Annotated in this window: 48 protein-coding genes (2 of these 48 cut by a window edge); 29 read left to right on the top strand and 19 right to left on the bottom strand. The window is 32.4% G+C overall.

All coding sequences use genetic code 11. The features are described 5' to 3' along the window. Positions 1 to 830 carry the 3' portion of an adenosylhomocysteinase gene (gene ahcY / locus MK851_RS08935; RefSeq protein WP_320243271.1) on the top strand. 487 nt of this gene lie to the left of the window's left edge, so the window shows 830 of its 1,317 coding nt (coding positions 488-1,317); its start codon lies beyond the left edge, outside the window; its stop codon occupies positions 828 to 830. An 84-nt stretch (positions 831 to 914) separates the two neighbouring features. Here the strand turns inward: ahcY and MK851_RS08930 are convergent, their stop codons facing one another. The 15 genes from MK851_RS08930 to MK851_RS08860 all read right to left on the bottom strand — a co-directional run bounded on the left by MK851_RS08930 (position 915) and on the right by MK851_RS08860 (position 18,578). Then, positions 915 to 1,421, bottom strand: a complete 507-nt coding sequence (locus MK851_RS08930) for a ferritin (protein WP_320243269.1) — start codon at positions 1,419 to 1,421, stop codon at positions 915 to 917. 95 nt (positions 1,422 to 1,516) lie between these two features. Next, entirely contained in the window at positions 1,517 to 1,795 is a 279-nt protein-coding gene (locus MK851_RS08925; protein ID WP_320243266.1) for a hypothetical protein, read from the bottom strand. Positions 1,796 to 1,906: 111 nt separating this feature from the next. After that, a complete protein-coding gene (locus MK851_RS08920; RefSeq protein ID WP_320243264.1) occupies positions 1,907 to 2,914 on the bottom strand; it encodes a TlpA disulfide reductase family protein in 1,008 nt (335 codons plus the stop codon). 150 nt (positions 2,915 to 3,064) lie between these two features. Next, entirely contained in the window at positions 3,065 to 4,600 is a 1,536-nt protein-coding gene (locus tag MK851_RS08915; protein WP_320243262.1) for a YifB family Mg chelatase-like AAA ATPase, read from the bottom strand. 40 nt (positions 4,601 to 4,640) lie between these two features. Beyond that, a complete protein-coding gene (locus MK851_RS08910) occupies positions 4,641 to 4,904 on the bottom strand; it encodes a hypothetical protein (RefSeq protein ID WP_320243260.1) in 264 nt (87 codons plus the stop codon). 99 nt (positions 4,905 to 5,003) lie between these two features. Beyond that, positions 5,004 to 5,576, bottom strand: a complete 573-nt coding sequence (locus MK851_RS08905) for a DUF4126 domain-containing protein (RefSeq protein ID WP_320243258.1) — start codon at positions 5,574 to 5,576, stop codon at positions 5,004 to 5,006. Positions 5,577 to 5,654: 78 nt separating this feature from the next. Further along, complete coding sequence (locus tag MK851_RS08900; RefSeq protein ID WP_303507795.1) at positions 5,655 to 7,622, bottom strand: protein-disulfide reductase DsbD family protein; 1,968 nt, start codon at positions 7,620 to 7,622, stop codon at positions 5,655 to 5,657. A gap of 25 nt (positions 7,623 to 7,647) precedes the next feature. Continuing rightward, a complete protein-coding gene (gene tilS / locus MK851_RS08895) occupies positions 7,648 to 8,961 on the bottom strand; it encodes a tRNA lysidine(34) synthetase TilS (RefSeq protein ID WP_320243255.1) in 1,314 nt (437 codons plus the stop codon). A gap of 12 nt (positions 8,962 to 8,973) precedes the next feature. After that, positions 8,974 to 9,798 carry an alpha/beta hydrolase gene (locus MK851_RS08890; protein WP_320243253.1) on the bottom strand — a complete coding sequence of 275 codons (825 nt, stop codon included), beginning with the start codon at positions 9,796 to 9,798 and terminating at the stop codon, positions 8,974 to 8,976. Continuing rightward, on the bottom strand, positions 9,799 to 10,311 hold the full coding sequence (locus MK851_RS08885; protein ID WP_320243252.1) for a hypothetical protein: 513 nt from the start codon (positions 10,309 to 10,311) through the stop codon (positions 9,799 to 9,801). It abuts the gene before it with no gap. A 42-nt stretch (positions 10,312 to 10,353) separates the two neighbouring features. Next, positions 10,354 to 11,664: an aminodeoxychorismate synthase component I gene (gene pabB, locus MK851_RS08880; protein WP_320243250.1), complete on the bottom strand. Its 1,311-nt coding sequence runs from the start codon at positions 11,662 to 11,664 to the stop codon at positions 10,354 to 10,356. 140 nt (positions 11,665 to 11,804) lie between these two features. Beyond that, the gene (locus tag MK851_RS08875; RefSeq protein ID WP_320243248.1) at positions 11,805 to 14,243 is read right to left on the bottom strand and encodes a sodium-translocating pyrophosphatase; all 2,439 of its coding nucleotides are present in this window, start codon (positions 14,241 to 14,243) and stop codon (positions 11,805 to 11,807) included. A 119-nt stretch (positions 14,244 to 14,362) separates the two neighbouring features. Further along, on the bottom strand, positions 14,363 to 14,890 hold the full coding sequence (locus MK851_RS08870) for an inorganic diphosphatase (RefSeq protein ID WP_320243246.1): 528 nt from the start codon (positions 14,888 to 14,890) through the stop codon (positions 14,363 to 14,365). 103 nt (positions 14,891 to 14,993) lie between these two features. Next, positions 14,994 to 17,522 (bottom strand): DUF5686 family protein, encoded by a 2,529-nt coding sequence (locus MK851_RS08865; RefSeq protein ID WP_320243244.1) that lies wholly within the window; start codon positions 17,520 to 17,522, stop codon positions 14,994 to 14,996. A gap of 75 nt (positions 17,523 to 17,597) precedes the next feature. Beyond that, the gene (locus MK851_RS08860; RefSeq protein ID WP_303507778.1) at positions 17,598 to 18,578 is read right to left on the bottom strand and encodes a pyruvate dehydrogenase complex E1 component subunit beta; all 981 of its coding nucleotides are present in this window, start codon (positions 18,576 to 18,578) and stop codon (positions 17,598 to 17,600) included. Between the two features lie 213 nt (positions 18,579 to 18,791). On the opposite strand from MK851_RS08860, the gene MK851_RS08855 reads away from it, so the two are divergent. From MK851_RS08855 to MK851_RS08835, 5 genes are all read left to right on the top strand, one after another. Further along, positions 18,792 to 19,532, top strand: a complete 741-nt coding sequence (locus MK851_RS08855) for an electron transfer flavoprotein subunit beta/FixA family protein (RefSeq protein ID WP_320243242.1) — start codon at positions 18,792 to 18,794, stop codon at positions 19,530 to 19,532. 102 nt (positions 19,533 to 19,634) lie between these two features. After that, positions 19,635 to 20,588: an electron transfer flavoprotein subunit alpha/FixB family protein gene (locus MK851_RS08850; RefSeq protein ID WP_320243240.1), complete on the top strand. Its 954-nt coding sequence runs from the start codon at positions 19,635 to 19,637 to the stop codon at positions 20,586 to 20,588. Positions 20,589 to 20,735: 147 nt separating this feature from the next. Next, positions 20,736 to 21,341 carry a bifunctional nuclease family protein gene (locus tag MK851_RS08845; protein WP_320243238.1) on the top strand — a complete coding sequence of 202 codons (606 nt, stop codon included), beginning with the start codon at positions 20,736 to 20,738 and terminating at the stop codon, positions 21,339 to 21,341. Positions 21,342 to 21,356: 15 nt separating this feature from the next. Further along, entirely contained in the window at positions 21,357 to 23,102 is a 1,746-nt protein-coding gene (locus MK851_RS08840) for a NupC/NupG family nucleoside CNT transporter (RefSeq protein ID WP_320243236.1), read from the top strand. A 117-nt stretch (positions 23,103 to 23,219) separates the two neighbouring features. After that, complete coding sequence (locus tag MK851_RS08835; protein WP_320243234.1) at positions 23,220 to 23,402, top strand: hypothetical protein; 183 nt, start codon at positions 23,220 to 23,222, stop codon at positions 23,400 to 23,402. Between the two features lie 83 nt (positions 23,403 to 23,485). Here MK851_RS08835 and MK851_RS08830 read toward each other — a convergent pair whose 3' ends face one another. Together MK851_RS08830 and MK851_RS08825 are read right to left on the bottom strand one after the other, a co-directional pair. Next, positions 23,486 to 23,935, bottom strand: coding sequence for a tetratricopeptide repeat protein (locus MK851_RS08830; RefSeq protein WP_303507764.1), 450 nt, complete (start codon positions 23,933 to 23,935; stop codon positions 23,486 to 23,488). A 1-nt stretch (position 23,936) separates the two neighbouring features. Then, positions 23,937 to 24,527, bottom strand: coding sequence for a superoxide dismutase (locus MK851_RS08825; protein WP_413788387.1), 591 nt, complete (start codon positions 24,525 to 24,527; stop codon positions 23,937 to 23,939). A gap of 293 nt (positions 24,528 to 24,820) precedes the next feature. On the opposite strand from MK851_RS08825, the gene MK851_RS08820 reads away from it, so the two are divergent. The 23 genes from MK851_RS08820 (at position 24,821) to MK851_RS08710 (ending at position 56,947) form a co-directional block, all read left to right on the top strand. Beyond that, positions 24,821 to 25,477, top strand: coding sequence for a metal-dependent transcriptional regulator (locus tag MK851_RS08820; RefSeq protein ID WP_320243229.1), 657 nt, complete (start codon positions 24,821 to 24,823; stop codon positions 25,475 to 25,477). 115 nt (positions 25,478 to 25,592) lie between these two features. Beyond that, on the top strand, positions 25,593 to 26,417 hold the full coding sequence (locus tag MK851_RS08815) for a thymidylate synthase (protein ID WP_320243227.1): 825 nt from the start codon (positions 25,593 to 25,595) through the stop codon (positions 26,415 to 26,417). Between the two features lie 63 nt (positions 26,418 to 26,480). Continuing rightward, positions 26,481 to 26,666, top strand: coding sequence for a hypothetical protein (locus tag MK851_RS08810; protein ID WP_115901840.1), 186 nt, complete (start codon positions 26,481 to 26,483; stop codon positions 26,664 to 26,666). Between the two features lie 18 nt (positions 26,667 to 26,684). After that, positions 26,685 to 27,170: a dihydrofolate reductase gene (locus MK851_RS08805; protein WP_320243224.1), complete on the top strand. Its 486-nt coding sequence runs from the start codon at positions 26,685 to 26,687 to the stop codon at positions 27,168 to 27,170. A 56-nt stretch (positions 27,171 to 27,226) separates the two neighbouring features. Beyond that, positions 27,227 to 28,120, top strand: coding sequence for a gliding motility-associated ABC transporter ATP-binding subunit GldA (gene gldA / locus MK851_RS08800; RefSeq protein WP_320243222.1), 894 nt, complete (start codon positions 27,227 to 27,229; stop codon positions 28,118 to 28,120). Positions 28,121 to 28,425: 305 nt separating this feature from the next. Next, positions 28,426 to 29,001 (top strand): DUF4255 domain-containing protein, encoded by a 576-nt coding sequence (locus tag MK851_RS08795; protein ID WP_303507750.1) that lies wholly within the window; start codon positions 28,426 to 28,428, stop codon positions 28,999 to 29,001. Positions 29,002 to 29,007: 6 nt separating this feature from the next. Continuing rightward, the gene (locus tag MK851_RS08790) at positions 29,008 to 30,078 is read left to right on the top strand and encodes a hypothetical protein (protein WP_320243219.1); all 1,071 of its coding nucleotides are present in this window, start codon (positions 29,008 to 29,010) and stop codon (positions 30,076 to 30,078) included. 29 nt (positions 30,079 to 30,107) lie between these two features. After that, entirely contained in the window at positions 30,108 to 32,069 is a 1,962-nt protein-coding gene (locus MK851_RS08785) for a phage tail sheath family protein (RefSeq protein WP_320243217.1), read from the top strand. 44 nt (positions 32,070 to 32,113) lie between these two features. Next, positions 32,114 to 32,560, top strand: coding sequence for a phage tail protein (locus MK851_RS08780; RefSeq protein WP_115901846.1), 447 nt, complete (start codon positions 32,114 to 32,116; stop codon positions 32,558 to 32,560). Continuing rightward, positions 32,560 to 32,997, top strand: a complete 438-nt coding sequence (locus MK851_RS08775; protein WP_115901847.1) for a phage tail protein — start codon at positions 32,560 to 32,562, stop codon at positions 32,995 to 32,997. Before MK851_RS08780 ends, MK851_RS08775 begins: the two co-directional genes overlap by 1 nt. A 1-nt stretch (position 32,998) precedes the next feature. Next, positions 32,999 to 33,160, top strand: a complete 162-nt coding sequence (locus MK851_RS08770; protein WP_303507737.1) for a DUF5908 family protein — start codon at positions 32,999 to 33,001, stop codon at positions 33,158 to 33,160. Further along, the gene (locus MK851_RS08765; protein ID WP_320243214.1) at positions 33,160 to 33,846 is read left to right on the top strand and encodes a LysM peptidoglycan-binding domain-containing protein; all 687 of its coding nucleotides are present in this window, start codon (positions 33,160 to 33,162) and stop codon (positions 33,844 to 33,846) included. The genes MK851_RS08770 and MK851_RS08765 overlap by 1 nt, the downstream gene beginning before the upstream one ends. Beyond that, on the top strand, positions 33,847 to 35,592 hold the full coding sequence (gene vgrG / locus MK851_RS08760) for a type VI secretion system tip protein VgrG (protein ID WP_320243212.1): 1,746 nt from the start codon (positions 33,847 to 33,849) through the stop codon (positions 35,590 to 35,592). It abuts the gene before it with no gap. Positions 35,593 to 35,596: 4 nt separating this feature from the next. Continuing rightward, entirely contained in the window at positions 35,597 to 35,887 is a 291-nt protein-coding gene (locus tag MK851_RS08755) for a PAAR domain-containing protein (RefSeq protein WP_099215617.1), read from the top strand. Between the two features lie 2 nt (positions 35,888 to 35,889). Further along, complete coding sequence (locus MK851_RS08750) at positions 35,890 to 36,303, top strand: GPW/gp25 family protein (RefSeq protein ID WP_115901851.1); 414 nt, start codon at positions 35,890 to 35,892, stop codon at positions 36,301 to 36,303. Between the two features lie 8 nt (positions 36,304 to 36,311). Continuing rightward, on the top strand, positions 36,312 to 39,488 hold the full coding sequence (locus MK851_RS08745; protein WP_320243206.1) for a baseplate J/gp47 family protein: 3,177 nt from the start codon (positions 36,312 to 36,314) through the stop codon (positions 39,486 to 39,488). Then, the gene (locus MK851_RS08740; protein ID WP_320243204.1) at positions 39,476 to 42,208 is read left to right on the top strand and encodes a hypothetical protein; all 2,733 of its coding nucleotides are present in this window, start codon (positions 39,476 to 39,478) and stop codon (positions 42,206 to 42,208) included. Before MK851_RS08745 ends, MK851_RS08740 begins: the two co-directional genes overlap by 13 nt. A 45-nt stretch (positions 42,209 to 42,253) precedes the next feature. Next, positions 42,254 to 47,371, top strand: a complete 5,118-nt coding sequence (locus MK851_RS08735; protein ID WP_320243202.1) for a hypothetical protein — start codon at positions 42,254 to 42,256, stop codon at positions 47,369 to 47,371. After that, positions 47,371 to 49,239, top strand: coding sequence for a contractile injection system tape measure protein (locus tag MK851_RS08730; protein WP_320243200.1), 1,869 nt, complete (start codon positions 47,371 to 47,373; stop codon positions 49,237 to 49,239). The genes MK851_RS08735 and MK851_RS08730 overlap by 1 nt, the downstream gene beginning before the upstream one ends. Before the next feature lie 24 nt (positions 49,240 to 49,263). Next, the gene (locus MK851_RS08725; protein ID WP_320243198.1) at positions 49,264 to 50,358 is read left to right on the top strand and encodes a DUF4157 domain-containing protein; all 1,095 of its coding nucleotides are present in this window, start codon (positions 49,264 to 49,266) and stop codon (positions 50,356 to 50,358) included. A gap of 18 nt (positions 50,359 to 50,376) precedes the next feature. After that, positions 50,377 to 54,753, top strand: a complete 4,377-nt coding sequence (locus MK851_RS08720) for a DUF4157 domain-containing protein (RefSeq protein ID WP_320243196.1) — start codon at positions 50,377 to 50,379, stop codon at positions 54,751 to 54,753. A gap of 12 nt (positions 54,754 to 54,765) precedes the next feature. Continuing rightward, a complete protein-coding gene (locus MK851_RS08715; RefSeq protein ID WP_320243194.1) occupies positions 54,766 to 56,115 on the top strand; it encodes an ATP-binding protein in 1,350 nt (449 codons plus the stop codon). Between the two features lie 10 nt (positions 56,116 to 56,125). Further along, positions 56,126 to 56,947, top strand: a complete 822-nt coding sequence (locus MK851_RS08710; protein ID WP_320243191.1) for a hypothetical protein — start codon at positions 56,126 to 56,128, stop codon at positions 56,945 to 56,947. A gap of 6 nt (positions 56,948 to 56,953) precedes the next feature. On the opposite strand, the gene MK851_RS08705 is transcribed toward MK851_RS08710, so the two are convergent. Both MK851_RS08705 and dnaE read right to left on the bottom strand, forming a co-directional pair. Further along, a complete protein-coding gene (locus MK851_RS08705) occupies positions 56,954 to 57,310 on the bottom strand; it encodes a hypothetical protein (RefSeq protein WP_320243189.1) in 357 nt (118 codons plus the stop codon). Between the two features lie 4 nt (positions 57,311 to 57,314). Then, positions 57,315 to 57,671: the final stretch of a DNA polymerase III subunit alpha gene (gene dnaE / locus MK851_RS08700; protein ID WP_320243187.1), read on the bottom strand. 4,017 nt of this gene lie beyond the right edge of the window; the window shows 357 of its 4,374 coding nt (coding positions 4,018-4,374); its start codon lies off the right edge, out of view — the gene reads right to left on this strand; the stop codon is at positions 57,315 to 57,317.

Genomic DNA, 57,671 nt, shown 5'->3' with positions numbered 1-57,671 from the left:
CTACTACAGGGGTACACCGTTTATACGAGCGTATGAAAAACGGAACGTTACCTATGCCTGCGATTAACGTAAATGACTCGGTTACTAAATCGAAGTTTGATAATAAGTACGGATGTAAAGAATCTGCTGTAGATGCAATTCGTCGTGCAACAGATATTATGTTAGCTGGTAAGCGCGTAACTGTTTGTGGTTATGGAGATGTTGGTAAAGGTACTGCTGCTTCTTTTAAAGGGGCTGGTTCTATCGTTACTGTTACAGAAATTGACCCTATTTGTGCGTTACAAGCGGCTATGGATGGTTTTGAAGTAAAAAAACTAGAAACGGTTGTTGGTAATTCTGATATCGTAATTACTACTACTGGTAACAAAGATATCGTAAGAGCTGAGCATTTTGAAGCAATGAAAGACAAAACAATTGTTTGTAACATTGGTCACTTTGATAACGAAATTCAAATGGGTTGGTTAAATGAAAAGTATGGTAGTACCAAAGATACTATTAAACCTCAAGTTGATAAATATAACCTTAACGGAAAAGACATTATTGTTTTAGCTGAAGGACGTTTAGTAAACTTAGGTTGTGCTATGGGGCACCCAAGTTTTGTAATGTCTAACTCATTTACAAACCAAACTTTAGCGCAAATCGAGTTATGGAATAATGCTGATGCGTATAAAAATGAGGTGTATATGTTACCAAAACATTTAGATGAAAAAGTAGCAAAATTACACTTAGCTAAGATTGGTGTTGAGTTAACTGAGTTACGTGAAGACCAAGCGAAATATATTGGTGTAACTGTTGAAGGTCCATACAAACCAGAACACTATAGATACTAGTTTACAGGTTTAAGATTTTAGAATCAAGACATAAAAAATCCCGCAACATTGTTGCGGGATTTTTTTATACTATTTATAAAAGTTTTATTCAGTAGGAATACGCTCATCAATCATTTTTAATGGCATACCTTCCATTAAATCGATTAAGTCTAAAATGTCTCTTACTTTCTCTTCTTCTTCGGCTTGTTCTGTTACAAACCATTGTAAGAAGATTTCAGAAGTAAAATCACCTACTTTTCTTGCGGTTTTAAATACGTGGTGAATAGATTTGGTTACTTCTATTTCTGCATCTAACGAAGCTTCAAAAATAGCGCGTAAGCTTTCAAATTCATGGGCAACTTCTGTGGCTACAGGTGACATTGCACTACCGCCATTATCGTTAACAAATTTAAAAATCTTCATCATGTGTTCTCTTTCTTCTTCTGCTTGCTTATAAAAGTATGTTGCACTATTTCTAAGCTCTCTTTGATCACACCACGATGCCATAGCTAAATATTTAGAAGATGCTTGTTGCTCCATTGTTATTTGGTGGTTTAGCAAATCAACTATTTCTACATCTAAAATCATGTCTCTTCTTATTGCTGTTTCCATAATATTTTGTTTAGTTTTAATACTATAAAGATACAGATTATAAGGCTCTAAAAGAATAGAGAACCTAATTTAAAGCTAGTCTTAGTAAAGACTTTTTACTTAAAAACTGATAAAAGAAGTTCTCTTAGCTCTATAAGTTGAGGTACATCTAAGAATAACACATGCTTATTGTCTGCAGCAAAAAGAAGTATGAAGTTGTCACCGTTAATAATGGCTTCTAACGATTCGTAAGAAGCGTGTTGCAGTACTTTTTTTCTGAATGCTAATAGTTGACAGAAAGTAAAATCAATTACTTTATAGCTTAAATCTAGTTGATAACAGTTTCTGCTACCACAAGATAATTTAAACGATAATTCTTCAGCTAAAAAATTCATTTGGCAAATATAATTATTTTTAATGAATCTAAAGAAGAATAGTTTAAAGCAATAAAAAAAGCTCGCAAATTTGCGAGCCTTGATGTTATAAACGTCTTTTAATACTAAGATTTAAATATTCAATGATTTGAATAACTCAACTAATTTAGGATTAGAAGGTCTTGGAGCATTAGAATCTACAATGTTCCCTTCTGGATCTAATAAAATAAATCTTGGGATTCCTGATACTCTGTAGGCATCCATAAAAGCTTTATCTTCTTTAGCGTATAACTGAACTCCTGATAATTCTTTATCAACAATCATTTTCTTCCAAGCTTCATAATCTTTTTGTCTGTCAACAGAGATACTTACAAACTCAATATTTTTGTTGTGGTATTTTTCTTCTACTTTCTTTAAGAAAGGAATTTCGTTTTTACATGGTTGACACCAAGTAGCCCATAAATCAATGTAAACATATTTACCTTTTAAGTCATCTAAAGAAGTAGTACCACCAGCATTGTTTTCGTAATCAACAAATTTAGGAGACTCCATGCCTTTAGCTAATTTTTTCGCTAAATATTGTTTGTCGTTATATACTTTTGTTAGATAGTTTTCAAGTCCTAAAATATTTTGCTTTTGACTTACTACGAACGCAGAGTCTAACGAAGTTCCCTCAAATTTCTTATTAAAGTCATCAACAAAAGAAGAAACTTTAGATCTGAAATCTAACTCTGGTAAGTCCATCAATTCTTTGTCTCCAAATATTTTTTTTTGCTCTAAAGAGGCTTTAGCCAAGAAAGTACTTTCTTCAAAACCAATACCTGTGTAAGTTATAGTTTCGTCAAATTCTTTAGCGTCAAGGGTCATATTAATATCCGCTCCATTTTTTAAATATAGAGTAGCATATTCTTTACCATCAAAAAGTCTGTAGAAACCATCTTTTACATTCATAGTATCTTTAAAAGTTCCGTCCTCACCAATTTTAATTACTTTGTTGAATTTAAACTGAGGGTTAGAAATAGTAATAGTTTCAGAGTTTTTGTTAGTAATTTTTCCAGAAAAAGTTACATAATCTTTTTGCTCCTCTTTACATGAAACTAAGGCAATAGAAATTGCCAATAAGTAAATTAGTTTTTTCATTAGGGTGTATGTTAAATTTTGCTATCCAGCATTTTTATAAACGCCTAAATTAGTGATTTTATATGAAAGTACAATTTTTTAACGTTTCTCTAACTGTTTTCATAGTTGGCTATTTAATAACACTATGACTCAATAATTAAGTTTTTAATTTTAACCTAACCAGCCTTCACGATCTAAACTCCTATATTGAATTGCTTCGGTAATATGTTCAGACTGTATGTTTTTTGAGGAAGCTAAATCGGCAATGGTACGAGATACTTTTAAAATCCTATCATAGGCTCTAGCGGATAGGTTTAATTTTTCCATGGCAATTTTTAACAAGTTTTTACTTTCTTCTGATAGCTTACAAAACTCTCGAATTTGTTTTACATTCATTTGAGCATTATAATGAATGTTTTCAAAGTTTTTAAATCGATTTGTTTGAATTTCTCGGGCAAGCGTAACTCTTTTTCTAATATCTACACTGCTTTCTCCTTTTCGTTCATCAGATAGCTTGTCAAAGGGAACTGGGGTTACTTCAATATGAATGTCAATTCTATCTAACAATGGACCAGAAATTTTACTTAAGTAGCGTTGCATTTCGGCAGGGGAGGAGGTAACAGGTGAGTCTGGATTATTAAAATATCCTGAAGGACTAGGATTCATACTTGCTACCAACATAAAACTACTAGGGTAGTTTACTGTAAAACGAGCTCGTGATATGGTAACCTCTCTATCTTCTAAGGGCTGACGCATGACTTCTAAAACCGTACGTTTAAATTCTGGAAGCTCATCTAAAAAAAGCACACCATTATGTGCCATAGAAATTTCTCCAGGTTGTGGGTATTGTCCACCACCTACAAGTGCAACATCAGAGATAGTATGATGAGGGCTACGAAAGGGACGTTGATACATTAAGCCTGTATTCTTTACTTTTCCTACTACAGAATGTATTTTGGTAGTTTCTAGTGCTTCGTGCAAAGTCATAGGAGGTAAGATTGAAGGAAGACGTTTGGCTAACATTGTTTTTCCTGCCCCTGGTGGTCCTATAAGAATAATATTATGTCCACCAGCTGCTGCGATTTCCATACAACGTTTTATAGATTCTTGTCCTTTTACATCAGCAAAATCAAACTCAGGGAAGTCAATATGTTTGTAAAACTCAGCTCGCGTATCAACGGTTGTAGGTTCAATTAGTTTGTTTCCATCAAAATGATTGATAACTTCCATAATGTTGTCTACTCCTAAAATATTTAAGTCATTTACAATGGCAGCTTCCTTGGCATTTTCTTTTGGGAGAATAAAGTGTTTGAAACCTTCTTCACGTGCTTTAATAGCAATAGGTAGAGCTCCTTTTATAGGTTGTAAACTTCCATCAAGAGAAAGTTCTCCCATAATAATATATTCGGCAATCTGTTCTGATTTTATTTGATTGGAGGCAGCCAAAATACCAATAGCTAAGGTTAAATCATACGCAGCACCTTCTTTACGAATATCGGCAGGTGCCATGTTAATGATAATTTTCTTTCCAGGTAGTTTGTAACCGTTATTAGCTAAAGCGGCAGAGATTCGATACGAACTTTCACTTACAGCTTTATCGGGTAATCCAACTAAATGATATCCTATACCTTTATCAATATTAACTTCAACAGTAATTGTGGTTGCTTCAATACCAAAAACAGCACTTCCATAAACTTTTACTAGCATATTTTTCTCTTTTCGCTAAAGATAGAGAAAAAAATAAAATTTATTGTAATTGCATTTGTTTTGGATTCCAACGAGTTGGGTCATTCTTTTTTAAGAAACCTTTTAAAAGGTTGTTGTTCTGATAATCTGTATAATCATCATAAATTAACGACGTTGGCTTTTTACTTAGTTTATTAAAAGGAATGGAAAAAGAATTGTTATCAATGTCTTGTTGACTTACGATAAAAAATGATAGTCCATTTAAATCTAGATTTTTATTAACTGTTGATGAGTCATAAAAAGTAGAAGAGGTGTTAAAAAACAAAATAAAAATGTAATTTTGGAAAACTAAGCAGTTCTAATCTGGGGAAGCTTACAATACTATTTTTCATAAAGTTAGATTTATAAAAAATAGTACCAATAATTATGCCTCTTTTGATTTAGGGAAAATGTATTTATACATTTTACGAATACCAATAAATATTAAAACCACTAAAATAATAGCCACTGCAGGTAAAAAAATAGAAAAGAGAGACATTATGATAGAAGAGCCTGTTTCTACAGTAGAAATAACAGGGTTTGCAACACCAGCTGTTGTCGCGGTAGAGGTTAATCGAGTAGAAGCGGCAGTTCCTTTAATGGCAGAGGCTGTTCCTCCACCAGCAATAATTGCCAAAGCCCAAGTGATTACTGGAGATAAATCAGTTATTGTTGAAGCCATAACGGCGGTACCAGCAATAGCTGCTAATGGAATTGCTATTGTATCGAGTAAATTATCAAACCAAGGAATATAATATGCAAATACTTCTAAAACAGTGGCTACTCCTAAGGTTATGATAGCTGTTGAGCTTGCTACCCAAGCCCAGTTTTCATTTAATGGGATAATATTATAATATCCAGCAAGGCTCAAAGCAAACAATGGTAGAAAAACTCTAAAACCTACGGAAGCTGCTAAACCAATTCCTAAAAATATGCTGATAATTGTTTCTGGTGTCATGTGTTTTTTATTGAAAGATATAAAAAAAGCCTCTTTTTTAAAAAAGAGGCTTTTAAATATATAATATTTATACCAAAATTAGTTAGAGTTAAATCTGTCTAAACCAGTTTTTAACCAATTGTAGTAAGTTGCATGATCTGTATATTGTTGAGGTGAGTTTAATACCTCTAACTCTGGACTCATTAATACATAGAATGGTTGAGAAGCTGTTTTAAAGTTAGCCGCCTGTAATGTAGCCCATTTATCACCATAAGTTCTAATTCTTTTTACTTTTCCGTTAGATTTAATAAAGTCGAATTGTTCTTCTTCTGGTAATGTTCTTTGATGATCATCTACATATAATGAAATTAATACATAGTCATCATTAATTAAAGAGTAAATGTTTGGTTGACTCCAAATATTTTCTTCCATTTTACGACAGTTTACACAAGCCCATCCAGTAAAGTCTAGTAACACTGGTTTGTTAACTGACTTTGCATAAGCAACCCCTTCATCAAAATCTTTGAAACAGTTTAGGTTAAGAGGACAGTGGTTGTCTTTTTGGTAAATACTATGGAATTTAGGAGGTGCAAAACCACTTAATAATTTATTTTGACTCCAAGCAGGTTTTTCCATAACTCCTGGAGCTAAATATACAGCTAAACCTAAAGAACCTAATCCTAATAACACTCTGAAAAGAGTTATTTTACCGTATTTTTTACCAATAAATCCAAATAAGTAAAGTGCTAATAAAAATGCAATTAAAGCCCATATTCCAATAAAGATTTCTCTTTTTAATAATCCCCAATGACCTACTAAATCTGCATTTGATAAGAATTTAAAAGCAAAAGCTAATTCGATAAAACCTAAAACAACTTTAACAGTGTTTAACCACCCACCAGACTTTGGCAATGTGTTTAACCAGTTAGGGAACATTGCAAATAAAGCAAATGGTAACGCCAATGCTAAACCAAATCCAACCATACCTACTGATAATTGTGTTGCTCCTCCACTTAACGATCCTGCTAATAACGACCCTAAAATAGGACCTGTACAAGAGAATGAGACAATAGCTAAAGTTAGTGCCATAAAGAAGATTCCGAGTGTTCCTCCAACATTAGAGGCACTATCAGCTTTATTACTCCAAGAACTAGGTAATGTTAATTCATAAAAGCCGAAGAATGAACCTGCGAAGAATATTAGAATAACAAAGAAAAATAAGTTTAACCAAATATTTGTTGAAATACTATTTAAAATTTCAGGATCTAATGTATCTAAGAAATGGAAAGGAAGACTTATTAATCCATAGATTAACACGATGAAGAAACCGTATAAAACAGCACTACCAACACCTTTTCCTTTTTTCTCTGTGCGTTTTGTAAAGAAAGATACAGTTAAAGGAACCATTGGGAATACACATGGAGTTAAAAAAGCTAACAATCCACCAACGAAACCTAATAAGAAAATGTTTAATAAGCTATTGTCTTCGTCTTCTCCTGATGCACTATTTGTATCAGTTGAACTTTTTAATAAAATAGTATTCTTTAAATCTAAATTTAAAGATTGAGACAACTCTTTACTTTTATCATCTACTTCTGCAACAGTTTGTGCTACTTTTTCACCTGTTAATGAAAATGTAAAATCTTCATCAAAAGGCAAACAGTATTCTTTACAAACTTGTGCATCAAGATTTAATGTAATTTTTGTTAATGTAGAGTCAGAAACAGTAATTCTTTGTATTATCTTACCTTCTTCAACAAAAAATATTTCGTCTTTTCCCCAGATTTCACTAAACTGAGTTTCTGTTTCGCTTTCTTTGGCCTTACCATTTAAGGTGTATCCAGATTGCCCTTCTGCTGGTGCAATTGTCATAGGTAGTGATGCGTCTTCTGGGTTATACTGAGAGTATAAGTGCCAGTCTTCAGCAATTAACACGTCAAAAATTAAGTCGTACTCAGTATCAGAGATTTTCTCTACTTTAGGAGTAACAACTACGGGATTATCGTCAGATTGAGAATAAACCGCTAAACCTATGAATAATAAAAATAGAGTAAAGAATTTTTTCATTCTATATGTAGTTTGATGGGGTTAATTAAATACTAATTTTTAATAGTTTGGTTGTATTTTCTGTTGGTAAAAAGCGTCTATCTTGTCGTTTTCCTACTATCCAAATAATCTCATTTTTACTGGAACAGAGCAACCAAATTTTATTTTTGTTTACAATTGATATTTTTTCGTCTTTAAAATACTTACTTACTTTTTTACGTCCTAACATTCCTTTAGGATAAAAAAAGTCGCCGGAGTTCCACCGTCTAAGTTTTAGTGGGAAGTTAAGTAGTTCATTATCAACATAAATACTTTTATTGTCAGCATTGGTTTTTTTTTGAACCCTTTTTAGTAGCAGCTTGATTGGTGCTGTAATTTCTTTGTTTTCCTCCCTTATAATGAAATATTCGTCCTCAAAAGAACCTTTTTCATTAGTGCGTAAAAGTAATAAAAAATCTCTGTCTTTCAACAAAGTATAAAATTTTGTTAAAATCTGCTTACCAGACTGAGCGTAAACTAAGTTATAAACATCGTTCCATTCCGTGAATTTATAAGGCTTTAACAGCTGGTAGAGGTATGCTTTGGGATCGGATAACTTTAACAGTTTCTCAATATTTATTTTTAATAAATCACCTTCTTTTGAAACGATTTTATTGGTGATTTCTTCTATTTTATCAGTAACAATTTGCTGAGATTCTTTTAAATAACCAATCGTTTTATTAAAGTTGTTTAAAAAACTGGGGTTCAGTTCTTTTAGTGCAGGTGTTATTTGATGACGAATCTTGTTTCTTATATATTTTGTTTCAGCATTACTTTTATCTTCACGCCATTCAATATTGTTCTGTTTTGCAAAATTTAGAATTTCTTCGCGTGAAAAAATAAGTAAAGGTCTAACAACATTTTTATTAACTGAAGGGATGCCTGTCAAGCCCTCTAAACCTGTGCCACGAGATAGGTTAATTATAAAGGTTTCTAAATTATCGTCAGCATGATGTGCTGTTAAGGTATAATCAAAAACATTCTCTTGATTTAGTTTACCAAACCAATTGTAACGTAATTCTCTAGCTGCTAATTGTGTTGATAATTTATTTTTAGTAGCGTATTTATTGGTATTAAAGTTTGTTGTAAATGTTTGGATATTCAAGTTTTTTCCTAATCTTTTAACAAACACTTCATCTAAATCACTTTCTTCTCCTCTTAATTGAAAATTACAGTGTGCTAACGATATATTAAATTGTAGTTTATGTAAAAGGTGTGTTAGTACTACACTGTCAACACCTCCAGAAATAGCTATGAGTAATTTTTTCTCTTTTAAAAAGGGAAATTGTTCGTTAATATGTGTTGCTAATTCTTGAAGCATATAGGTAAATAACTATTGTAATTGAGTGTTTAACCAGTTTAGAACATCTTGTAACATTTCTTCTTTACATAAGTCATTTTGTAACTCATGATATCCGCCTTCATATAGTTTAATACTAGCTTTAGGTGTATTGTTAGCAAATGCTTCTGTTCCTTTATAATCAATGATTTTATCTCCTGTACCATGCAATAATAGCATTGGAGTTTTTAAAGAGGAAGCATTTTTAATAGCCCATTCGCCAGCATCAATAAAAGATAAAGAAAAATTAGGGCTTATTTTATCGTGAACCAGAGGGTCATTACTATATCTTTTAACTTCAATAGGGTCACGTGATACATCGTTTGTGTCTAATTCATTACCTAAGGTAATTGAAGGAGCAATTTTTTGCATTACTTTTCCTAACGAAAGTTTCCAAGCTGGTGGCTGAAAAGCTAAACGTAAAAACGGACTTGTAGCTATAACTCCTTTTAGGTTGTGTTCTTTTCTAAGTGTGTAATTAATTACAGTGTTGCCTCCCATAGAATGCCCGTATAAAAAGATGGGCTTGTCGTTAAAAACCTCTTTAGCTTTTTCAATCAGTTTAGTAACGCTTTTTAATACATAATCGTAACCTGGATTGTGTCCTCTTTTTCCTGTTGTCTTACCATGACCGAAGTGGTCAAAAGCAATTACGCCAAAATTATTATCGGTTAGTTTTTTTGCAACATGTTCATATCTTCCAGAATGTTCTCCCATTCCGTGAATTAATACTACGACAGCTTTTACGCTTTCTGGTTGCCAATATTGACCGAAAAATTCAGTTTTTTGAAACTTAAATGTAAATGTGTTGTGTGTCATCTAGTCTCTAGTAATGTTTCCGTCTTCTAAAATATTGAAAATAATAGTAGAAGGGGTGTCAGAAATATATTCTACTAATTCAATGCTGTTTGTATTAAGAGTAGAGGTAGTTTTTAACATGCCTTCTGCTATTTCATCATAAGCTAATACTTGGCTATTAATAATATTAAACTTGTCATCATAGTTTACTAACATAGAAATTAGTTCAGTGTTATTAGGATAAAAATAATATACTATTGATTGAAAATTTTCTGATATTTTAGGAAGATAAGAAACCCCAATTTTAGCTTTTTCATTGTTTAATTGCTCTTCAAAAATAGAAGGAAGTTTTAAAAGTTCTTGTTGTGACTTGGTTAATAGTTTGCCTTCAGCATGATTACTAAAGTTTGTACTGTCAATTAAAGGAACAGTTTTAGTAGGGTAGTTGTTTAAAAATGAATATTTGTTTACTTTACAAGATGTCATTGATGCAATAATAGCAACGAAAAGTATAATTTTAATTGTGTTTTTCATTTTATGGGATTTAATTTTTTAAGTTATGTGCTATAAATATAACTAACTTTTGTTTGTTAGTACAAACTTCATGGCCTTGGCTTTGAGTAAACATTCTTCATATTCTTTTTCTGGGGTAGATTTAGCTGTAATAGCTCCACCAACGGAGTATGAAACGTATTTGTTTTCTGCATTGTATAAAATACTTCGGATAACTACGTTAAAATCGAAGTCGCCATTTGGGGTAAAATAGCCAACGGTACCAGAATATAACCCGCGTTTGGTTTCTTCTAATTCTTCAATAATTTTCATTGCTGAAATTTTAGGAGCCCCAGTCATACTTCCCATTGGAAAAGTGTCTTTAATTACATCAACTGGGTGTGTGGTATTTTCAATTTCTGAAATTACGGTAGAAATCATTTGGTGTACTTGTTTAAACGAATACACTTTGCATAGTTCTTCTACTTGAACACTTCCTTTTTTAGCTGTTTTTGATAAGTCGTTACGAACTAAATCTACAATCATAATGTTTTCTGAGCGTTCTTTTTCATCACGAGCTAAGTCAAAAGCAATTTTATTATCTTCAATAGGATCAATCAAACGTTTTGCTGTTCCTTTTATAGGTTGTGATATAACTTTTGATTCTTCTTTTCTTATATATCGTTCTGGAGTAGCAGAAAGCAAGTAATGATTGTCATTTCTAAAAAAAGTAGCAAATGGAGGCTCTGATATTTTGTTTAACTGCGTGTATACTTTATACGGATTTATGATTGTGTTTTCTGCATAGAATTCTTGACAGAAGTTAGCTTCATAAATGTCTCCTCTATGTATATGTTCTAGTACTTTTTCTACTTTTTGATGGTATTCATCTTTATGGATACGTAGTTTTATTTTTACGTCATCTGTTTCTTTTTGTTCGTGATTTTGAATAGTAGGGTTGGTTTCAATGATATCTTCAAAATCTTCTTCTAATTCATCATCAATCATTTGCAAGTAGTGAAATTCAACTGTGTCTCCTTTGATGAAAATTAACTTTTGAGGTTGAAAAAAATACAAGTCAGGAAAATGAAGTCCGTCAAAATTCTTAGAAGTTAGTCTTTCAGTATCGTTTTTAACATCATAGCTAATGTAGCCAAAGATGTAGTCTTTGGTGAAAGACTGATATTCTTTTAGCTTATCAAAAGCGTTGTGATAATCTGTTTTAATAGAGGTAAATTCTTCTACAGCTAAAGCACAATCGAAAGAACTGTACTGTTGTTCATAGTTGTTAGAATCTAACCAAACAGCAGTTTCAAATTGTGTAGCCCAAACAAATAGTTTTTGCTTGAAAAGTTTAGGGGTGTCTATGGAAAAAATACGGACAGTTCTTGACATCGCTACAAAAATAAGAAACCCGATAGAAATACTACTATCGGGTTTAGGTTTTTATGATTTTGAGTTTTATATCATTTACAACTTGAATAAAGAAAAAAATCATTATTTTCTTTTACAGTAATTTCAAATCATAACTGGTATTATTCTTTTTTTGAGTTTTCGTATTCTTTAATTTTCTTTTCAACTTCTTCTAAAGTACCTTCAAAAGTTTTTTCTTCAGTTGTTTCTTCACCGTTTTTAACAATTGTAGTAGTAATAGTAGCTTTAGCAGTACCATCATGATTCTTTTCAATAGTTACTTTAATGATATTTTCTAACTTGTTCTCAGTAGTAGATTCAGCATCAGTTGAAAGTTTTATTTCATGTTTTTCACCGTTTTTGTCAATCCAGACTTTACTATTTTCTGTCTTTTCATATGTTTCAGAAGAAGCATGTCCGCCTAATGTTGGGGCAATAACTAAACCAACTAAACAGGTAAGTTTAATTAAAATATTCATTGATGGTCCAGAGGTATCTTTAAAAGGATCACCAACAGTATCACCTGTTACAGCAGCTTTATGAGCATCAGAACCTTTGTAAGTCATTTCTCCGTTGATTTCAACACCAGCTTCAAACGATTTTTTTGCATTATCCCAAGCGCCACCTGCATTATTTTGGAAAATAGCCCACATAACACCTGACACACAAACACCTGCCATATAACCACCTAAAGGTTCAGCACCAAAAACCAATCCGATAATAATTGGAGTGATGATAGTAATTAAGCCTGGTAAAATCATTTCTTTTAAAGCAGCTTTGGTTGAAATATCTACACATTTTGCATATTCAGGAATACCAGTTCCTTCCATAATTCCTGGGATTTCTTTAAACTGACGACGTACTTCATGGACCATTTCCATAGCTGCTTTCCCTACGGATTGCATTGCTAAGGCAGAAAATATTACTGGAATCATTCCACCAACAAATAACATGGCTAATACATCTGCTTTAAAAATGTTAATTCCGTTAATTCCTGTGAAAGTTACATATGCAGCAAACAACGCTAAAGCAGTTAAGGCAGCAGAAGCAATAGCAAATCCTTTACCAACTGCAGCAGTTGTGTTTCCTACTGAATCTAAAATATCGGTACGCTCACGAACGTGGTCTTCTAATTCACTCATTTCAGCAACTCCACCTGCATTATCAGCAATAGGCCCGAAAGCATCAATAGCTAATTGCATAGCAGTTGTAGCCATCATTGCTGAAGCCGCTAAAGCTACTCCGTAGAACCCTGCGAAATAATATGAACCATAAATAGCAGCGGCAAATAATAAAACAGATAAGAAAGTAGATTTCATACCTACTGCTAAACCAGCAATAATATTGGTTCCAGCACCTGTAGCACTATTTTGTACGATAGCTAACACTGGTTTTTTACCTAAACTGGTATAATAAGCTGTAACCATTGAGATTAATGCTCCTACAGCTAAACCAATACAGGCAGCCCAAAACACATTGATAGCTGCTACTTCTTTAAAGCCTTCTCCGAAGAACTTCATTTGCATTGTTTCAGGAAGCATCCATTTAATCAAAAAGAAACTAGCTATTAATGTTAAAATAATAGCAACCCAGTTTCCAGTATCTAGTGCTTTTTGTACTTGTGCTTCTTTTGCTGTATTGTCTTTGATTCCTACTAAAAAAGTTCCGATGATTGATGCTACGATACCGACTCCTGCAATTACTAAAGGGAGTAATATTGGTCCCATTCCGTTAAAGGCATCAGAAAAAGGTGAGGTTATAGACATATCTCTAATAACATAATTTCCTAGCACCATAGCTGCTAATACGGTTGCTACGTACGAACCAAATAAATCAGCTCCCATACCCGCAACATCACCAACGTTATCACCAACGTTATCTGCAATGGTTGCTGGATTACGAGGATCATCTTCGGGGATTCCTGCTTCTACTTTTCCTACTAAATCGGCACCAACATCGGCTGCTTTGGTATAAATACCTCCACCAACACGAGCAAATAAAGCAATTGATTCAGCTCCTAAAGAAAACCCAGCTAAGGCTTCTAAAACAACAGTCATTTCATTATAAAAATTACCTCCATTTGTAATAAATTGACCGACGAAGATTAGAAAGAATAGACTTAACCCTAAAACGGCTAAGCCTGCTACTCCTAATCCCATTACGGTTCCACCACCAAAAGATACTTTTAGTGCTTGAGGTAAACTAGTTTTGGCAGCTTCTGCGGTTCGTGCATTGGCATCGGTTGCTATACGCATTCCTATGTTTCCTGCTAAAGCAGAAAAAATTGCTCCTATAATAAAAGCAGGAACAATCATGATACTTGTTGTTTCTACTAATTGAGAGATTCCAAATAAAGCTAATGAAGCAATGACTACAAAGATTAATAGTAGTCTATATTCGGCAGCCAAAAAAGCGAGAGCTCCTTCTTTAATACTTTTAGAAATGGATTGCATTTTTTCATTTCCAGGATCTTGCTTTTTTACCCAGATCATTTTTATGTACATAAAAATGAGCCCTAAAATTGCCAATGCTATTGGCACATATATCATGTTTTGTTTCATGTTATTGTTATTTGATTAGTTATAAGTGTTCGTAAATATAACAAAATCAATAACTAAACAAAAAACCTCTCAGTTGTAACTGAGAGGTTTTTTGTTTTATATAGGATGATTTTTACAGATTAAATCTTGAAATTTCCATTAGCTTTATGTTCGCTATTTTCATAACGCTCTAAACATTTATCTAAAATTTCGTATGCTTCATTTGCATCACCCCAGTCTCCAATATCAACTTTTTTCTTTTCTAAGTCTTTGTATACTTGGAAAAAGTGTGTAATTTCTTTTTGACGGTGTGGGTTTAAGTCAGTGATGTTGTTATATCTGTTCCAAATTGGATCAGATACTGGTACACAAACAATTTTTTCGTCTGGTCCTTTTTCGTCTGCCATATGGAAAACACCAATTGGTTTTACTTCCATAACACACATCGGGAAAGTTGGTTCAGCACCTAAAACTAAAACATCTAAAGGATCTCCGTCTAATGCTAAAGTTTGAGGAATAAATCCATAGTCTCCAGGATACATCATTGATGAGAATAACATTCTATCAAAACGGATTTTTCCTAAATCAAAATCGTATTCGTACTTGTTTCTGCTTCCTTTTGGTATTTCAATTAAAACATCAACTGTCTTTCTTTCTTTTGCGGTCATATATTCTAAACTTTTCTTCGTTTTCTAAAATCGGTTTGCAAAAGTAGTGATTTATTAGTTTTTTTAAAGAAAAAATAAAGGTAATTTATGGTTAAATGTATGATTATAAGCCGGGTTTAATACCTATACGGATTGCGAACTTAGGTGTTGGAGCAACAATTGAGCCAGTAGGTGGTGTATAATTACTTCTCCAAATAGCGTCAATCCTTAGAAAACGCAAGTTACCATATCCAATATTTTCTAATCCAACACTGTATTCATAATATAGTTTGTTTGGAGCATTGTAGTTAACGTTAGGTGCTCCACTACTATTAACTAATCCATCGTTTATAGCTCTATTTTGTTGTGAAATGTTTCCGTAAGCAGCTCTAAAAGAAACTAAGCTTCTTAGTTTTAATTTTTTTAATAGCGGTATTCTGTTCAAAATATAACCATTAAAATGGTGTTCAAAATGTCCTGCTAAATATTCATCGGCAACAAAATCGTAGTAATTAAGTAAAGCAAAAGTGTCTTTAACTAATGAGAATGTTTGGTTGGCAGGAATTGGACTTAATAAGGCAACTGGAACTGTACCAAATGTTTTTCCTGCTTCAAAACTAGCGTCTAAAGTTCCAAACTTACTTAGTAAAATTGGTTGACTATATTTGAATTGGATTTTATCATAACTATGGGTTCCATTAAAGGGCCCTTTATAGCCTCTTCGGTAGTTTAGTACAAAAGTAGGGAACACGTTTTTTCCAAAACGTCTTTCTACACCTAGTCCGTATACAAATCTCCCTGGAGTGAATGAAACATAAATATCGGAAGCAACATCGGTTACTTGTGATTGAACGTTTCCGTTTTCATCTCTATAATTCATAGAGAAATCTTTCTCAGAAGCTGAAGTTATTTTTGAATGAGAAAAATTAAATCCTACATGTAGGTTTTGTTGAATTTGATAATCGAAGTTCGTAGCTATTTTTTCAATATCTGATAAAAAGAAATTGTCTCCTCTTGAAAATAATGCAGTTGTTCCAAAGCTTCTTCCTAAAAGTTGCGTTGTGTTTAGTAGAGTACTTCCCAATTGTTCAATGTCTTTTTGGTAAGCAACTCCAACAGCTATTCTAGGTTTATAAGATAAAAGGTAACGCGCTTCTGCACCATATTTTACACGTTTATCTTTAAAACCGTAAGCAACATGACCACCTAAACGAAAACGATCGTCTTTAGTTACAAAAGTTCGAAACCCCATTTTAGTTCTAAACCCTTCTACTTGATTGTTGGCAAAAGCAGTCCATAAAGGCCCAATTTGAACACCGATATTTGTGTTTATATAACCACTAGCTACTGTGTTTATTAGTCCTGTTAGGTTTTTTATTTGTTTCTTTTCTTTAACGCTTTCAATTAGTTTGTGTGTTTTTTTACTTTCATTGGTTTGAATATTCTCCCAGTATGAATCTTCTTTTTCATATTGATCAGGTCTAATCTTTTCAATAGTTTGTTCGTAGAAATTTTTAGGAAGAGCTTTGTTTAAGACGTAATTCTTAAAAGTAATATCTTTTTTTATCGTTAACCCTTTGTTACTTTCGTTTTTATCAATGAATGTAAAGTCACCTTCATAGGCATTTTTAGTAGGAATGTAAATACTGTCGTTTCGTACCTCAAATTCTTTTTCAAAACTAAGTCCTCTTACAAAGTTCAAGTTAATACTTTTATGAACTTTCATTTTTAGTTTTTTGATAGAGAAGTTTTTATCGGCTACCCAAAAATTTCCTTGAAAGGCTAAATCTCCATCTCTTCTAGGGAAGAAATATATGTTGTATAGTTTTTTGTTGTTGTTAACAACACTATCGTACAGAACATAGTCATATGTAGAAAATCCATCAGTGGATAAAGGGCTGATGAAGGGTTTTTGAAGCAGTGTTATGTTGTTTTTAAAAACATCAATATTTTGAAAAGTGTTAGCCATTCGGTCAAAAATAAAACCTTGAGCACCTAATCCTTCAGCTTTTTCAGCTTCTATATCTTCTCTAACATTATTGTTTTTATTATCACCATAAACATTGGCAACTTGTTCATTTAAATAAACAGGAATATAATAGTTTATTCCATCACTATCATATTTTATTTCTTGAAGGGCTTGTTTGTATTCTTTCTTGAATATTTTTTTCAAAAACAAAGTGTCTAAGTTGTTTAAACCTATCTCTATGGAAGTGTTTTTTTTGTATTGATAATGGTCAACTAGGTCAAGTCCGTTTTTTCGTTTACGCTTCCATATTTCTTTTAAAATTCTATAAGCAGGATTTTCTTTTTTCTTTAAGCGTTTTTTAGGTTTGGTAACAATAACAACTTCTTCTAACTCATTGCTTTCTTCTTTTAAAACGACGCTTAAAAACTTTGTTTTTTGGCTGACTTTTATGGTTTGGGTTTGAAATCCTACAAAAGATATTTCAAGTACGCCTCTGTATTTATTTGTTTTTAAATAAAACTTACCATTATCATCAGTAGTGGTTCCGTGTGTGGTGTTTTTTAGAATGACATTAACAAAAGGTATTGGAGTATCAAACTCGTCAACTACTTTACCTTGTATTGTTAGTTGTGCGCTTAAAACACTGGTAGTCAGTAGTAATAGTAAGTTAAAAAGATGTTTCATTATTTTTTTACTACAAAATCCTTTTGACGTGAGTCAAAAGGATTTTAATTTATTTTCAATTTCTTTTTTCTTGAATTATTTGCGGTACATTACCTCTTTTACGGCTGATATTACATCATTTGCATTTGGTAGCCATTCTTCTAATAATACAGGAGAATATGGTGCAGGAGTATCAGCGGTATTAATTCTTTTTATAGGAGCATCTAAGTAGTCAAACGCTTCATCTTGTACTCTAAAAGTTATTTCTGATGAAACATTTCCAAAAGGCCATGCTTCTTCTAAAATAACTAATCTATTTGTTTTTTTAACAGATTTTAAAATAGCTTTATGATCCATTGGACGAACTGTACGTAAATCAATAATTTCAACTGAAATTCCTTCCTTAGCTAATTCGTCTGCAGCTTTGTAAGCTTCTTTGATGATTTTACCAAAAGATACTACTGTTACATCAGTACCTTCTCTTTTAATATCTGCAACTCCAATAGGAATGATATATTCTCCCTCAGGAATTTCCATTTTATCACCATACATTTGTTCAGATTCCATGAAAATTACAGGGTCATCATCGCGAATAGCTGCTTTTAATAAACCTTTTGCGTCGTAAGGATTAGAAGGAACAATTACTTTTAATCCAGGACAGTTAGCATACCAACTTTCAAAAGCTTGTGAGTGTGTTGCTGCTAATTGACCTGCAGAAGCTGTGGGGCCACGGAAAACAATAGGACAGTTAAACTGTCCACCACTCATTTGACGGATTTTCGCAGCATTGTTAATAATTTGGTCAATTCCTACTAATGAGAAATTAAAAGTCATATACTCAACAATAGGGCGGTTACCGTTCATTGCTGATCCTACAGCAATACCACCAAAGCCCAATTCGGCAATAGGAGCATCAATAACGCGTTTATCACCAAACTCGTCTAGCATGCCTTTGCTGGCTTTATATGCACCATTATACTCAGCAACTTCTTCTCCAATTAAGTAAATGCTTTCATCTCTACGCATTTCCTCGGTCATTGCTTCGCAAACGGCTTCTCTAAATTGTACTGTTTTCATACGTTTTATAAGTAGTTGTTTATCAAGAGTGCAAAAATAATAAAAATAGGGGTAATATTGTAGTTTTAAAACCAACAAATGATTATGTAATAATAATATCTTAATTTTGAGGTTGATTAGTGTTGAGGAAAAAATTTATTATGCACGCATAGTAAATTAAAAAAAATCCTTAACTTCGTCGCACAAAATTAAGTTTCTTTAAAACAACGATATATGAAAATATTAGTTTGTATCAGTCACGTACCTGATACTACTTCAAAAATCAACTTTACTGATAACGATACAAAGTTTGATACTAACGGGGTTCAATATGTTATAAACCCATACGATGAGTTTAGTTTAACTCGTGCAATGTGGTTTAAAGAAAAGCAAGGAGCAAGTGTAACTGTAGTGAATGTTGGAGGAGTTTCTACAGAGCCTACTTTACGTAAAGCTTTAGCAATTGGTGCAGATGATGCAATTCGCGTAAATGCTGAGCCAACTGACGGATTTATGGTGGCTAAAGAATTAGCCGAGGTTGTAAAAAACGGAGGATATGATTTAGTGTTAGCAGGAAAAGAGTCTGCTGATTATAATGGACAAATGGTTCCTGGAATGTTAGCTTCTTTGTTAGATTTTAACTTTGTTAATGGATGTGTTGGTGTTGAAATAGACGGAACGAATGCTACTTTAGATAGAGAGATTGATGGAGGTGAAGAAAAAGTGTCTTCAACGCTGCCAATGGTAGTTGCAGGCCAAAAAGGAATTGTAGAAGAAAAAGATTTACGTATTCCTAATATGAGAGGTATTATGATGGCACGTAAAAAGCCACTAAATGTAGTTGAGCCTACAGGAGCAACAGCAGCAACAGCTACTCAAAATTTTGAAAAACCAGCACCAAAAGGAGCGGTTAAATTGGTTGATAATGTTGATGATTTAATTGATTTATTACATAACGAAGCGAAAGTAATTTAATCAGTTAACCTGTTTTAATAGAGTTCAAAAGAAAAAATAAAAATATTTGTTAGTGTTTAAGACTAAGAAACTAACCACTAACGACTAAAAAAATAAATAAATATGTCTGTATTAGTTTTTGCCAATTCATCGGAAGGAAAATTCAAAAAAACAGCTTTTGAGGTTGTCTCATACGGAAAGAAAGTAGCAGAGCAATTAGGAAATGATTTAGTAGTATTAACTATTAATGGAGGAGATGCATCTGAATTATATACTTACGGAGCAGAAAAAGTAGTAGAAGTAAAAAATGGTTTAACTTCTTTTAATGCTAAAGGGTATGCTTCAATTATTAAACAAGTAGCAGAAGCAAAAGGAGCAACTACAGTAATTATTGATTCTAGTGTTGATGGACTAACATTAGCACCATTAGTAGCAGTTGCTTTAGAGGCAGGATATGCTTCAAATGCTGTAGCGTTACCAAGCAGTACAAGTCCTTTTGTTGTTAAGAGAAAAGCATTCTCAAATAAAGGATTTAACAACACTGAAGTTTCAACAGATAAAAAAGTAATAGGTGTTGCTAAAAATTCTTACGGAGCACATGAAAATGCAGTAAGTGGTTCTGCTGAAGGTTTTGATGCTACATTACCTGAATTAGGAGTAAAATCTGAAAATATTAATAGAGCAACAGGTAAAGTTACTATTGCTGATGCTGACATCGTAGTTTCTGCAGGAAGAGGTTTAAAAGGACCTGAAAACTGGGGGATGATTGAAGAATTAGCTGATGTTTTAGGTGCAGCAACAGCATGTTCTAAGCCAGTATCTGATTTAGGATGGCGTCCTCACAGTGAGCACGTTGGTCAAACAGGTAAACCAGTAGCTTCTAACTTATATATTGCTATAGGTATTTCTGGAGCAATTCAGCATTTAGCAGGAATTAATGCTTCAAAAGTAAAAGTAGTAATCAATACAGATCCTGAAGCACCTTTCTTTAAGGCTGCTGATTATGGTATTGTAGGGGATGCTTTTGAAGTTGTACCTCAGTTAGTAGAAAAATTAAAAGCTTTTAAACAAGCATAAAATAGTGGTAATTTATTCTTTTTCTAGAAATTAGAGCTCAACTCATAATTTTTAGTAAATTGTGCCCACCTTAGAAGGCTGTCTAAAATTTTAAGCAAAAGGCCTAAATTTAGACAGTTTTTTGTATTTTATGATGATTGATTGTACATGAGTTTAATTAAACTAACTATAAAAGGAATTTCGTATAGCCAAACGCAAAGTGGGGCATATGCTTTAGTGCTGAGTGAAATGGAAGGGACCAGAACACTTCCTATAATCATAGGAGCATTTGAAGCACAATCAATAGCAATAGCATTGGAAAAAGAAATTCGTCCGCCAAGACCACTTACTCACGATTTATTTAAAACGTTTTCAGATCGATTCTCCATCACTGTTAAGCAAGTAATTATACACAAATTAGTTGATGGTGTATTTTATTCAAGTTTAATTTGTGAAAGAGAAGGAGTAGAAGAGGTTATTGATACTAGAACGTCAGATGCAATAGCGTTAGCAGTTCGATTTGAAGCTCCAATTTTTACCTATGAAAATATTTTAGATAAGGCAGGTATTTATCTAAAATTAGATGAAGAACTAACAATTGAAGAAGACTTAGAATCAGATGAAGACGAAATCGAGTTTTCAATAGAGGAAGGAGAAGGGAGCTACTCACACTTATCACTTAAAGAATTACACGAACAACTTAACGATGCTGTAGCCAATGAAAACTACGAGTTGGCAGCTAGAATTCGTGATGAAATCAGCAAACGTTCTTAATTTAAAATATTAAAAATGAAGAAACTATTTACCTTCATAATGCTTTGCGTTACGATGATAACTTTTAGCCAAAGCATTGAAAAAAAGTGGAATTTTTCATCAATTACAACAACAGAAGGAGATTCTATTGTTTCTATAGATCCTACAGACGTTTTTACTTTATCAGAAGGGAACTTTACATACTCATTAGTAGAAAAAGATAGTTTACAAGCTTCAGGAAACTATATTCATCAAAACAACTTATTAATTTTTAACTACAAACAACCTAACGATACAGTTCGTTATTACAATGTGGTTGAGTTAACAAATGAAGTACTAACACTCTCAGAAAAAAATATACTTTATAACTTTACAACAGAACCAAAAGTAGCTTTAGCAAAAGACTCTGAGAAAGTAGCAGAAAGTAAAAGTGAGATAATTCCAAGTCAAGGTTTCTCAATACAAAGTTTATGGAGAGGAACTTTAGGAATGGTAACGTTGCTAATTATTGCTTTTTTATTTAGTGCAAACCGAAGAGGTATTGATTGGAAAACGGTAGGATTAGGATTGGCTTTTCAATTATTAATAGCTATTGGAGTTTTAAAAGTCCCTTTTGTGCAAAAAACGTTTGAATTAGTAGGAGGTTTATTTGTAAGTGTATTAGATTTTACAAGAGCGGGAAGTGAGTTTTTATTCAGTGGTTTAGTAGCAGATATGGACTCATTTGGATTCATTTTTGCATTTCAAGTATTACCTACAATTATATTTTTCTCAGCACTAACGTCAGTATTGTTTTACCTAGGGCTAATTCAAAAAATAGTAAAAGGGTTGGCTTGGTTACTGTCTAAATTTTTAAAAATTTCTGGAGCTGAGAGTTTATCAGTAGCAGGAAATATTTTCTTAGGTCAAACAGAAGCACCTTTGTTAATTAAGGCGTATTTAGAAAAAATGAACCGTTCTGAAATTCTATTAGTAATGATAGGAGGAATGGCTACTGTAGCAGGAGCAGTTTTAGCGGCTTATATTGGATTTTTAGGAGGGGATGATGAAGTGTTACGTTTACTATATGCAAAACACTTGTTAGCAGCGTCAGTAATGGCAGCGCCAGGAGCAATTATAATTTCAAAAATATTATACCCACAAACCGAAGAAGTAAACACAGATGTACAAGTTTCATCAGAAAAAATAGGTTCAAATATTTTGGACGCTATAGCCAATGGAACAACAGAAGGTTTACAGTTGGCAATGAATGTAGCAGCAATGTTATTAGTGTTTATTGCATTCATAGCCATGATAAATGGTGTTTTAGGAAGCTTAGGAGGTTTTGATGGAATTGAATACTTCAGTTGGAAGTTTACTTCTTTAAATGAATTAATTGCAGAGGCAACACCTTATGAGTCATTATCATTAGAATTTATTTTAGGATATGCTTTTGCGCCCTTAATGTGGTTAATTGGAGTAGCTAAAGAAGATATGGCATTGATGGGGCAGTTATTAGGTATTAAATTAGCTGCGAGTGAGTTTGTAGGGTATATTCAATTAGCAGAATTAAAGGATGTAGCAAGTGCTACACACTTAACTTATAGTAAGTCAGTAATTATGGCTACTTATATGTTGTGTGGTTTTGCAAATTTTGCTTCTATTGGAATTCAAATTGGAGGAATTGGTTCATTAGCTCCAGGACAACGTAAAAATTTATCTGAATTTGGTATGAAGGCTTTAATTGGTGGGACGATTGCTTCGTTGATGTCGGCAACCATTGCAGGAATGATAATAGGTTAGCATATTTTACAGAGATAAATATTTTGTTAATTACTTGTTTTTTAGATTTATAGTTTTGTTTGTTCACTTTTTTTGATATATTTATATCAATATTAACCCTCGAAATTATAATCTATAATGAAAAAATTAAAAAATTTAAACGGAATTAAACTTTTATCAAAAAACGAGCAAAACGAAATTAATGGAGGTCGTTATACCTACTGTAAAGGACCACGTTTGTGTTGTACTAGGTTTGCAAACGGTCAAGAGTTTTGTGACTACGGTTACTGCCAAAGTAACGGAACTTGTGTTTGGGCATAAGTATAGTTGATAACTTATTAATATAATTTTAAAAAAGCATCTACAAAAGAGTAGATGCTTTTTGTTTTTGTAATGCTTTTGGGTTAATCATTGTCGCTAAAATGTTCTTTTATTTGCTTGTATAAATAAACTTGTTTGGATTTATTATTACTTATTTGTTCAGTAAAATTAATATAATTGAGGCTAGCTCTTTTGAGCTCTGTTTGTATTTCGTTTTTATTAAGTTTTTTATTTCTAGTCAAATGTAATAAGTAATGAACAGTACGTTTCAATATGTTTTCGGCTTCTTCCATTTGTTCTAGCTCTTTATAAGTATTTGCTAAGTTGTTGCATGAAATAATATATACTTGAATAAAAGGAATTTTTAGACGTATGCACTCTTGAAGGTGATTGTTTAGTACTTCTGCTCTGTATAATGCATTTTTATAGTTGTTCAGGGCTAGTTTATAATTCTTCTTATTGAAAAAATCATTCGCTAAATTAGTTAGTGTTTTCCAATGGTTTTCTACGTTGTTTATGCAAAAATCACTCATGTTATTTTAAATTTTTATTGGCAAAATCCCAGTTTATGATTTCCCAAAAAGCTTCTATAAATTTTGGACGAGCATTTCGATAATCTATATAATACGCATGCTCCCATACATCAAGCGTTAGTATCGGTTTTTTGTCTTTAGTCAAAGGAGTATGAGCCTCTTTCATAGGAATAATTTCCAATTTACCCTCTTTATTTTGCGCTAACCATGTCCAGCCACAACCAAAAAGTTTGGCAGCTGTAGTAGAAAACTGTTCTTTGAAATGTTCGAAACTACCAAAATCTCTTATAATAAGTTCTGCAATTTTACCATAAGGCAATGCTCCACCATTTGGGGATAACGAATTCCAGAAAAATGTATGATTCCAGTGTTGAGCAGCGTTATTAAACAACGGGAAGTTATTTTCTTTATATCCTTGTAGAATTATTGTTTCAATGTTAGAGTTTTGAAAAGAGGTGTCTTTTATTAAATCTTTAAGATTGTTAACATAAGCAGCATGATGTTTTCCGTAATGATACTCAAAAGTTTCTTCAGAAAGAATAGAGTTAAAAGCGTTTTTGTTGTAAGGTAAATCTGGAAGTTTTAGTGATATTTTCATTGGTTTTTACTTTTATGTTTTAAAAATTTAATTGCTTTTTTGAGTGATGTTATTTTATGCAGTTCTTGTGTTGCCTTATCCATGTTTGTACGTATTAACCCCGTTTTTTTAATATGCCGTTCTAAGTGCTTTTTGTTCTTTTCTAATAGTTTTATAGCATAATTCATAACCGATAACATTTCGTTGTTTTGCTTGCAAAATTAAAAAGTTAGATTGATCTAACAAATTTATTTTGTGTTTAATTTTCAGTTTATCAAGAAAAATAGTTTAATTGCTATATTTGCTGCATGGATTCATTAGTAGAAGAAAATTATCTTAAAGCGTTATTTTACCTCTCTAACGAGAAAAGAGAAGTAAGTGTAAATGAACTTTCTAAACAATTGGATATAAAAATGCCAACAGTAACGAGTATGATGAAAAAGTTGGCAGGAAAAAAATTAGTAAGCTATGAAAAATATAAACCCATTCGTTTAACAGTTTTAGGACAGAATAAAGCTGTTACTGTTATTAGAAAACATCGTTTAACAGAAATGTTTTTGGTAGAAGTTATGAGTTTTGGGTGGGAAGAAGTGCATGATATTGCTGAACAGATAGAACATGTTGATTCTCCTATCTTTTTTAAAAAGATGGATGAAATATTAGGATATCCTTCTTTTGATCCACATGGTTCACCAATTCCTGATGTTAATGGAAAAATACCGGCTAAAACCTACTATAAATTAAGTGAATATAAAGGAGGAGATGTAGTAAGGTTGAAAGCTGTTGCTAACTCCTCTGCTGATTTTTTACGTTTTTTAAATAGTAAAGGTTTATCGTTAGAAACAATAATTGAGGTACTTTTGGTAGAGTCTTTTGATGGAACCATGACTCTTGCTTATAAAGACAAAAAAGAAGAAGTGCTAAGTAAAGTAGTTTGTGATAGATTATTGGTTGAGAAAAATTAGAAAACAGTTGATAACTTATTAATATAATTTTAAAAGCATTTATATTTTTTGTAGATGCTTTTTTATTTTTACGTTGTTAAACAATCCAACAATTTTAACGGTTAAAAGCAGAAGGATGAAGCAGTATCATGATTTAGTAAAGCATGTTTTAGATAACGGAAACGAAAAAGGAGATAGAACAGGAACAGGAACAAAAAGTGTTTTTGGGTATCAAATGCGATTTGATTTAAATGAAGGGTTTCCTATGGTAACAACTAAGAAGTTACACCTAAAATCAATTATATATGAATTATTATGGTTTATAAAGGGTGATACTAATGTTAGGTATTTGCAAGAAAATGGTGTGCGTATTTGGAATGAATGGGCTGATGATAATGGTGATTTAGGTCCGGTATATGGACATCAATGGCGTAACTGGAATAGTGACGAGATAGATCAGTTGAAAGAAGTAATTGAAACCTTAAAAAGCAACCCAAATAGCCGTAGAATGTTAGTGTCTGCATGGAACCCTTCAGTTTTACCAGATACTTCAAAATCATTTGCAGAAAATGTAGCGAATGGAAAAGCAGCGCTTCCTCCATGTCACGCATTTTTTCAGTTTTATGTAGCAGAAGGAAAACTTTCATGCCAATTGTATCAACGTAGTGCAGATATATTTTTAGGAGTTCCTTTTAATATAGCATCGTATGCGTTATTCACTATGATGGTAGCACAAGTTTGTGGTTACGAAGCAGGAGAGTTTGTTCATACATTTGGTGATGCACATATTTATAATAATCACATGGATCAGTTAGAGTTACAATTATCACGTGAACCTAGACCTCTTCCGAAGATGAAAATTAATTCAGCAATAAAAAATATTGAAGATTTTACTTTTGAAGATTTCGAATTAGTTGGGTACGACCCTCATCCGCACATAAAAGGAGTTGTAGCAGTATAATTTAACTTTATTTTATACATATTGTTTAGTAGCTTTGTAAGAAACCACCTAAAAAATTATAAAATGAATACAGACGTTGATGTTTTAAAAGAAGATCTCTACGATAAAATAGCTGAAATTAATGATGAAAATGTATTAAGAGCAATTCATACGTTGGTTGACAATATGAGAAATGAAACTTTTGAAGAAGCTACTACAGAAAAAAGGGATCTTACAGGATATATTAAAGAATGGGTGAAAAATATGTAAGCCACACAAACTAAATTTATGATTACACTCATAGCTGCAATTGCAAAAAATAATGCTTTAGGGAAAGATAATGACTTAATTTGGAATTTACCAGCCGACTTAAAACGTTTTAAAAAAGTTACTACAGGACATGCTATTTTAATGGGACGTAATACCTTTGAAAGTATTGGTAAACCTTTACCTAACCGTACATCAATAATTATTACCCGAAATAATAACTACTTTGTAAACGGATGCTTAATAGCTAATAGTATTGAGCAGGCCATTGAGTTAACTGAAGAAAAGGATGCATTTATCATTGGGGGAGCACAAATTTATAAGGAAGCCTTGGAGCAAAACTTAGTTGATAGGCTAGATATTACTGTTTTACATCACGAGTTTGAAGCAGACGCTTTTTTTCCTGAAATTGATAAAACTATATGGAAAGAAGTAGCTCGAGAAGATTTTAAAGCAGACGAGAAAAATAAATACGACTATAGTTTCGTTTCTTATGAGAAACATTAATTATTGTCATTCTGAATTTATTTCAGAATCTCATCATTATACTTAGAAAGACCGAAATGTCAATAGAACTTACTTCAATAACAAAAACATACGGAACACAAAAAGCAGTTAATAATATTTCTTTTTCAGCACAAAAAGGAGAAATAGTAGGTTTTTTAGGTCCAAATGGAGCAGGGAAATCTACAACAATGAAAATCTTAACGGGGTTTATTCAACCTTCAGAAGGAGCTGTGTTGGTAAGTGGAATTGATGTAATCTCAAACCCTATTGAAGCGCAAAAAAACATAGGCTATTTACCAGAACATAATCCGTTGTATTTAGATATGTATGTGCGAGAATATTTACAGTTTCAAGGATCTTTACATAAGACAAAAAAGTCTAAGATAAATGAAATCATTGAAAAAGTAGGACTAACGATTGAGGCACATAAAAAAATCAATCAACTATCAAAAGGATACCGTCAACGTGTAGGATTAGCAGCTGCTATTTTACACAATCCTGAAGTCTTAATTCTAGATGAACCAACAACAGGATTAGACCCAAATCAATTAGTTGAAATACGCCAATTAATAAAAGAACTAGGAAAAGATAAAACAGTGTTGTTGTCAACACACATTATGCAAGAAGTAGAAGCAATGTGTGATCGAGTTATAATTATAAACAAAGGTGAGATAGTAGTCAATAAACCTATTTCAGAACTTAAAACGGATAATGAGCAAGTAATCAAAGTAACGTTTGATTATAAACTAGAAGAGCAATTTATCAAACGCCTACCTAACATAGCATCTTATAAAAACACCTTAGAAAATAACTGGATATTAACCTTTAATACTTCAGAAGATATGCGTCCGGTAATTTTTGATTTCGCACAAGAAAACGGTTTGAAAATTCTTGGATTAAACGCAGAAAACAAAAACTTAGAAAGTTTGTTTAGGGAGTTAACTCAATAAAAATTGATAGAAGAAGAAAAACTAAATAAACAAGTATAAGCTCTTTAATAAAAAAAACTCTTTACATACTGTGCGTAAAGAGGCTTTTGTTTGGTTTTCGTTAAATTTAAAACTTCCTATTTAAAAAAGTAAGGGTGATTTCCCCCTTTTTACTACCTGTAATTCTATTTAATTTTTTTTAGGAGAAACTACTTTTATAAAAGAGTTTTTCATTGCGGTTACTCTTCGTAAGAGAGGTTAATTTTACAATGTCTGATTGCTAACCCTTCAATCTACAAGCAAAAACTAACCAAACTTACTATCAAATGATTTTTGAAATATTACAAATCATTACCGAGGAATTAAACACCTATTTCGACGAAAAAGCCGTAGACTTATCAAATATAGCTATGGCTGAAGGAGATGGGAATTCACCAGGTAATACTCCAGATATTTCATTAACTTTAATTAATACACAAGAAGAATTTGCGTTAAAAAATACTTCCAATAATCGTGTAGAAGGAACTTCAGTTAGTTATAGAAACCCAAAAGTATATTTAAATCTTTATGTTTTATTCAGTGTAGATAAATCTAGTTATGCTGAATCGTTAAAGAGTTTAACAAAAATATTAGCCTTTTTTCAAGGAAAAAAAGTATTCACACATCAAAACACCAATTTTGAAGAGATAGATGGACTAGGGGACTTAAAGACCTTTAAGTTTATTACACAATTATATACCCCTTCGTTTGAGGAGTTGAACTACATATGGGGAACCTTAGGAGGTAAACAATATCCATCTGTACTTTATAAAATAACATTACTAGAAATAGAAAGAGATATTGTAACTAAAGAAGGTACTGTAGTCTCTGGTATTGAACAACAATCAATAATTAAAAATTAAAAGGTTATGTATAAAACATTGTTCAATATCAATATATACCATGCATACTTTCTAAATGAAGGAGAACGAACTTTTTTCGAGTTAAATGGAGGAAATAATGGGATAATACCCCTTACAGATGAAGAAAAAAAACGTATAGAAGAACAATATAATATTAGCAAATTTTTATCAATTCAACCTACAAAAGAGACTGAAAAAAGTTTAAAAAACCATAGACTATTACTTAGAAACCATAAAAAAGGAATTCGAATAGTATCAGAAACTTTAGAAGTAATTGCAGAAGAAGGAAACCAAGAGGTAAAAAGATATAGTCCAATAATCACATTATCTGATTCGCTAACGTTAACTTTTTACTTAAAAGTACACCATCCTTATTTTGAAAACTATTCTAACATAATTGAAAAAAAAGAGCAGCAGTTATATTATTTATCAAACAAAAGCTCCTCAGCTATCAATTTATTTGAAACAATCTCAGAGGTGAAAAAATGGAGCTCATTTTTGATTTCAGATAGTGAAACAAGAAAGCTATTACATCAAATAGAAAGTGAGAAAGAGTTTGATACAACTACGCCGAACTTAGTAACTATAGCAAACACTGATGCTTCTAAATTAGATATTATAGAGTCTAAAATAACAAACGCTATTCCTTTAACTAAAGAAGAAGAAAAGGTGATAGATACTATCAATTCTTTTGTGAGAAGAATTAAAAATAGCGGGGTAATAGGTGTTGTTCAAATCCAGATATCAGGAGATAACAACACAAACCTAACAGAAGAAGTACTAGTTAAGAATGAGCAAACACAATTGTTTGATGTACCAAAACAATGTTTATTAGAGGAGTTTCCTCAGTTTGCTATTTGTATTGAAAACAGAAACACTTTTTGGCGTTACACAAAAAGAAGTGAAAACCTCGTAATGACTACGTCAGAAGAAAAACCTTTGACACTTAATGGACGTGTAGAGATAGACAAACAAGATGTCTCACCACAACCACAAGACGATTATTATTTCCCTAATCCTACTCCAGAAAGTATTAAGAAAGAGTCGCAAGATTATTATTCGGAAGTATTTATATAAACAAAAATTAAAATTTAAAACAAGTAATTATGTCAGCGTACAAAACACCAGGAGTCTACGTAGAGGAAATTGTAAAGTTTCCGCCTTCGGTAGCTCAAGTAGAAACAGCAATTCCAGTTTTTATTGGTTATACCGAGAAAGCTAAAAAGAAAGAGGATAATGATTTATTGTTAGAACCTAAGAGAATTACTTCAATGTTGGAATATGAAACATATTTTGGGTTTTCTGAAAAAGAAACAACGATTGGAGTTAATGTAACAAATGCTAATCAAGCAAACGAAGAAGTTTTAGTAACACAACCAAGCAATCCATCTCCTTTTAAAATGTATTATAATATGCAAATGTACTTTGCAAATGGAGGAGGACCATGTTATGTAACTTCAGTAGGAACTTATACTTCAGCAAGAACCAATAATAATACAAATCCCGTACTTCTTGAAGAGGTAGGGAATAATGGATTTAAAGGGTTAAAAGAAGGTTTAGAAGCAATAGAATATATAGACGAAGTAACCTTGCTTGTGTTTTCTGATGCAACTTCACTAACATCAGACGCAGACTTTTATAGTTTATATTCATTAGCGCTTACTCAGTGTAATAAACTACAAGACCGTTTTGCAATTATTGACACCTATTCAGATAAAGAATATGATGATGGAGGAGGGGATGTAGATCCGGTAGAAGCTCTTAGAAGTAAACTATCTTTAGGAAAAGATTATTTAAAATATGGAGCAGCATATTTTCCGTATTTAAATACAATTTTAGATTTTTCTTACGATGAAGATAGTATTGATATCCAAGGATTAGAAGAAAGCTTGTCAGTACAAGCGGATAATGTAATCGATGGAATAAATTTAACAGAACTAGATGGGTTATTGACTGTATTGGTTGATACAAAAAATGCTATTGATGGGGCAGGTAATGAAGTAGCATTAACGTTTAAAAATGATGCAATTTCTAGCGTTAAGAACATTATTAGCTATTTAGAAGACATTACTACATCAATTAATGACTTGGTTTCTGAAGCGGAAGACTCAGGAGAAGCCTCTTTAACAGCACCAAGTACAAGTATGACAACTTGGATGGACAGTAATCTAGAAGCTATTCTAGCCGACTTACACGGTAAAATATTTAAACTACAACAAGATGATACAGAAGGAAAATTAATAGGAAGCTTAACTTCTAATGCGACAAATGTTTTTGATTTATTAGGTATTACTGATGAGGTAGATATGACTAATAATGGAATTTATACAAGTTTGGAAGATCAAACAACAACAAATGAGTTATTTGCTTTAAAAGGAGCAATAGATGGTTTAGGAGGTGTTACGACATTACCCTCATTGGCTGATTTAAAAGTTGATAACAACGCGTTGTATAACAAAATAAAATCAGAAATAGGATTGTTACCTGTTAAACTAGCACCAAGTGCAACAATGGCAGGGATTTATGCTAAAGTAGACTCAGATAGAGGAGTATGGAAAGCACCGGCGAATGTTGGGTTAAATTATGTGTATGCTCCATCTGTTAATATATCACACGATGCACAAAAAGATTTAAATGTAGATACCAAAGCAGGTAAATCTGTTAATGCTATTAGATCATTCGTTGGAAAAGGAAACTTAGTTTGGGGAGCAAGAACCCTTGCAGGAAATGATAACGAGTGGAGATATGTATCAGTAAGACGTTTTTTCAACATGGCAGAAGAGTCAATTAAAAAAGCCTCAGAACAATTTGTTTTTGAACCTAATGATAAAAACACTTGGGTACGTGTAAAAGCAATGATTGATAACTTCTTAACACAACAATGGAGAGCTGGAGCACTTGCAGGGCCTACACCAGAAAAAGCGTTTTATGTAAGTGTTGGTTTAGGAGAAACTATGACAGCTCAAGATGTTTTAGAAGGGAATATGATAATAGAAATTGGTATGGCAGTAGTACGTCCAGCTGAATTTATCATCCTTAAATTCTCTCACAAAATGCAAGAAGCATAAGTAAATTAACTAACCAAAAATTATAAATAAAAAAATAAAGAGTCATGGCAGAGTCATATCCAATGCCAAAGTTTTCCTTTGAGGTAACCTTTGGAGACACGAAATTTAATTGTACAGAAGTATCAGGGTTAAGTTTCGATAATAAAGTAATAGAGTATCGTGGAGGAGCAGATAAAGAATACCACAAATCAAAACAACCTGGGTTGTTCGAGTATAGTAATATTACTATGAAACGAGGAACCTTTGTAGATGAAAGCAAGCAATTTTATAAGCAATGGGCTAAAACGGTTTATTTCCAAGAAGGAGGAGAGCAGTTTAGAGGAGATTTAACTATTAAGTTATTAGATGAAAATGGAGACCCAGCAGTAGTATGGGAAGCTCAGAATGCATACATCACTAAAGTACAACCTACAGATTTAAAAGCTGATGGTAATGAAATAGCTATCGAAACTGCTGAGTGGGCTATTGAGAAATTAAAAATGTCATCGTAATGAACTATCATCCGCCAGTAGGTTTTAGTTTTAAAGTAGAGTTTGAAGATATTTCAACTTCACAAGGAGACAATTCATTTCAATCAGTTTCAGGTCTTTCAGTAGACCTTGAAACTGAAGAAATAACCGAAGGAGGAGAAAATAGGTTCAAGCATACAATACCTGTACGTTCTAAATATCCAAACTTAGTATTAAAAAGAGGAATGCTTGTCGATTCGGAAGTGATTAAGTGGTGTAAAGACGCTCTAGGAAACTTCGAAATACAACCTGTAAATATCAATGTAATGTTATTGGGTGAAGATGAGCAAACCATACAAACTTGGAATGTAAAACATGCATACCCTGTAAAATGGAATGTAGGTGATTTTAATGCTGAAGAAAGCAAACTAGTTATTGAAACACTTGAATTAAGCTACAATTATTTTAAAATAGTATAAAATGCCTATTACTATCAAAGAGTTACATATTAAGATTAATGTGGATGAAAAATCAGTATCACAAGGAAAAACGAGTGGATCAAAAAATGGAAATACTGCAGCTATTGTTACAGCCTGTGTTGAAGAAGTAATGGACATTTTGGAAAGACAAAAACAACGATAATGAGTCAAGGAGAGTTAAAAAAACTAGTCATAAAAGCGTACAAGGATATAGGTTTTACCGATGAGGTTGCAGATGGAGAGTTTACAACATTAGTAAACCCAGAAAAGTATTTGATTGCCTATAAACCTGAGTATGATGAAGAACAAGGGCAAGGTACAAGTGCAACACAACCGAGTTTTACGAGAATCGCTCCACAAGAACTAGACTTAGATTTATTATTTGACAGTAGTGGAGTCATAGATGGTAATCCAGATTTAAAAGATGGGATTATTGATAAAATAGAAGCCTTTAAAAAAATCGTATTCGATTATAGTGGAGAAGAACACAAGCCTTATTACTTAATGATTAAATGGGGAGCGTTACTTTTCAAAGGTTCTTTAGTTGATCTTTCTATTGAATATAGATTGTTCGCACCAGACGGAACACCTTTACGTGCCAATGCAAAATTAAAAGTAAAAGGAACTGTTGATGATGATTTACGAGTAGCAAGAGAAAACAACCAATCGCCAGACTTAACACACTATCGTAAAGTAAAATCGGGAGATACTTTACCGCTAATGTGTCATCGTATTTATGGTGACTCAAAGTATTATTTAGAAGTAGCTCGGGTTAATAAAATAATGCAGTTTAGAAAATTACAACCAGGACAAGAAATTTTTTTTCCACCCTTACAAAAATTCGCATAAATGAATAATACAGGAACCATACAGACTTCAAAAAGTGCCGATTTAGTCACTTTTAAGATCTTAATTGAAGGAGAAGAGCTCTCAAAACAATACGAGGTAAAAAGTATTACTGTAGCTAAGGAAGTAAATAAAATACCTACAGCTCAGTTAGTTTTACTAGATGGAGATGCTTCTCAAAGAGATTTTAAGTTAAGTAACGAAGAGTTGTTAATTCCTGGGAAAGAAATTGAGATTACTGCAGGATATCATTCAGATGAAGAAACCATATTTAAAGGAATTGTTATCAAGCATAATCTAAGAATTAGAGCAAACTCAGCACAACTAATAGTTGAGTGCAAAGATGAAGCGGTAAAAATGACGGTAGGTAGAAAAAGTAAGTATTTCTACGAAAGTACCGATAGCGACATTTTTGAAGAAATTATAGGGAATTATAGCTTATCTAAAGATGTAGAAGCTACCAATTATAATCATGCAGAATTAGTACAATACAATGCGTCAGATTGGGATTTTGTGGTTTCAAGAGCCCAAGCAAATGGGAAATTGTGTTTTGTAGATGATGGAACGATTACCATAGCCAAACCCAATATGAGTCAATCAGAAATTGAAACTGTAACCTTCGGAGGTTCCTTATTAGACTTTGATGCAGAAATAGATGCACGTCATCAAGTTAAAAAAGTAGCAGCTTATAGTTGGAATCATGCCGACCAAGAAGTAGTCGAAATTGAAGGAAAAGACCCAAATGTAAGTTTAAACGGAAACTTATCGGTTTCAGACTTAAACAAAACCATAGGCTTAGAAAGTATGGAGTTACGACACGGAGGTGTTGTTACGGATACTGAATTACAAGATTGGGCAGATGCTAAATGGTTATTTCAGCAATTAGCAAAAGTAAGAGGACGTGTAAAATTTCAAGGAATCCCATCAGTGAAACCAAACACCATTTTAAAACTAGAAGGTGTAGGAGACCGATTTAACGGAAATGTATATGTAACAGGAGTTCAACATGTTATTTCAGAAGGAAATTGGGTAGCCAATGCACAATTTGGCTTATCAACAGAGTGGTTTTCTGAAACCTTTGAAATCTCAGCAAAACCAGCTTCAGGATTATTGCCAGCCATTCAAGGTTTACAAGTAGGAATTGTTTCTCAATTAGAAGAAGATCCTGACGGAGAAGACAGGATTCTAGTGCAAATTCCCATAGTAAATAACGAAGAAGAAGGTATTTGGTGTAGAGTAGCTTCACCCGATGCAGGAGATAGTAGAGGTATTTTCTTTCGTCCAGAAATAGGTGATGAGGTGATTGTAGGGTTTATCAATGATGATCCTAATGATGCTATTGTTTTAGGCATGTTGCATAGTAGCGCAAAACCTTCACCGATTACAGCAACAGACGACAATCATGAAAAAGGAATCATTACAAGAAGTGAGATGAAAGTGTTGTTTGATGATGATAAAAAAATAATCACGATTGAAACACCTGCAGGGAAAATTATTTCACTTGATGAAGATGAAGGAGCCATAACAATTGAAGATGATAACTCTAATGTAATAACTATAAACGGTGACGGAATATCAATGGAAAGTGCAGGAGATATTTCATTAAAAGCATCAGGAGATGTAAATATTGAAGGGACAAATGTGAGTATAGCAGCCAATGCAGAATTTAAAGCAGAGGGTAGTGCTGGAGCGGAAGTTTCAACAAGTGCTATAGCTGTTTTAAAAGGTTCATTAGTCCAAATAAATTAAAAAAATGGGAAACCCAGCAGCAAGAATAACAGATATGCATGTATGTCCAATGGTAACAGGAACGGTTCCTCACGTTGGAGGGCCAATTTTACCAGCGGGAGAACCTACGGTATTAATTGGAGGTTTACCCGCAGCAAGAGTGGGTGATATGGCAACTTGTACAGGACCACCAGATAGTATAGTAGCTGGTTCAGGAACAGTATTAATCGGCGGAATGCCAGCAGCAAGAATGGGAGATAGTACTTCACATGGAGGAACTATTGTACTAGGAGAAGCAACAGTTTTAATAGGGTAACAATGGAAAATAAAAAAGCATTTTTAGGAATAGGTTGGGATTTTCCACCAGAGTTTTCAAAAGATCTAAGCGAAGTTGTCATGATTTCTGAAGAAGAAGACATTAAAAGTAGCTTAGAAATATTGTTAACTACCAGATTAGGAGAACGCGTAATGCTGCCTAATTATGGTTGTAATTTACAAGAACTTCTTTTTGAAAAATTGGATAGAACCCTAATTACTTACGCTAAAGAATTAATAGAAACAGCAATTTTATATCACGAGCCAAGAATCGATGTGATTCATATTGATGTTTCAGAAACTGATCCTTTAGAAGGAATGTTAGTGATAAAAATAGAATACAGAGTTAGAGCTACCAATAGTAGAACGAATGTTGTTTTCCCTTTCTATAAAGGAGAAGGAACCGATATAAATTAAGACACACCATGAGTAAAATCATTTCTAGCATATTACAACGAAACGGAACAGGACAAGAGCTGCGTTATATTGACGCATTAGATCCTGATAATTTCGAACTTCACGATTTTACTATAGAAGATTGGATTTTGTTTGCCTATAGTTTTGCCAAAAAGCTAAATTATTTTCCTACAGAAAATCACGAAAAAGCTTCAGGAGATTGGCAACATTTTTTTAAAAAACTAACCACATCAACTATTCCTTTTAGAGGAACTAGAGAATATCAAAAATTAAAAGAAAACATTAGCTCAACTCTTAATGGATATACGGAGGAAGGAAAGTTGAGTCCGCATTTAACCTTGTTTGTTTGCTTCTTAGAGTTATTAGAATTTTCAAAAGAACGATTTAATAATTTAACCAAACGTCATTTAGATTTTTATTACAAAGAAATATTACGAGTTCAAAAGCGAGAACCTGTTTCAGATCAAGCGCACATAATTTTTGAACTAGCTAAAAAAATAACGGATGAACGAATAGAAGAAGGCACTTTATTAGATGCCAAAAAAGATCCTTTAGGAAATCCGTTGGTTTATGAAACAACAGAAGAACTAATAGTAAACAAAGCCTCAGTAGGTGCTATAAAAACGATTTACAATAACAATTCAGAAGGTTTACAAAAGATAAAAGCGAGCGAGGTAGCTAACACAAAAGATGGTTTTGAAGAACCACTTCCTGAAGATGCGCCGTATTGGTACCCCTTCGGATATCCTGCAAGTAAAAAAAATGCTACTGAATTACCAGATGCGGTAGTAGGTTTTTCAATTGCCTCACCAATGTTATTATTGCAAGAAGGGGATAGAACAGTAATAGTTACGATTAAGTTTAAAAACAATTTTGAGGAAAACTCTTTTGATGTAAACGAACTACTTCAAACTGTTCAAATTTTTGGAAGTGGAAAAGAAAAGTGGATTGAACCAACATTGGTTGCTGTTAACAATGTAAATGATGGAGCGTTAGTTACTACGAATCAAATAAGTTTCAAATTTACATTAGGGCTTGATTCAGGTGCATTAGTAGGATATAACGAAGAGTTTTTACTAACAAAATATAACACTTCACATCCGTTAGTGCGTTTTGAATTTGATGTTTCAACTACTGTGGGGTATGATTTTTACAGGTTTTTAGCAGGAAATACACTTGAAAGAGTAACCATAAAAACAGATGTTAAAGGAGTAAAGTCAGCAACTGTTGAAAATGACAATGGAGTTGTAAGAACTAAAAAAACATTTCACCCTTTTACAACACGTCCTATTAAAGGATCGAATTTTAGTGTGAGTTATGACGAAGCTTTTTCAAAAAAATGGAAAAATTTCACGATAAACCTACATTGGAAAAATACCCCAGAAGACTTTAAAGAATGGTATCAAGCATATGTAACATCACCAAACTATTCATCAATCAATAAATATATTGAGGTACTCAAAAAAGAGATAGATGAAAGAGCCTTATTGGTGAATAATGAAACGCATTTTAAAGTAGAAAAACGATTATTACACGCCGCGGGAGAAGCCAATGAAACAGTAGGGGAAATAAAAAATCTCTTTATAAAAGAGGTAGATGAAGAGACTGATGAAGTAAGCTATATGTCAGATTTTGAAGTGAAAAATACTGCAAATGCTTATGAAATAGAAAAAGCAGAAGCTTTACAACTTAGTTTAGAGCAATCTTTTTTACACGAATTATATTCTAAATTGTATGCATTAGCAGTAAGTGCAGATGATAAAGATATTATTTTTCCTAATGAGCCTTACACTCCTTTGGTTGAGTCAATTTCTGTGAATTATTCAGCAGAAGAAACCATCGTGATGGAAGGAATAAGCATGGAAGGAAATCGTATTCAACTTTTTCATGAACATCCTTTTGGTCAGCATGAAGAAAATTACGCAGAAAAAAAGTATTTACAAGAAGAAAAAGGAATTGTAGATATTTTTGATAAAGATGTTATTCAAACCACACTAGTACCAAAATACTGTATAGGAGGTCATTTATTTTTAGGAATTGAAAACTTAGCACCTCAACAAAATCTTTCATTATTAATTCAAGTATTAGAAGGAAGTGAAAATCCACTAGTAGAAAGCTTTGGAGAAAACGAAAAGATAAATTGGTCGATATTATGTAATAATAAGTGGAAAACGTTAGAAAATAATATCATTTCTAATAATACAGACAACTTCTTAAAATCAGGAATTGTTACGTTTTCAATACCTAAAGAAGCTACTTCAAATAACACGTTATTGCCATCAGGTTATACTTGGATAAAAGCACAAATGAGTAAATCATTTGAAGCAGTCTGTAAAGCAAATGGAATTCATGCTCAAGCAGTATTAACTACTTTCAAGAATAACGATAATGAAGTAAGTCACCTAAAAAATGGGTTACCTAGTGAGACCATTAAAAAAATGGTGACACGCATTCCGCAAATAAAATCAGTTTCACAGCCTTATAACGCATTTGGAGGAAGCCCAGAAGAATCAGACGATAATTTTTACAGAAGAATAAGTGAACGCTTACGTCATAAAAACAGAGCGATAACTTTGTGGGATTATGAGCATTTAATTCTCCAAGAATTCCCAGAAATTTATAAAGTAAAATGCTTAAACCATACTTCAGAAACAAGTTTTACAGCAGCGGGTCATGTAACACTCGTAGTTGTTCCAGATACTGTTAATAAGAATGTGTTTGATATGTATCAACCACGAGTAAGTAAAGCCACTTTAAACAGTGTAACACAGTATATCAACTCATTAAATACACTACATGTAAATGCAGAAATTATCAATCCTAATTACGAAGAAGTAAGTATAGGTTTAGAAGTAAGTTTTTATGATGGATATGATGAGAATTTCTATACCGAACAACTAAAAACTGACATTACGAAATTCCTATCACCTTGGGCGTTTGACGAAACCAAAGAAGTAACTTTCGGAATCATGTTACATAAAAGTGTTTTAATCGATTATCTAGAAAAACTACCCTATGTAGATTATTTACAAAATGTAACCATGAATGGTGATGCCAAGGTGTACAAAATAGAACCAAGTGATCCAAAATCAATATTAGTATCTGCCAAAAAGCATAATGTAAGTACTGTATTAACTACCTGTAAAGGAACTAAAAAAACCATAGAACAAACATGTCAGCTATAAACGAACATATCAATATTCCTAAGAATATATCTACCAAAGATGACTTAGATTTTTCTTTTTTAAGAAAAGAAGGAATTTCTTATTTAGAAACATTCGGAGGTAAGTTATGGACTGACTTCAATTCGCACGATCCTGGAGTAACTATTTTAGAAATGTTGTGTTACGCTATTACCGATTTAGGGATGCGTATTAATACACCACTAGAAGATTTATTAGCATCTAAAGATCCAAATTTATCACTACAAGCACAGTTTTATAAAGCATCAGAAATTTTTCCAACGAAACCAGTCAATGAATTAGATTATAGAAAACTGTTTATTGATTTAGAAGGAGTAAAAAACTGTTGGTTGCGAATTTATGATAAACAAGTGTTTGTTGATTGTAAGAATAACAAATTAGGGTATCAAAAGTTTGAAGAGATTCTACCAGAGTTTCAAAAAGATTTTAAGTTAAAGGGGCTGTATTCACTGTTAGTTGATTTAGAAGAGGGCTATACAAAAGAGCAAGTGCTTCTACATATTAAAAAAACATATCACAAGAATAGAAATTTATGTGAAGATTTAATAGAGGTAAACGAAGTAGATACGCAGCTTATTGCCGTTTGTGCAAATGTTGATGTTGTGCCAGAAGCCGATGAAGAATGGGTGTATGCTAATATTTTATTTGAAATAGAAAACTACTTATCACCGTCATTAAAATTCTATTCAATTCAACAAATGCTAAATAGAGGGTATACTACCGATGAGGTATTTGATGGACCAGTGTTGGAAAGCGGATTTATAGATATTGAAGAGCTTAAAAAAGCAGAGCTAAGAAAGGAAGTACGTCTTTCAGATGTGATGAAAATCATAATGAATGTAGAAGGAGTTAAGTTAATTAAAGACATTTCTGTAGGATTTTGTGACGAAAACATCGTTCAAGAAAATAAATGGGTAGTTTGTATCGATCCAGATAAAAAACCAGTATTGTGTGAAAAAAGTACGTTTAATTTTAGCAAAGGATTTCTCCCACTGAACTTAAATTATGATAGAGTAGATGAGTATCTTAAACAATTAAAAGAAGATGAAGTTGCTTTACAACAAATCACAGCCGAAGAGAAAGTTTTATCACTACCCAAAGGCAGTTCAATAGGAGCTGGAGAGTACACTACTATTCAGAACGATTTTCCTGATACCTACGGAATTGGTCAAGAAGGGCTAGCAATACACGTAACCAATGAAAGAAAAGCAAAAGCGAAACAACTAAAGGCGTATTTAACATTTTTCGATCAAATCTTAGCAACCTATTTCAAACACTTATCAGAAGTAAAAACATTATTGTCTGTTAGCGGAGAAGAAACTCGAACATTTTTTACGCAAGCAGTAAAAGATATTAAAGATTTTGATGAGCTTGTAAGTGAATATCCAGAATCAAACGATGATGAATTAACAAAGCTATTATTCAATCAGTTTGATAATAATGTAGAACGTAGAAATTCCGTTTTAGATCATTTATTGGCGCGTTTTGCAGAACGATTTGGAGAATACACGTTTATTATGAAAGCGTTGTATGGAACGGCAACCGATGAAATTGTACTATCGAACAAAGAAGCCTTTTTAAAAGACTATAAAGTAATTAGTAGTGAAAGAGGACTTGCTTTTAACTACTATAAACAAACCCAAGAAAATCTATGGGATACGAATAATGTATCTGGATTTCAAAAACGGATAGCACGTTTAATGGGAATTACCAATGAAAAAAGAAGACATTTAACGGAAACCAGTGTAGATATTTATGAAGTAACAGAAGGTAGTAATACATACAGATGGAGGTTAAAAGATACTAATGGAAATATATTACTATCAGCAACTGAAAACTATACTAAAAAAGTTTTTGCTATTGAAGAATTATACTTTGCAGTATTACAAATTGTGCAAACCAAGGAAAAAGATATAGAGGAAGCTTTTGAAGAGGGTATTACAAATAATATGCAAGTAGGGTTTATAAGAATTCATGAATCTACACCATCAAAACCTTCTATTCCAGTAAAGTATTCTTTTGATGTTATAAATCCAGAAAAACCAGAGAGCAGTACCGATTACATCATTGCAAAACAATACAAATACTATACTGATATCAATGATTTAAAGGAAGCATTGTTAAACACAATTTCTTTTCTGAAAAAAGATTTTACAGAAGAAGGAATGTTTTTAGTAGAACACATGCTATTGCGTCCAGATGTTACCAATAATGAAGCAACAAATTTCTTATCTATTTGTGCTAAAGACTGTGAAGATTGTGGAACGATTGATCCTTATTCTTACAGAGTAAGTATCGTTTTACCAGGATATACCTATCGTTTTTCAAACCCAGATTTTAGACGTTATATGGAAGATGTGATTAGGCAAGAACTCCCATCACACATTTTACCGAGAATTTGTTGGGTAGGAGAACGAAAAGGAACTGTAGCAGATGAAGAAAACGATTTGTTACAATTCGAAAACGCATATAAAAAGTACTTGTTTGTAAAAACAAACCTTGAACAGGAACAACCGACAGAGAATAATGAGTTACCAAACTTAATACAAGCAATGCAGCAATTAAATACGATTTACCCTGTAGGAAGATTAACCGATTGTAATGCAGAAGACGAAGCATTAGATGGAAGAATTATACTAAACCAATCTAGTATAGGAAACATACAATCAGAAAAGGAAAATACAAACGAAGAAAACTCATAAAAATAGTACGTGTTTATTCATTAACACAGCCAAAACATAATACGTATGGAAACGACCAACTTGAAACTAAAAGAAATTACAACCGAATATAGCAAGTTTAACGCTAATCAGGTATTAACAGAAACACAACTCAATACATTTATCGATTATTTTGATGATCAAAATCGTTTGTCAAGACTTGGTTTAATTGGTGTTGGGATAGCCTGTGGGTTTGAAGTAACTCCTAATTTCAATATAGATAAAACAGCAATAACGAGTATTGATATTGCCCAAGGAACAGCGGTAACTACTGATGGAGATTTGGTTCAGTTTTTTGAATTAATAGAAGAAAATATAAAATCAAAAAAGTTTTCATTCTACAAAAAATTTGAAGATACTGAAGGTAAATACGAGCGATTTAGAAATGCTCAAGACAAGCAATATGATTTATGGGAGTTACATAGTGAGGAAGATGAGTCGCATACCCCTTTAGTTGAGTTTCCAGAGATACAAAAAATGGCTGTTCTGTTGTACCTCGAACAATATCCAAATGAAGACGTATTGTGTAATAAACTAACATGTGACAATCAGGGTATTGAGCAAATTAATAATTTACGCGTATTATTTGTAAGTATTGAAGATTTAGAAGCTATTGTAGCTAAAGATATTATCTATTTAAAGCACAATTGGTATAAAATAAATAATGAACTACCTGTTGTAGAAACAAAAAGAGTGGTGTTAAATGAGAAAAACACCAAAACATTTTCAGAATTAAAAGCTCAGTTTAGCAGTGCGATTAAAGATGAAAGTATAGGTGTAGATTTAATTGAAGGCTTTGATACGATATTCTCAAAATTTCAAAAACCATCAATAACTACTAAAATAAAAGAATTATTTAATTTTAGTCCGTTAGCAGTTCCGTTAGATTTTCAATACAGGTATGATGTCATAAAAGATTTAGTGGATACTTACAATGAAATTAAAGAATTATTACTCCATATTAATGTAAACTGTTGTCCAGATATTGGAGCTTTTCCAAAGCATATCATGTTAGGAAAGTTGAAGAAAGAAACAGCATATCCAGAATTACGTCACCGATTTTATAAATCAACTATTGTAGGTCATGAAAATGAAAACCTTCAAAAACTACAGTTGTTAATTGACAGAGCTATTACTATTGCAAGCAATTACATAGGGAAAGAAAAGTCAAAAGAGGTGGTAATAACTCCATCGCAAGCGCATACATCATTAAGTGAAAAAGCAATTCCGTTTTATTACAATGTTTCTTCGGAACTATTGAAGAGGTGGGATTTTAATAAAACAAAAAACTATAGAGCGAATCAAAATTTAAGTTACCATAAAGAAAACCTAAAAAAGTCAGTAGCAATTCAAAACCCACTATCATACAATATTGATAAAAATGATTTCTATAGAATTGAAGGGCATCAAGGTAAAATGTATAGAGAAGCCTTAGCAAAAATAATAAAGCTTAAAGAAGATAACGGGTTGAGTTTTGATGTCAAAACACTTTCAATTAATGCAGCTGAACAAACAATTAATATAAACAATTACGAATGTGAGTTTGAAGATTTAAAAATGTTGTTAAACGCATGGAGAGCAGAGCAAAATTGTATTTTATCAGAAGTAAGTAAAACATTTTCAGCGTTCAAACTAACCAATCCAAAGGTTAATACAGTAGTAGATAAGTTAATTCCATCAAAAGGTAAAAGAATAATTGCAACTGAAGAAGTAGCAGCTGACACTGCTTTTATGGACAAGGAAGTAATAAATAAAATGAAGTTTCTTTCTAAGGAGGTAACTAAAAATCAAGAAACAGTATATAAATACAATGAAACTGTTTCAAACAAATACCAAGATTATCTACTTAATAAAGAAAATATAGTTAAAGAAAGTTTAACGAAAGAGGAAGACTCGATAGGTTATTTAATAGATCGTGTAATAGATAAAAACAAAGAAGGATCCGCAAGTGATATTATTGTTGAATTGAACAAAGAAACGGAAGCTTTAAAAGAAAAAGAAGTATGGAAAGAAGAACCAACGCTTAGTGATTTTATATTAACAGACCTTACAGAAACGTTAGTTCATACGTATGTTTTAGATACAAAAATCCCATTAAATATAAGAGATATAGATAACCTTGTATTAACAAGCTATAAATTAACAATAGCGGAGCTGTGTAAGAAAGTAAAAAACCTACAAGCAAAATATAACAGTACCTCATTGGAAGTTTCAACCAAACAAATTTTAGGTTTATTGATTAACCAATTATCAATTGTTTGTTGTTCAGGAAAAAAGTTAGAAACATTACTAGCAGAAATAGAAAAAAGAAAGAAAAAAATTTTAGAAAGAATACAACTTTCAGAATTTGTAAAACAACATCCAGGTATTGAACATAAAGCAGGAGTTATTCCAGGAGGAACTTTTGTAATGGTCTATGTTACCGAAAATGCAGCAGATAAAAATACATTTGATGATGTAGTGTTAAACATTGTATTTAAAAATCAACCAATAACTTCGGATAAAGAATTAGGTGTTAAAAAAGAGTTTACAAACTCTAAAGATTTAGTATTTGGTAAAGATGAGATTATTTATAGAAATGGAGGAATAATAAAGCTATGGGATAAAAGTTCAACCGTAGAATTTTCATTTGTGGATGGACATTATTTTAATTTTAAAGGAAAAAGGTTTTCTGATCAAGATGTAGTTTTGGTAGGTAAAACATTAGCAGAAACAGTAAGTAATTTTTCAGCTTTTTTAAATAGAACTTGGTCTAGAGCAGGAATGTCTAAATTGCTCAATGCAGAAGAAACGGTTATGTACAAAGACGGTTCTGTAGGAATGCGTATTACTATTAAAGACCATTTAGTACCTAAAGACGAATACTTTTTACAGCTATATAACCCTGTTGTTTTAGAAACTAAGAAGAAACTATATTTCGACGAAAACGATGTAATTAAAGAAAATGAAACACTGAAAAACACAGTAGTAGCAGATTTTTCCTTACCATATATGTGTTGTTCTGATTGTGCTCCAGTGAACTTCATAATTCCTAAAGAACCACCATTTTTAAGCTTGCCAGTAAGTACTATTTGTTTGAAAAAAGATATAGAAATTGACTCTTTACTATTTACTGTAAGACCATTAGATGGAGACGTAAAAGCAAATGTGCCTGAAGGTGTGGAGTCAGGAGTTTATCTAGACCCTGAAGATAAAAAATGGAAAATTGATGTTACAAAAATAGATAAGAGCCTATTAGGTAAACCAATTAAATTTATGGTTAATGATGAACCTACAGATTGTGAACTTATTGTATATCCAACATTAGAATTATTGGTGGAAGTAGAACAACCTATCGAATATAATGAGGATAAATCGAAAGCTAGAGTAACCTATGTGCTACATTGGAAAGACACTGATTTTGTAAATGCTGATTTCTTTAACAATATTAAATATGAGTGGGATTTTATGGGAGATGGCATCAAGGTAGAACGTACACCTATAAATAACAAAGTTTTCCAAAATTATATACTACCAATTGATGATATAAAAAATGAAATACAACCAGGGTTAGAAATTTCATTAGGTCCATGTAAGAAAACGATTGCTATAAAACCAATAGTTTTTGATACACTAACACCATCTGAATTAGCAATTCAGCCCACATATTGTATCGATTTTACTGAAGAAAAAGTGGCTAGAATTCCATTTACGAATGTTAATGGAACCATAACCATTGTAGATGGAGTCATAAATGGAGTAACGATTGAAAACAATGAACTAGTTGTTGATATAGCAGTTTTTGAAAATTATGGTCAAATAATTGAGTTTTTAGAAGACGGACAAACAACCAATGCAAGAATCACAATTCATGAAGTTAAGCAAATAAGTATTTCAGAGCAAAGTGAATCAAGGTTTATGTGGAAAGACGGACAGTTATTTTACGAAGCAGCTTTCGAAGCAATACTTCCAGAAGGTGTAAAACCAGAAGGATTAAAATTCAATTGGAGTGTAAACGATATTGAGTCAAGAACTGAACTTTTTAATCCTAAATTATTGGTTAAAGAAGGAACAGAAAATACATATACAGTAGTACTTACAATTACTGATGGTAATAGCTGTTTTTCAACCGCGGAGTTTACAAAAACTATTGCGTTTCCAGAGTTCATAATAAATTTACCCACTACTTTTTGTTTAAGTGATAAAGAACCTTATCCAGTTATTGTGAGACCACAATTTGAAGGAGTCCAACTCACAGGTGGAAAAGTGAAATTTAATAAAGAAACAAATAATTGGGAGTTTGTACCTGCTAATTCTGGACTAACAGATTCAGGAGTTGTAAGTATTGGTATTGTAGGAACATTTGTAACACAAACAATTAATTTAACAGCAACACCACAAGCAAGATTTACACATAGTTTTGATTCAAAAACGAGAATATTATCGTTGACGAATACTTCTGAAAAAGGAGATAAATACGTTTGGATAATTAACGGAGTTGAAAGAGAACCTCAAATAAATAGAACAACAATAACAGAAGACCTGAGCAATTTTGATGGAGATTCAGTAAAAGTCTCTTTAACGGTAGCAAGTGAGTGTGGAGAACACACAATAACAGAAGTGATAGAAATTGGAAAAACACAAGATAAAACCTGTGAGGAAATAACAAAAACAGAAGTTGGAAACTATTATAAGTTAAATAAGTTTAGTATAAATGATGGAGGTAGTGGTACTAATGTTAACATGGTTGTAGTAGTTCCTACAAATGACGCTTATAAAACAATTATAACCGATGAAAGTAATTCTTACCTAATAGGAGAAAATAATAATCAGTTAAGAGGTATATTCTCTAAGTTACTTATGAACACTTCAAAATTACTCATTGAAAATATTGAAAACAGAGCATTGCTAATAAAATATTTTAAAGCAGAAGCTCGATTATTTTTAAACATCCTTCATTGTCAAAAGCAAACAGTTTTAGAGGAAAATAGACAAGTTATTTTAGAGCTGTTAGAAGTTATAGATACTGCTTTTATTTCATTTAAAGAAAATCAAATAAAAGTAGCAGATGAGGCTTTTCTACAATTTTTAAAAGCATGCTCAGTAGAAATTCAAGCTGAATACATTACTACGTTTATTGATGGAAAACTAATACCAAACTTATAATGCTTGCTAAAGGAGATCATAGTATTCAAAAAGTATTTGTTGAGGTAAATACGAAAAGTAAAAAGGTAGCTGAGGAGTGTAAAAACACTATCGAAAACTTTTTACAGAAAGAAGTATTTCCAGAAATAGAAAAGTACTTTAATTCTCTAGAAATAGAGAATGAAGTACTTATTCAACAAATAGAAAACTTAAATATTGAAGTTAATATACCTAGTAGCAATACATCTATAAACGATAGTAGCACAAAGCGAGAAATAAAAGAACAACTCATAACGAAGTTAAAAACAATTTTTAAAGAGCCAGAATTACATGAGGTAGCTATAAAAACTAGTACTGTATCAGAATCTAAATTAGATACTTTTTTTCATTTTTTACAACACGGTATAACTGGTTGGAGGGGGCAAAACAAAGAAAAAAACTTCACGAAAAAAATATTATTTGAAATAACCGAAAATCAAAGTTTTGAAGAACGTTTTTTTAAATCATTAAGAGACCCGATTCAAAAAAAACGATTAATTCAACAGTTTAAGGCTGAAGAGTTACAAATATTATTTCTAAGTATTTTTAATAAACCTAAAGGATATGAATCATTTCTAACAACCATTAAAAAGTTTGGTTTTAAAAACCACAAGATAAAAAATAAAGTATGGGATTTTTTCATTAAAGCTATAATAAACAACGACTTTTCAAGAATAGTAGATGTAATTCAAGAAGAAATAATAATATTAAAAAGAACAACATTTCTAAAGAATTATACAGAAGAGTTAATATTTTTTTTAGAAGAATTGGTTTTGGAAAACACAATATTTAAAAACCAAATTAATGTAGAAAAACTAAAAGAACTTGGAATTAAAATTGATAAAAATAAACTTGAAAATGTTGATAAAGAACATCAAAAGGTAAAAGAAGGAAATATAGAAGTTTCTGAATATTTTGATAAAAATCATAAAAAAGATAAAGAAGTAAATGCTATTCAATCAAATAAAATAGACTTTGAAGTTACCAATATCCATGGTCAAGATATAATTAAGGAAGAGAATCTTGAGAAGAATAAAGTTGTTGATGAAAAATTAACGTTTAAAAATAAAGAAATAGACAGTCTTAATTTACCCATTTCTTTTGAAGAAAGCGATAATAAAAACAAAAAAGAGGATTTAAAGAAACAGTTATTACCAAAAGAAAAAAAGAAAGAAGTAAAAGAAGAACTTAGTACAAAAATGCAGCAGAAAAGTAAGAACATCTATAAAGATAAAGATGTAACCTTAAAAAATGAAAAAGCACTCAAAGATCAAAAAAGAGCCGAATATAAAAGACGACATAACGAGGCATTAAAGAATACATTTTCAAATAAAAAAGAAGTCGTAAGTGAATTTAAAACTCATATTGTAAAAAATGCAGGATTAATTTTATTATACCCTTTTTTAAAACAGTTCTTTAATTCATGTGGCTTTCTTGATAAAGAAAACAAGATTATAAAACCAACCGAAGCAGTTCATTTGTTACATTATGTAGCTACTAAAAAAGAACAGCAATTTGAAAACAGTTTAGTTTTTGAAAAGTTTTTGTGTAATATACCTATACAAAGTTCTATTGAGAGGAATATAGTATTGGGTGATGAACTAAAAGAGAAGTCGGAAGAATTACTAAAAGCAGTACTTCAAAATTGGTCGGTTTTAAAAAGCTCTTCAAACGACCTGCTACGTAATGAATACTTACAAAGAGAGGGAAAGTTAGACTTAACTAAAGATAATCCTACACTAACTGTAGAAAGAAAAACACAAGATATTTTAATAGATACCAAATTACCATGGAATTTAAGCTTATGTAAACTTCCTTGGATGAAGGAATTAATCTTTACGAATTGGTAAAATATAACTAAAACTTTAAAAGTCATGTTTAAAAGAGATAAAAAACCAGAAGCTAATAACGTTCAAGCAAAAGATAAAAAAAAGGATTTGTTTATTCAGCCGAAGTTAGCATTTGGAAGAAAAGGAGATCAATATGAAGTTGAAGCAGATCAAATGGCTGATAAAGTTGTAGGAAATAATAAGGAAGCTAATTCAATACAAAAAAAAGAAAATGAAGAAGAAATACAGCAAAAACCACTGGCTTCTGAAGTAACACCTTTAGTACAAAAAATGGAAGCTACTGAAGATGAGCAACCCGTTCAAAAGATGGAGGAAGAAGAAGCGGTGCAAAGTAAGGAAGAGGAAGAAACAGTACAATCGAAGTGCGATAATTGTGAAAAAGAAGAGAAAGTACAAAAGCAAGAAGAAGAGGAAGCTGTGCAGTCAAAAACGGAAAAATCTACTTCAACAAAAAATAAACCTTCTTTTGAAAGTAAGTTAAAAAGAGAAAATGGAGGTCAAAAAATGGATGCACAAACACAAAGTGAAATGGAGTCAGGTTTTGGAGCCGATTTTAGCCGTGTAAACATTCACAACGATTCAGAAGCAGCACAAATAAGTCAAGAGATAGGAGCGCAGGCATTTACACATGGGAATAATATTTATTTTAACGAAGGAAAATACAATCCAAACTCCAAAGAAGGAAAACATTTGCTAGCACATGAGTTAACACATACCATTCAACAAAAAGGAATGGTGCAGAAAAAAGTGCAAAAGCAATCTGGAAGTAGTAGATGTGCTGCTTCTGATGTTCGAAATTATCGCTTAAGAAGTGGAATCGACTATGATTTTATGGTGCCAGAAGGTTGTCGTTCATCAATAACTTTTGAAGCAAAATGGGAGTTTCATGATAGGGTTAGTTGTTGTACAGGGGAAACACCCTATGAAGTATCAATAAATGGAGGAAGACGACAAAGAATGCCTGCTGGAGATACACATTGCGGAGATGCAGAACCATTTCCATATGAATCCAGAACTTTAAACACAGGTTCTGGTTTACAACGAGTTTCTATTAGAGTAAATCCATTGGATTGTCCAGGAATAAGACTTTATGTGAAAATAACTACAGTTATAAGATAATTATATAAAAGAAACTTTATGTTTTCACCAAAAACCCAACATACCACAAAACCAATTTCTTCAAAACCAAATGGAGGAGGAAGCTTTATTCAACCTAAATTAAATGTTGGGAAACCAGGTGATAAATATGAGGTAGAGGCAGATAGAGCTGCGGATAAAATAGTAGCGAAAGGAAAAGAAACCCCAAACTCTTTTTTCGCACCGACAGTACAAAAGAAAAATGAAGAAGAGATTCAAAAACAAGAATCAAATGAACAAGAAGTTCAGCAAAAACCTTTGGTTGATTCTATAAGTCCAGTAGTTCAATTAACATCAGAAAAAGACCTTCAAAAACAAGAAGAAGTACAACAAAAAGAAGAGGAAGAAGTACAAAAAGTAGAAGATGAAAATATTCAGGAAGTAACAGAAGATAATCTACAAGCTAAAGAAGATAACACTACATCATTTAGTAATGAATTAATTCAACAAAAATCTGAAGAAGAAATCCAACAAAAAGAAGAGGAGGAGGTTCAGGAAAAAGAGGAAGAAGAAATTCAGCAATTGCAAATGTCAGGAGGAGACGATAGTTCTTCGTTAGAAAATGATTTGAGTAGCTCAAAAGGAGGAGGAAGTCCATTGCCTTCAAATACCCAAAACGAAATGGAGTCAGGTTTTGGAGCTGATTTTAGTGGAGTACGTGTTCATAACGATAGTAATGCGGTACAAATGAACCAAGAACTAGGTTCACAAGCATTTACCAATGGAAATGATATCTATTTTAACGAAGGGAAATATAATCCAGAAAGTGATTCTGGAAAGCATTTGTTGGCACATGAATTAACGCATACTGTACAACAAGGAGCGTCACCAGCTTCCAATAACGTTCAAAAATCGGAAGGAGAAACTGATACAGTAACTTTAGTGGCTCCCACTCAAGCGGTAGACATCACTAATGGACTACAACTATCTGATGATTGGTTAGCTTACATTGAACAAGAATCAAGGACACGTAATTTTGATGTAAATGTTAAGATTGGTACACAATTCGAAGGAACTATTAAAATTCGAAAACTTGGAAGACCAGCTGAAGGACAATCTCAAAAGTTTGAATTAACAAGTACTTCAAATAATAATTACCTGAATGTAAGAGGAATGACTTTTTTAAATCCGCTCAGAGATGCTGGCGTATTCCCTATACTTGTGTTAAGTAGATTTGGAGAAGAACAAAGTACCACAGGTTTTTTAAGTGTTAGAGCGGGAGAAGAGGTAGTTCCAAATGTTTTAGGAATTATTCATAAAATTAATGAAAATCTTGAAGCAATGAGCTTTTTAGGGTTGAGCCCTATAGAAGTTGCAGAGGGATTAGAGAACAGGTTTGAAAACGGAGGATTAAACTTTAGAGCGAATAATTTATCAGCCAATATTGATGGATATATAGAAGCAACTGGTAGTTTAGGAATTACAGACTCTAATTTAAGCTTTGAACTCAATTCCACCGTAGATATAGCAGGGTTAGCATCGGGAGAGTTTAATGTAGCAAGAGGCGCTGACGGAAAATTAAGTGGACAAGCAAGTATTGGTGCAGATATAGCAAATGTAAGCGCATCTTTAAATGTTGAGTATGATGATGGAGCAGTAACAATACAAGGTACAGGGAGAATGAATTCAGATAAATTTTCCGGAGAAATCACTTTATTAGTTACCGATGCTACTCGTTCTCGCCAAATGATGCATGCTGCATTAGGAGTAGAAAGTATGGATCAGGAAGCTGAAGCATCCGCTAATCAAGAGCAGGCTACTGTATCAAAAACAAAAGACAATCAAGTATTAGCAGGTTGGGGAGAAGTGCAAGCAACTATAACCCCTTGGCTGGAAGGAACAGCTAAAGTAGGAATAGATAACGAAGGGCATGTCACCATTGTAGGAGAAATTGTGGTTCCAGATGAGATAGAGTTAATGGAGCAACGTGGGAAAAAAGTAGATATTTTCCAAGTTGAAATACGAGCAGGCTACGGTATTCCATTAGTAGGACAAGTGTTTTTATTCGCTAGTATAGGAATGTTTGCCAATGCAGGTTTTGGGCCTTTGGTATTAAAAAATGTAGGTTTTACAGGAACCTACTCTACGGATCCATCAGTATTACAGGAGTTTAATATCACAGGAACCCTAGGAATCAATGCTTTTGCAGTACTTGGATTAGAGGCTGAAGCAGGTGTGGGAGTTACCTTGATAGGTCACGACGTAAAAGCGGGAGTAAATGTTACTGCAGCAGCAGGATTAAGAGCGTATGCAGAAGCCACACCAACTTTTGAATATAAAGAAGAAGCTTCTCCAGAAGGAGGAAAAGTAGGAGAGTCAAGATTAAAAGGACATTTTGAAGCAGCAGCTCAATTGTTTTTACAATTATCAGGAGCCTTATTTTATGAACTAGACAGCCCATGGTGGTCGCCAGCACCAGATGGTAGAGAAGAATATCCATTAGGGGAAGTACAATATCCAATTGGAGATAGTTTAGGAATAGGAGCCGATGTAGATTGGTTAGTAGGGGGAGAAGAGCCGCCAGAATTAACCATGTCTCCTGTTGAATTTGATGCAGACAAGTTTACAGCAGATGTCATGGCTGATCCGCCTCCACGAAGTATGGGAGATAGTGAATCGAGCCCTGAAGGAGAGTGGCAAGGAGAAAACGCAAATAGTAATCAAACAGAAAACCCTGAAATAACAGGAGAAGCAGAAGGACTACCACCTGGTAGAAGAGAAGAAGATTTAAGTAATCTTTCAGAAGAGCAAAAATACATGCGTGCTTTAGATGAATTGTCTCAAATGGAAAATGCCAATCCAAAACCTACCATTGGAGTAGTAGAAGATAGAATTAATGCTGTAAAACGCAGGTATGGAATTCGTAGGATTCAAACTAGAAATGAAGAAGCAGAAAGTGTAGCTGTTTATGTAGAACATGGAGAAGAAAACAACGGAAGACATTTATTGCAAATACCGTTAATGAGTGCCTCGGAAAAAAGGCAATTAATAAATGAAGGGTTACAAGAGTTACATAGAAAGGAAGGGGAGAAAGCAGAAGAAGGAAAAATTAGCAGGGCAGAGGCTGAAGATGTAGCTCGAGAAATAAATGCCGAGTTTGAGGTTTTTACATCAGTAAGCGTAACTGATGGTGAAGATAGTTGGGACTATATTTATACAGCTAGCCCAGCTGAAAAAGAAGAGTCAGATTTAACCAAAGAGGAAGTGCAGGAAACAAATAATGAATCTGGAGAAGGTATTGAAGAGTTAGAAAAAAAACCTAAAATTTTAGACCAAGTTGGAAATAAAGTTTCTGATGACAATGACGAAATATTACTTGAATTTAAAGAAAAACTTGGAGATCACACCGATAATAAATTAAAGTTTAAAGATAGAGATAGAGAAAACCAAGCTTATCAATTTATGTCAAATACGGGTAAAATTAATAAGGTAAGTTTTAGAGGTAAAACAAATCCTTTGCCTACCTTATTTATAGATGGGAGTGATGTTGAAGAAAATTATGCAGATCAAGGAATTTTAAAAGAAGGAGCAAGTAAAAATTATAAAAAACCTCACGGCTTTTACAAACCCGATAAGATAAAAATGATGTACGATAAGGCTACAAAAAAATATTTAGCTGAGTATACAACCAAACCATATTCTGGAGAAGACAGGGGGGATGACAATCCGAAATTTAAAATCGAAATTTCTTATGGAGAAGTTGCAGAAGGAAGCAATGAAGTAGTGGAAAGCAGAAGTGTTTTTGGAGATAATTTAGTGTTCAAACCAGAAGGAAACCCAAGAGGAACTACAGATAGTGCTAGCAACGGTTTTGATAATGCTCATTTAATAGGAGATAGGTTTGGAGGATCTGGTAAAAACTCGGCACTAAACATCTATCCTTCTTCACCTGATTATAATAGAAAAGCAATGTTAGGAGTTGAAAATAAGATGGCAGCGATTTTTTCTAACCCAAGTATTTCCTCTTTCGATTTGAATGTTTCGGCGAATATAAAACATGAAAAAGGAAATAACTTAAACCAGTTATTAGAGCAAGAGTTTGCAGAAGATAATCCAAATTTTGAACCGCAAAGATTCAAAGGTGTAGAAGAAGAGCAAGTAAAAACAAAATTAGTTAGAGTATTACAAAAAGAGATTAATGCAGATCTTAAAGAATTACCAGGTCAGTTTTTAAATACTTCTTATAGAAGTAGCGGTTATGAATTTACCGAAGAACAAATGGTTACAGATCCAAGTGAAGAAGGTTATAAAGAAGATTTTAACCAGCATACTTTTGATGATAAAACAGCTAGATTGGGAATTGATAGTGATTATGGTAATATCATAAAAAATCACCCAGCAATGCAAGATGAAACTCAAACAGAAAGTGCCTCTTAAAAAAAACTTAGTATGGAAGTAATTAATAAAAAAATAAACTCATTAATTAACTTAGAATTAATAAAATATCTTGAAAACAGAGTTAGAGCAAGGTTGTTATATGAGTTGAAAGAAGAAGTGGTTGAGGTAATTGAACCTGAAATAGGGAAGGATGGAACTTTTTTATCTGACTTTATTATTAGAAACAGGTTATCTAATTACGAGGTTATTTTACTATTGTTAACATTAATACCTCATCTATTACCTAGTTTTTATACCAAAATTATTGAAGAATACGTTCCAGAAGGAGGAGAGTTTCCTGAGTTTGGTGGAGTAAAAGGAAAGTCTCATCGAGGTATTTTACCAACGGTAGAGACAGCATTATATATATTGTCGGGTAATTATATAGCTAATAGGTTATTGAATAGGTCTTATATTCTTTATGAAAATAGATTAATAAAAAACAAGATTATGTCTGTTGGAAAGGTATCAGAAGGGGAGCCTTTAACGTCAGCAAAATTGATTTTATCAGAAGAATACGTACACTTGTTTTTAACAGGTAAAGAACTAAAACCACAACTAAGTCAAGATTTTCCAGCAAGTTTAATAACCACAGATTTAGAGTGGGACGATTTGGTGTTGCAAGAAAAAACATTGAATGATGTTAAAGAAATAGAAAACTGGTTGGCATATAAAGAAATTCTAATGAACGATTGGGGCATGTCTTCAAAAATAAAACCAGGATATCGCGTGTTGTTTTGTGGACTCCCAGGAACTGGAAAAACATTAACAGCAGGTCTACTAGGAAAACATACAGGAAAAGATGTATACAGAGTAGACTTATCGATGGTTGTATCAAAATATATAGGAGAAACAGAAAAAAACTTATCTAAACTATTTGATAAATCCATTAATAAAGATTGGATTTTATTTTTTGATGAAGCAGATTCTATCTTCGGAAAAAGAACAAGTGTAAGAGACGCCCACGATAAATATGCCAATCAAGAAGTGTCGTATTTACTACAACGCATAGAAGCGCATCCAGGATTGATTATCCTAGCCTCTAACTTTAAAAATAATATTGACACGGCATTTACACGTCGTTTTAATAATATTATAGAGTTTGAAACACCAAACTATGAGGAGAGGTTAGTATTGTGGAAAAAGAATTTACCTAATAAAATAGAGCTTGAAGGGTTAATTACAATAGAAGAATTAGCCAAAAAATTCAATATTACAGGGGCTAATATTGTAAACGCAGTTCAATATGCATGCTTAAAAACTATAGCTAATAAAGAGAATAAAATATTAAGACAGTATATTTTAGAAGGAATAAAACGAGAATACACAAAAGAAGGAAGAACAACGAATATTTCAATTTAAAAAATAGGATATGAAAACAATAAATCAAGTACACGGAATTCCATTACATTATGCACGTTTAACAAATCACCCATACGGAACAAGAGGAGAACAACGTAATTTTGCAATAGAAGAGCGTTTTTTAGATACTTTAAAAGAAGCGCTTCAAGAGGTTTTCGAACACTGTCCTTTAGGAATTCCAGAAGTAATTACCACAGCAGGAATTTTTGTTGACAAACCTGGACAGCATGGACATGGAAAAGCGTTCGACTTGGATGCTATTTTTTGGAGAGATGAAACGTTAGTTACGTCTAATTTTATACATCAAAAAGAATTGTATTTAGGAATAGAATCTTTTTTAAGAAAACACTTTGGTATTGTATTAAACTATTACTATCCAAACCATAAAGATCATTGGCATGTTGATACAAGTGTTCCTGTTGATTATAACGAAACATCAAAATCAGAAACCTTATACTTACAACTAGTGTTAAAATATATTTATAAGGAAGAAATTTTAGTTGATGGTGTATGGGGACGTCAAACTTCAGGAGTAGTAAAAGAGGTTTTTGAAAGATTAGGAATTAATACACCTATAACGACCAAAGTAAATTATGTAAAGTTCCTAGATATGACGGGCAAAATAGCATTTAAACTTTATGAAGAAAATACTTCACCAAGACACTTATTAAGTAACTTGACAGAAGTCGTAGAAGATTTACCACAACAAAGTAGAATAGCTGTACGAGAAGCATTAAATAGTTTTTTAAATCATGAAGAAACAGCAATTTGGTTAAGTGATTTTGAAGAAATCCATAACATAGATACTATTATAGAAGAAGTAATAGCATAAAAATTTTTATTTGGAAAACTGATGCTTAAACCACACCTTTTTCCAGATTCTTTTTAAAATTAAGAACGTAACATTTTCTGTATATACATTCATATCGGTAGATTCAACAATTTGTGTGTCTTTTTCAGAAACATCAATGCAATATAAAAGATTGGTGTATGAGCTGAAATCGTGTAATATGAGTTCTTTTATTGATGTCTGCAACTCCTCTTTCAATTGTAAGGGAGTACTTTTTTCAGAAAAAGAAGTATTAATTCCTGTTAAACCAAAATCTTTATTAAGTTGAATTATAAGTTCTTTATATAGCTTGGTATTGGCTACATTAGTTAATAAATCTATACTATTTTGATAACTTGGAAACATTTTCTTAATTCAGCTTGTAATTAATAAACTGCTCATCTAAGGCTTTTAAAAATTCGCTTGATACTTTAATCTTAGTCGTTCTACTAGGTAAACTCAATTCTATTTTTTCTTCAGCATCCCAAATGGTAAAATACAAACTTTGTGAGCCTTTGTTAGTAGCAAACAAGTGTTGTAGCTCTTTTATAGTGTTGTCTTTTACTTCTTGTAGAGGAATTTTTATGGTGAGTTTTTTACACATTTTATCCATAATATCGTGTAAGAGTAAAAACTCATTAAATCCAACTCTAGGATCACCTTTAACACCTTCTTTATTAGTCCACCCAGGTTTGATAGTAGTTTTGATAAATAAAAATGAATTTGG

The sequence above is a fragment of the Tenacibaculum sp. 1B UA genome (assembly GCF_033978845.1).
GTDB lineage: Bacteria > Bacteroidota > Bacteroidia > Flavobacteriales > Flavobacteriaceae > Polaribacter.
Note: the sequence above shows the minus strand (reverse complement) of the source record. Positions and strands in the feature narration are given on the sequence as shown.

Excerpts from the sequence above, each read along its gene's own strand:
- MK851_RS08930 (WP_320243269.1), bottom strand. The coding sequence starts at position 1,421 with ATGGAAACAGCAATAAGAAGAGACATGATTTTAGATGTAGAAATAGTT.
- MK851_RS08925 (WP_320243266.1), bottom strand. The coding sequence starts at position 1,795 with ATGAATTTTTTAGCTGAAGAATTATCGTTTAAATTATCTTGTGGTAGC.
- MK851_RS08920 (WP_320243264.1), bottom strand. The coding sequence starts at position 2,914 with ATGAAAAAACTAATTTACTTATTGGCAATTTCTATTGCCTTAGTTTCA.
- MK851_RS08915 (WP_320243262.1), bottom strand. The coding sequence starts at position 4,600 with ATGCTAGTAAAAGTTTATGGAAGTGCTGTTTTTGGTATTGAAGCAACC.
- MK851_RS08905 (WP_320243258.1), bottom strand. The coding sequence starts at position 5,576 with ATGACACCAGAAACAATTATCAGCATATTTTTAGGAATTGGTTTAGCA.
- MK851_RS08900 (WP_303507795.1), bottom strand. The coding sequence starts at position 7,622 with ATGAAAAAATTCTTTACTCTATTTTTATTATTCATAGGTTTAGCGGTT.
- tilS (WP_320243255.1), bottom strand. The coding sequence starts at position 8,961 with ATGCTTCAAGAATTAGCAACACATATTAACGAACAATTTCCCTTTTTA.
- MK851_RS08890 (WP_320243253.1), bottom strand. The coding sequence starts at position 9,798 with ATGACACACAACACATTTACATTTAAGTTTCAAAAAACTGAATTTTTC.
- MK851_RS08885 (WP_320243252.1), bottom strand. The coding sequence starts at position 10,311 with ATGAAAAACACAATTAAAATTATACTTTTCGTTGCTATTATTGCATCA.
- pabB (WP_320243250.1), bottom strand. The coding sequence starts at position 11,664 with ATGTCAAGAACTGTCCGTATTTTTTCCATAGACACCCCTAAACTTTTC.
- MK851_RS08875 (WP_320243248.1), bottom strand. The coding sequence starts at position 14,243 with ATGAAACAAAACATGATATATGTGCCAATAGCATTGGCAATTTTAGGG.
- MK851_RS08870 (WP_320243246.1), bottom strand. The coding sequence starts at position 14,890 with ATGACCGCAAAAGAAAGAAAGACAGTTGATGTTTTAATTGAAATACCA.
- MK851_RS08865 (WP_320243244.1), bottom strand. The coding sequence starts at position 17,522 with ATGAAACATCTTTTTAACTTACTATTACTACTGACTACCAGTGTTTTA.
- MK851_RS08860 (WP_303507778.1), bottom strand. The coding sequence starts at position 18,578 with ATGAAAACAGTACAATTTAGAGAAGCCGTTTGCGAAGCAATGACCGAG.
- MK851_RS08855 (WP_320243242.1), top strand. The coding sequence starts at position 18,792 with ATGAAAATATTAGTTTGTATCAGTCACGTACCTGATACTACTTCAAAA.
- MK851_RS08850 (WP_320243240.1), top strand. The coding sequence starts at position 19,635 with ATGTCTGTATTAGTTTTTGCCAATTCATCGGAAGGAAAATTCAAAAAA.
- MK851_RS08845 (WP_320243238.1), top strand. The coding sequence starts at position 20,736 with ATGAGTTTAATTAAACTAACTATAAAAGGAATTTCGTATAGCCAAACG.
- MK851_RS08840 (WP_320243236.1), top strand. The coding sequence starts at position 21,357 with ATGAAGAAACTATTTACCTTCATAATGCTTTGCGTTACGATGATAACT.
- MK851_RS08835 (WP_320243234.1), top strand. The coding sequence starts at position 23,220 with ATGAAAAAATTAAAAAATTTAAACGGAATTAAACTTTTATCAAAAAAC.
- MK851_RS08830 (WP_303507764.1), bottom strand. The coding sequence starts at position 23,935 with ATGAGTGATTTTTGCATAAACAACGTAGAAAACCATTGGAAAACACTA.
- MK851_RS08820 (WP_320243229.1), top strand. The coding sequence starts at position 24,821 with ATGGATTCATTAGTAGAAGAAAATTATCTTAAAGCGTTATTTTACCTC.
- MK851_RS08815 (WP_320243227.1), top strand. The coding sequence starts at position 25,593 with ATGAAGCAGTATCATGATTTAGTAAAGCATGTTTTAGATAACGGAAAC.
- MK851_RS08810 (WP_115901840.1), top strand. The coding sequence starts at position 26,481 with ATGAATACAGACGTTGATGTTTTAAAAGAAGATCTCTACGATAAAATA.
- MK851_RS08805 (WP_320243224.1), top strand. The coding sequence starts at position 26,685 with ATGATTACACTCATAGCTGCAATTGCAAAAAATAATGCTTTAGGGAAA.
- gldA (WP_320243222.1), top strand. The coding sequence starts at position 27,227 with ATGTCAATAGAACTTACTTCAATAACAAAAACATACGGAACACAAAAA.
- MK851_RS08795 (WP_303507750.1), top strand. The coding sequence starts at position 28,426 with ATGATTTTTGAAATATTACAAATCATTACCGAGGAATTAAACACCTAT.
- MK851_RS08790 (WP_320243219.1), top strand. The coding sequence starts at position 29,008 with ATGTATAAAACATTGTTCAATATCAATATATACCATGCATACTTTCTA.
- MK851_RS08785 (WP_320243217.1), top strand. The coding sequence starts at position 30,108 with ATGTCAGCGTACAAAACACCAGGAGTCTACGTAGAGGAAATTGTAAAG.
- MK851_RS08780 (WP_115901846.1), top strand. The coding sequence starts at position 32,114 with ATGGCAGAGTCATATCCAATGCCAAAGTTTTCCTTTGAGGTAACCTTT.
- MK851_RS08775 (WP_115901847.1), top strand. The coding sequence starts at position 32,560 with ATGAACTATCATCCGCCAGTAGGTTTTAGTTTTAAAGTAGAGTTTGAA.
- MK851_RS08770 (WP_303507737.1), top strand. The coding sequence starts at position 32,999 with ATGCCTATTACTATCAAAGAGTTACATATTAAGATTAATGTGGATGAA.
- MK851_RS08765 (WP_320243214.1), top strand. The coding sequence starts at position 33,160 with ATGAGTCAAGGAGAGTTAAAAAAACTAGTCATAAAAGCGTACAAGGAT.
- vgrG (WP_320243212.1), top strand. The coding sequence starts at position 33,847 with ATGAATAATACAGGAACCATACAGACTTCAAAAAGTGCCGATTTAGTC.
- MK851_RS08755 (WP_099215617.1), top strand. The coding sequence starts at position 35,597 with ATGGGAAACCCAGCAGCAAGAATAACAGATATGCATGTATGTCCAATG.
- MK851_RS08750 (WP_115901851.1), top strand. The coding sequence starts at position 35,890 with ATGGAAAATAAAAAAGCATTTTTAGGAATAGGTTGGGATTTTCCACCA.
- MK851_RS08745 (WP_320243206.1), top strand. The coding sequence starts at position 36,312 with ATGAGTAAAATCATTTCTAGCATATTACAACGAAACGGAACAGGACAA.
- MK851_RS08740 (WP_320243204.1), top strand. The coding sequence starts at position 39,476 with ATGTCAGCTATAAACGAACATATCAATATTCCTAAGAATATATCTACC.
- MK851_RS08735 (WP_320243202.1), top strand. The coding sequence starts at position 42,254 with ATGGAAACGACCAACTTGAAACTAAAAGAAATTACAACCGAATATAGC.
- MK851_RS08730 (WP_320243200.1), top strand. The coding sequence starts at position 47,371 with ATGCTTGCTAAAGGAGATCATAGTATTCAAAAAGTATTTGTTGAGGTA.
- MK851_RS08725 (WP_320243198.1), top strand. The coding sequence starts at position 49,264 with ATGTTTAAAAGAGATAAAAAACCAGAAGCTAATAACGTTCAAGCAAAA.
- MK851_RS08720 (WP_320243196.1), top strand. The coding sequence starts at position 50,377 with ATGTTTTCACCAAAAACCCAACATACCACAAAACCAATTTCTTCAAAA.
- MK851_RS08715 (WP_320243194.1), top strand. The coding sequence starts at position 54,766 with ATGGAAGTAATTAATAAAAAAATAAACTCATTAATTAACTTAGAATTA.
- MK851_RS08710 (WP_320243191.1), top strand. The coding sequence starts at position 56,126 with ATGAAAACAATAAATCAAGTACACGGAATTCCATTACATTATGCACGT.
- MK851_RS08705 (WP_320243189.1), bottom strand. The coding sequence starts at position 57,310 with ATGTTTCCAAGTTATCAAAATAGTATAGATTTATTAACTAATGTAGCC.